We start from the raw sequence: 54,288 nt of genomic DNA on the forward strand, positions 1-54,288 counted from the left end.
GGGGGCGGCCGCGGCCGGTGCCGGGGTGCCGACCTCGGGCAGCGCGGGGTCGTCCGCGGCCTGCCGCATCCGGTGGCCGAGCGCCAGCAGCCGCTCGTCGCCGGTACGCACCCGGGCCTCGGCGGCGCGCCGCAGTTCCGCGAGGCGGTCCTCGACCGCGGCGAACCGGCCGGTGTCGAAGAGCCGGCCCAGCAGCCGGGCGCGGGCGCCGTCCTCGGCCCGCAGGAAGCGGGCGAAGTCGCCCTGCGGCAGGAGGACGACCTGGCAGAACTGCTCGCGGTTCATCCCGAGCAGCTGGGTGATCTCCTCGCCGATCTCCTGGTGGGAGCGGCTGAGGCCGTGCCACTGGGCGTCGCGGAACTCGCGCAGGGTGCTGTACGCCTTCTCGCGGGTGACACCGGTGCCCCGCTTCTTCGGCCGCAGCTGTTCGGGCCGCCGGGTGATCTCCAACCGGCGCCCGCCGACGGTGAGTTCGAGGGTGACCTCGGTAGGGACGTCCGGTGCGGCGTGGTCGCTGCGCAGGCCGGGGCCACTGCTCTGGCGGGCGCCGGGGACGCCGCCGTAGAGGGCGTAGCAGACGGCGTCCAGGACGGACGTCTTGCCGGCGCCGGTCGGCCCGTGCAGCAGGAACAGCCCGGCGGCCGACAGCTCGTCGAAGTCGACGGTCTGCGGGGCGGCGAACGGCCCGAAGGCGGTGATCTCCAGGCGGTGCAGCCTCATCGTTCCTCCTCCGCGGCGGTCACGCGCACGGTGTCGAGGGCGGCGGTCAGCACGGCGCGCTCGTCCTCGTCGGGTCCGTAGCCGCGGACGTGCGCCACGAAGTCCTCGGTGATCTGCCGGTCGGAGCGGCCGCGCAGCCGCTGGGCGTAGGAGGCGAGGGGGTCCTCGGGGGCGCGGTCGGGGTCCAGGACCAGGCTGAGCACGTGCGGGAAGCGGGCGGCCAGCCGGGCCATGGGGTCCTTGGGGCGGACGGGGTCGGTGAGGGTGGCCTCGACCCATGCCTCCTCGTACCGGTCGAGGGCAGGGTCCTCCAGCAGCCCGTCCAGCCGGCCCCGGACGCGGGCCAGCGGGCGGGGCACCGGGCAGTCGACCCGCTCGCCGGTCACCGTGCCGTCGGCGTCGAGGTCGATCAGCCACATGGTCTTACGGTGGGCGGCCTCGGAGAAGGAGTAGGCGAGCGGCGAGCCGGAGTAGCGGACGCGGTCGGTGATCGTCTGGCAGCCGTGGAGATGGCCGAGCGCCGTGTAGTCCACGCCGTGGAAGAGCTCGGGCGGTACCGCGGCGACCCCGCCGACGGTGATGTCGCGCTCGCTGTCGCTGGGCGCGCCGCCCGCGACGAAGGCGTGGGCGAGGACGACGGAACGCGTCCCGGCGGGCCGTCCGGCCAGATCGGCCCGCACCCGGTCCATGGCCGCCCCCAGCACGGCCGCGTGGCCGGTCCCCCGGGCGCCGAGGGTGCCGCGGACGAGCGCGGGTTCGAGGTAGGGCAGGCCGTAGAAGGCGACGTCCCCGTGCGCGTCGGAGAGGACGACGGGGGTGCCGCACCCGGCCGGGTCGGTGCGCAGGTGGATGCCGGCGCGGCCGAGGAGCCCCGCGCCGACGCCGAGCCTGCGGGCGGAGTCGTGGTTGCCGGAGATCATGACGACCGGCACGCCGGTCTCCGCGAGGCGGTGCAGGGCTTCGTCGAACAGCTCGACGGCGGCGAGTGGCGGCACCGCGCGGTCGTAGACGTCACCGGCGACGAGCACGGCGTCCACCTCCCGCGCTCGCACGGTCTCCACGAGATGCCCGAGGAAGGCGCGCTGGGCGTCCAGGAGGCCCACCCGGTGGAAGGAGCGTCCCAGATGCCAGTCGGACGTGTGCAGCAGTCTCACGCGTCGGCTCCCGTCACCACGTTGTCCGTTCCTCCCCTTGCTCCACACCGGCCCTGGGCCTCCACACCGGCCCTGGGCGTTCCGGCCCGTCCCGTCCGGCTCCGCCCGCCTCCGGGGCTCACAACCGCCCCACAGTCTCGCATCCGGTGGGGGGCCGGGCGGCCGGTGCCTCCGCACCGCGGCCGGGCGGCCGGAGCGGGTGCGGCGCCGCTCACCGAACCGTGCCCGCAGGGTCGGGCCGCCTGCCCTCAGGCCTCCCCGTACGCCTCGTCCCCCAGCTCCAGCACCGCCGTGCCGGCCGTCGCGTCCGCCAGCCACGCCCGGAACGCCTCGACCTCGGAGTCCGGCAGCCCGATCCCGATCGTCACGCCCGTCCCGTAGGCCACCTCGCGCACGGTGCGTCCGGACGCCCGCAGTTCGTTCTCCAGCTTTCCGGCCCGCTGGTGGTCGACGGTGACGGTCGCCAGCCGGTAGCGCCTGCGGGTCACGGTGCCGAGGGTGTCGAGAGCTTCGCCGACCACTCCCCCGTAGGCGCGGATCAGTCCGCCCGCGCCGAGCTTGATACCGCCGAAGTACCGGGTGACGACGGCGACGACGTAGCGCATCTCCCGCCGCACCAGCATCTGCAGCATCGGCACCCCGGCGGTGCCGCCGGGCTCGCCGTCGTCGCTCGCCCTCTGCACCGAGCCGTCGGCGCCCAGGACGTACGCGAAGCAGTTGTGGCGGGCGGTGGGGTGGTCCCGGCGGATCCGGGCGATGAACGCCTGGGCCTCCTCCTCCGTCGCGACGGGCGCCAGCGCGCAGATGAAGCGCGACTTGTTGATCTCGATCTCGTGCACGCCTTCACGGGCGAGGGTGCGGTACTCGTCCTGCATCCTTGCCTTTCACGATGGGTCTCCGACCTGCTCGAACAGGCTATCCGAGGGGCCACCCCACGAGTCACGGGAACCCCACGGATACACGACCGCCTGCTCCTGCTCCGAGCGGACAACCCCCGCTCAGGCCTTACGGGCGAGCAGGTGCACCTCCTGGAACTGCCGCCGGTCGGTGGGCCGGGGCTCGCGGACCATCCGGGCCACCTCGGCCAGCCCGGTCTCGCGCAGCAGCGCGGCGAGGTGGTCGGGCCACCACCGATAGGCCGGCGCGACCGTGTGGTCGAAGACCTGCGTCGGGTGGGACGGATCCTCGCTCGCCGAAAAGCCGATCAGAAGGTGGCCGCCGGGCGCCAGCACGCGGTGGAACTCCGCCAAGATGACGGGGAGTTCCCCCGGCGGCGTGTGAATGATCGACCAACGGGAGAGTACGCCGCCCAGCACGCCGTCAGCGATGTCCAACGCGGCCATCGAGCCCACGTCGAACCGCAGGCCCGGACAGGCCCGCCGAGCCAGCTCGATCATCGTGGGAGAGGCATCGACACCGAACGCGGCCAGCCCCAGCCCGTCCAGATGAGCAGTGACATGACCGGGCCCACAGCCCAGGTCCGCGACCTGACCGTTCCCGCCCGCACTGACGGCCTCGGCGAAGGCGCCCAGGATCGCGCGGTCCAGGGGACTGTCACGCAGCGAGTCACGGAACAGCTCCGCATAGGTGGGGGCGACAGCGTCGTAGGCCTCGCGGGTGGCACCGAGGGCATCGTGTTCAACCATGCTCGCGAACAGTAGTTCCTGGCCCGGAGGCGGGCCAAGGGAATCACGAACCGGGCAGTGAGGCGCTCGAAAACCGGTGGAGGAGCGCCGCTGTGTGCCATTACCGTGCTGTCGGTCCAAGTCGTCCAGTCGTCCAGCGAAGGGACGTGCCGTTGTACACCGTGTGAGACCTCCCGAGCGCTGAATCGTCGCGCGTCGCGCCTGTGCGCCGCGCTCCTTTTTGCTGCGGATTCTCACTGGAACCGGTGTACTTCTGTGCTCAAAACCTGGGTGGTCATGCCCACCTGCCTGCCGCTCGTTCTCCGCCGTTGCCACGCGTGCGCGTCCGAGCGATTCCGGGCAAGCGGCAAATTCCGCGTCAACGCACACCACAAGCTCATCGACGCCTGGCTCCTCGTGCTCTGTACCGCTTGCGGGGAAACCGCGAAACTCACGGTCCTGGAACGGATGAACGTGCGCTCCGTACGACCTGAACTGCTGGACCGGCTGCACGCCAACGACCCCGGCCTGACCGCCGAGCTGCTTCAGGATCCGGTCGTGCGGCGCCGTAATCGCATCACCCTCGACTGGGACAACGCCTGGCGCCTCGACACCGGCGGACCGGATCACCTGGACCACGAGGTGATCGATGTCTCGGTCCGCTTCGCGGCGCGGATCCCTGTCCGGCCGGTGCGACTGATCGCGGAAGGGTGCGGTCTTTCGCGGGCCGAGGTCGAGAGACTGATCACGGAGGGCAACCTCGTATCGGCGGTCCGGCTGAGCGGCAAGCTCTCCGGCGACTTCACCTTCACGCTCAAGCGCTGAGCCCTCCTCGGAACCAAGGGCCTGTCCGGCACGATCCGCCGGACGGGCCCTTCCCCTGTCCGCCTTCGTCCACCGCCATGCCGTTGCCGAGCCGCCCGGAACAGGGCAGCGGAGGGCGCCGGGAATGCTCGCGCAGGAGCGCTCGTTGAGCGGGCATGTACGCAGAACCGGGGACCATCCGAAAGATCATCGAGGAGAGCGGCGACACCTGGGCGGTGGTCGGCCTCTCGAACAACCCGCAGCGCGCCGCCCACGGCGTCGCCGACGTACTCCGCCGCCACGGCAAGCGCGTCGTGCCCGTACACCCCAAGGCCGAGACCGTGCGGGGAGAGCAGGGGTACGCCACCCTCTCCGACATTCCGTTCCCCGTCGACGTCGTCGACGTCTTCGTCAGATCCGAGCTCGCCGGAGCCGTCGCGGACGAGGCCGTGGCCATCGGCGCCAAGGCCGTCTGGTTCCAGCTCGGCGTCATCGACGAGGACGCGTACGAGCGGACGCGCGCGGCGGGGCTGTCCATGGTCATGGACCGCTGCCCGGCGATCGAGCTCAAGTCCCTGGGCGATCGCTCGGCCGCGGGCCGGTAGACGCCCGGCCCCCACCGGGCAGAGAGGCGGCCCCGCCCCGCGGGAACGCACGTCCGTCCGTCACCCACAACGGTGAACGCGGAATTCGCCGCGTCGGCGGCCGGGCAGTCTTACGACGGTAGTACGGGCCACTCCCCGGGGAGCAAGGGGGATCGTGTGACGCCGCAGGAACAGGACCGTCGTCTCTCCCGGGACCCGGTGGCCGTCGTGGGGCCGGCCGGGGGCAAGGCCGGACGGGGGGGGAATGGGGCAGTCGGTTGCCTCGGACGGCGGGAATGATCTTTAAGGATTGAGTGACTATAGAAGGCTGTTGATCGTTAGGAAGTCATGACTTCAACCGAACGTAACAGCACACGCAAGTCGACTCGCGCCCGCGTCGCGGCGGCGCTCGCCGCTTCGGTGCTCTCCTTGGGGGTCGTGGGACTGGCGGCCCCGTCGGCTTCCGCGGCCAGCGGGTGCCAGGTCGATCCGGCCGACGGGTTGGTCTACTGCAACATTTTCGACATCCCGCCCGTCGCCAAGCCCGCCCTTGACATCGCTATCGGCATGACCTGCCTGAACAAGGAGACGAAGGACTTCCTCATCTGCGAGGCGGATCAGCAGAAGCCGGCCGGCACCGCCTCCGCCCCGGGCCGTGCGGCCTCCCAGTGACCGTTCGGTCCTCTCCAGTTCCTGAGCACCCAGGGCGGCCCTCCGACGTGAGATCCGGACGGGCCGCCCCGGCGGCGTTAGCACGGCTGTCGCACCGCGGCGGCGGGCTCCGCCTGCGGGGCACCCTGCATCGGCTGATCCACGCCTCGAACCGGACCGTGGTCAGTCGAAGAGGTGGCCGAGGACGGCGTCGGGGCGGCAGATCGAGCAGGTGACGGCCTCTCGGACACGACAGCTGACATCGGCGGCTCGGACCGGCCCCTCGACCTGTCGGCGGCCGACCGAGTCCCACGGCCGACGTCACCGCGCCCCAAGGACCGCGTCCCGCCGGCTCAGGAGGCGAGCCCCTCCAGCACGGTGACACCAGGAAGTTCGCCCAGAGCCCGACCAGGCACGATGATCTTGCCCCGTCGGCTGCCGCTGCCGATGAGAACGTACGGGGTCGCGACGACCGCGGCATCGATCAACAGCGGCCACCCGGCAGGCAGTCCGATCGGCGTGATGCCGCCGTACTCCATACCCGTCGCCTCCAGCGCGGCGTCCATCGGCGCGAAGGACACCTTGCGCGCCCCGAGATGACGCCGGACGGCGCCGTTGACGTCCACCCGCGTGTGGCCGAGGGCGACGCAGGCGGCCAGGGAGGCGACACCGCCCCGCTTGGCGGCGACGACGACGCAGTTGGCGGACTGCTCAAGGAGCCAGGGGCCGTAGTTCTCGACCAGGACGGCGGTGTCGGCCACCTCGGGGGCGGTGTCGACGTGCAGCACCTGGTCGGCGGGGCCCGGGCCGGGCCAGGTGCGGAGGGCGGCGGCGACGGGCGGGACCAGCAGGTCCATGCGCTCCAGAGCAGGCGTGACGTCGTCGAACGCGTCCAGCGGGGTCGATTGATCGATCATGGGAGCCACGCTAACAGCCGCCGGACGGCGGCCGGTCGGTGCTCAGCGCACCGGTGGCACGGCCACCGCCATGGTCATGGTGACCGGCTCGGAGCCGTCGTTGCGGTACTGGTGCCGGACGTTGGACTCGAAGGCGGCCGCGGTGCCCGCGGGGACGGCGTACTCGTCGCCGTCCACGACGAGGGTGAGCACTCCGGAGGTCACGCGGAGCAGTTCCGTCGTGCCGGCGGGGTGCGGATCGGAGACGCTGCTGTCCCCGGGCTCGATGCGCCAGTCCCACAGTTCCAGCGGGCCGGGGCCCTCGGCACCGATCAGCAGGGAGGTGTGGCTGCCGGCCGCCGTGGACCACATCGTCACGGCCTGCTCCTCGGAGACCGTCCGGACGCGCGGCCCCTGCTCGTAGTCGAGCAGGGTGGCGATGCTGATGCCGAGGGCGTCGGCGAGTTTGACGGTGGTGCCGACGCTGGGGTTCGTCCGCGCCTGCTCGATCTGGATGATCATGCCGCGGCTCACTCCGGAGCGCGCCGCGAGGGCGTCGAGCGTGAAGTTCCGCTCGGCGCGCCAGTGCTTCAGGTTCCGGGCGAGCGACTGCGTGAGCTGGTCGAGGTCCGTCACGTTCCATCCAATATTTTCGATGACGCGGTTCATTTGAGTGAACTAGGGTGTGCTCGATCGCACCATTCACTGTACTGCACTGCGAGGTTCACCCCATGACACCGATCTTCGCCCTGGCCACCAGTCTCCTGTGGGGGCTGGCCGACTTCGGCGGCGGCCTGCTCACCCGGCGGATACCGGCCCTGACCGTGGTGGTGGTCTCGCAGCTGCTGGCCCTGGCCGCGCTGGGGACGGTCGTCGTCGCCACCGGTGGCTGGTCCGAGGCCGGGCCACAATTCTGGTACGCGGTGGCGGCGGGTGTGGTCGGTCCCGTGGCGATGCTCTTCTTCTACAAGGCGCTGGCGCTCGGGCCCATGGGCGTCGTCGCCCCGGTGGCCGCGCTCGGCGGCGTCATGGTGCCGCTCGGCGTCGGCCTCGCGGCCGGCGAGCGGCCGGGGCTGCTCCAGGTCGCGGGCATCGTGGTCGCCGTGGCCGGGGTGGTCCTGGCGAGCGGGTCGGGCGGCGGCGGGTCGGTGCAACAACGCACCCTCCTCCTCACCTTCGTCGCGGCGCTCGGCTTCGGCACCGTGATGGCGCTGATCGCCGAGGCGTCCGACAACCTGACCGGCCTCTTCCTCGCCCTGTTCGTCCAGCGGCTGTGCAACGTGCTCGTGGGCGGCGGCGCGCTACTGGTGTCCACGCGGCGCGGCACCCCGGCGCTGCCGGAGGAGGGCCTGAGCGCCCTCGTCCCGGCCCTGCCCGCGCTGGCCTTCGTCGGGCTGGCCGACGTGGCCGCGAACGGCACGTACAACCTGGCCGCGAACAGCGGCCCGGTGACCGTCGCGGCCGTCCTCGCCTCGCTCTACCCGGTGGTGACGGCGCTGACCGCACGCGGCGTGCTCAACGAGAAGCTGCGCACGGTACAGGCGTCGGGCGCGGGACTGGCCCTGGTCGGGACCGTCCTGCTCGCCTCGGGCTGAGTCCGGACACCGCACGCGGGGCGCACCGCGCTCACGGCTCGGGCACGGAGGACGGCGCCGCGCGCAGCGGCGGGGTCCAGCCCCGCTCCGCGTCCCAGCGCCGAACGATCCTGGCGGGCACCCCGGCCACCACCGCGTGGTCGGGCACCTCGCCCCGGACCACCGCCCCGGCCGCCACCACGACGTTCCGGCCCAGGCGCGCGCCGGGCAGGATCACCGCGCCGGCCCCCAGCCAGCTGCCGGGCCCGATGGTGACGGGCGCGCTGCGCGGCCACTGGTGACCTATGGGCTGGTCGGGGTCGTCATAGGCGTGGTTGTCGCTGGTGACGTAGACGTACGGTCCGCAGAAGACGTCGTCCCCGAAGGTGACCTCCCGAGAGGCGATCACATGGCTGCCCCGGCCGAGCACCACGCCGTTGCCCAGCCGCAGCAGCGGATCGGGGCCGAGGTCGAGCCCGGGCACCATGCCGACGGTCAGCGTGACCTGCTCCCCGACGATGCAGTGGTCGCCCAGCTCGATCCACCGCTCCCCGAACACGGTGCCCAGGGGGAAGGCGAGGCGGGTGTGTGCGCCGATCCGCCCGAAGCGGTACGGGCCGGGGCGCTCGGCGGTCACGGCACCGCTGTCCTGGACCCAGCGCCAGCCGCGGTGGACCGCCCGCGAGACGGTGCGGCGCCGCCAGGCCCCGAGGGCCGAAGCGGCGCCGGACAAGAACGTGTTTCGGTACTTCGGCACCCGCTCACCGTACTCAGCGGTCCGCCCGGCGGCCGGGGCCGCGTCCTGTGATCTTGCCCCTACCGGGCGGGGGCCCGGCGCGGTCGCCGGCCCGATTGCGGCCGGATTGCGGTCGGCCTCCGGCGGCGGAAGATGGAACCCGTGGCGGACACCGAGGTGCCGGTACTGATCGTCGGCGGCGGGCCGGTCGGGCTCACCGCCCGGGCGCTCCTGGAACGCTGGGGCGTACAAACCCTGTTGGTCGAGAAGCACGGCGAGCTGTCGCCCTTCCCGCGGTCCCGCCTGGTCAATGTGCGCTCGATGGAGATCTTCCGGCAGCTCGGACTCGCCGCCGGAATCACGGCCGTCGCGTTCGCACCGGAGTACGGCCGCATCCGCTTCCGCGACACCCTGTGCGACCGCGACTTCGCCACGGCGGCGATGGTCGGGATCAACGCGCCCGTACCCGAGAGCCCGGTGACCGGCGCGGTCACCTCGCAGGATCGCCTGGAGCCCCTCCTGCTCGCCGCGGCGGACGCGCCCGTACGGTTCGGGACCGAACTCGTCGGCCTGGCTCAGGCGACCGACGGCGTCGTCGCCTCGCTCGTCGACCACCGGCAAGGTGCCGGGACACGCGTCCACGCCCGCTACGTCCTCGCCACCGACGGCGCGAACTCCACCGTCCGCCGCCTGCTGGGCATCGGCGCCACGGGCCCCGGAGCGCTCGGAGGCTTCACCACCGTCGTGTTCGACGCCGACCTCGACCGGTGGTGCGCCGACCGGCCCGCCGGGGTGTACTTCACCACGCGGGGCCTGTTCGCCCCGCTCTACCCCGAAGGGGGCTGGGCCTGGTTCGTCCCCACACCCGACGCCGCCGTACGAGCCGACTGGCCCGGCCTCGTCTCGGACGCCCTCGGCTCCGACGGGGAGGTACGGGCCGACGTCCTGCGGGTCCAGCATTGGGTGATGAACGCGTTCGTCGCCGAGCGCTTCCGGCACGGCCGGGTCCTGCTGGCCGGCGACGCCGCGCACGCGATCCCCATCGTCGGCGGCCTGGGCATGAACACCGGCATCGCCGACGCGCACAACCTGTGCTGGAAACTGGCGGGCGTGCTCCATGGATGGGCCGGACCGGGCCTGCCGGCGACCTACGCGACGGAGCGGCAGCCCGTCGCCCACCGGACGCTCCGGCAGGCGGTGGCCAACACCCAGCTCCTGCTCCATGTGCAGAACCAGCGGCGCGAACAGCTCCGCACCGGCGCGGCGCCACCGGACCACCTCGAACTGCCCTGGTCGGACCGGTACTTCGCCCAGCTCGGTCTCGTCCTCGGCGCCGCCTACCGCTCCGAAGCCGTCCTCGCCGACGACAGCGCCCCGCCCGAGGAGCCCGACCCGCCCGCCACGGGCACGGATTACGTCCCCACCGCGGAACCGGGCCATCGCCTGCCGCACCTCTGGCTCGCCCGCGACCGCTCCACGCTCGACGCCTGCGGCGAATGGTTCACCCTGCTCACCCCGGACCCCGCCCGCCGGTCCCACCACACCGACGGGCCATGGCCGCTGCGCGTCGAGCCCCTCCCCCACGAGCACACCGAAGCCTGCGGCCTCGGCCCGCGCGGAGCACTGCTCGTCCGCCCCGACGGCCACATCGGCGCGTGCTGGCACGACGGCCCACCGAACGACGCCGGCCTGGAGCACGCCCTGGCCTCGATCACGGGCTCGGCACCCCGCTGACGGACCGGCTCGTGGATCCCCGGCGGCTCAGCCGCCCATCGCCTCGCGGTGCGTCTTCGCCAGCTCCACGTACAGCTCGGCGTTGACGCGGATGAGTTCGCGCTCCTCGTCGGTCAGCTGCCGCCGGACCTTGGCCGGCACTCCGGCCACGAGCGAGCCCGGGGGCACCCGCATGCCCTGCGGCACCAGCGCCTGGGCGGCGACGAGCGAACCGGCGCCGATGTGGGCGCCGTTGAGGACGGTGGCGCCCATGCCGATGAGTACGTCGTCCTCGACGGTGCAGCCGTGCAGGACGGCGTTGTGCCCGACGGTCACGCGCTCGCCGACCGTGACGGGGAAGCCGGGGTCCACGTGGACAGTGCAGTTGTCCTGGATGTTGCTGTCGGCGCCCAGCCGGATGGGGCCGCAGTCGGCGCGCAGGACGGCGTGGTACCAGATGCCGGTGCCGGCGGCGAGGGTGACGTCGCCGACGACCACGGAGGTGGGGGCGGTGAAGGCCGCGGCATCGACCGCCGGCTCCTTGCCGCCCACGCCCGCGATCAACGCCCGTTCCGTCATGGCCCGCTCCTCGCCGTCGCCCGTGCGCCGCCGTCCTCGGCGTTAGGGAGCACGGTAGGCGAAACCCCACCCCGGACGCCCGGGGTGGGGTGAAGATCACATCGTGGCGCGGCGCGCCGGATCCCGGCTCAGTCGTTCACAGCCACCGTCTCGGGCTGTACCGCGAGCTGCCCCTCGGCCTGCTTCTGCGCCTTCTTGGCCTTGATCCGCATCACGACGAAGGACCCCACGCCGATGACGACGGCGAGGACCAGGCCCACCCAGGAGAACTTGCCGATCCACTCCTCGGCGACCTTGCCCACCGTGTAGATGAGGGCGACGGTGCCGCCGGCCCAGACGATGCCGCCGAGGACGTTGGCGATGAGGAACTTCCAGTACGGCATCTTCAGCACGCCCGCGAGCGGGCCGGCGAAGATCCGGAGGAGGGCGACGAAGCGGCCGAAGAAGACGGCCCACATGCCCCACTTCTGGAAGGAGCGCTCGGCGGTCGCGATGTGGTGCGGGCCGAAGTGCTTGGGGAACTTGCGGCCGAGCCACTCCAGCAGCGGTTTGCCGCCCTTGCGGCCGATCATGTAACCGATCGAGTCACCGATGATCGCGCCCGCGACGGCACAGGTGCCGAGGATGTACGGGTTGATGTGGTCCTGGGAGGCGGCCAGCAGCGTGGCGCTCACGAGGACGATCTCGCCGGGAAGCGGGATGCCCAGGCTCTCCAGCCCGATGACCCCGCCCACCAGCAGGTAGACGACGACCGCCGGTACCGTTTCGAGTGTCTCCTGGATGTGCAACGCCGGTTCCTCCCGTTGACGACCTGTTTACCGGCGTGCGCCGGGATGGCGCACGCCGGGAAGCCTACTGGAGGTTAGGACCCTCCCCAGGGCCGGGCGGTTGAGGTCCGACGGCTATTTGTTCGGCTTGTTGGGCCGCAAAGTCCATATAACCGACATTTCCCCGGTCTCCACTCCGTCCTCGCGGGTGATCGAGATCCGCACCGGGAATTCGGGGCGCTCTCCGGCGTCCAGCTCGGCGAGCACGTCGGCGGCCGGCCGGCCGAGGACGGCGGTGGCGGTGACGGGCCCCTGGGCGATCTTCTTGAAGGCGATCTCGGCCCGGACCGGGAGCGGTACGACCCGCGAGAGCTGGTCGCCGAAGGCCCCGAGGACGACCGCGCCGCTCGCCGACTCGGCGAGGGTGAACATCGCGCCGGCGTGCGGGCCGCCCACGTGGTTCTGGTACTCCGGCTGGTCCGGCAGGCGCAGCACGGCCCGCTCCGGGGTGGTCTCCTCGTATACGAGGTTGAGCGTGCGGACCATCGGGACGGTGGCCGCGAGCAGTTCGCCGATCGAGGGCTGGGTCTCAGACATGCGCCGAAGTTACCAGCCGGTAGGGGTGGGCGGAAAGGGTCGGCGATCACGTACGTCACCTCTGCCCCTTATGGTTGTCGGCCATGTGGCCAGGACAGCAGCCCGCCAACGGGGGCGAGCAGAACCCGCAGCAACCTCATCCGTACCCGCAGCAGCCGGGGTACCAGCCCAATCCGTACCAGCAGCCGGGTCCTCAGCAGCAGAACCCCTACGCCCAGCCCGGTGGATACGCCCAGCCCGGTGGACCGGGGCCCGGGCAGCCGGGCGCACCGCAGTGGCAGACGCCGGCCGCCCCGCCCGGCGCACCGCAGCGGCCGGGCGGGGGCGGCGGGAAGCGCACCACCGTCATCGCGGTCACCGCGGCGCTCGCGGTGGTGGCCGCCGCGGCGGTCACCGGCTTCGTGGTGCTGAAGGACGACGACGAGAAGACCTCCGCCCGGAACGATCCCAAGCCACCGGCGTCGGCCCCGGCCTCAGCCCCCGCGTCCGCCCCCGCGAGCCAGAGCCCCTCCGGCCAGGCGTCGCCGGAGGACAACCCGCGGGGCGGGGACAGCATCAAGCCGGTGATCGACGGCTGGAAGGTCGTCGTCAACACGAAGCGGCACAACGCCTTCGACGTCCCGCCGGACTGGGAGGTGGGCGGCCCCTCCCGGCAGTTCAGCATCACTGACGAGAGCGCCAAGAACGACAAGTCGCTCCTCCTCCCCAAACCCGCCGCGGTCATGACGGGCCCCGCCACCTACAAGCAGAACGTGTGCGAGGAGCACAACAACATGGGGGCGACAGGCACCAAGGGCGCGCAGGGCGCGAAGGACGAGTCCAGCGCCGCCGAGGCCGAGGCGCTCAGCTGGGTATGGGCGGCGTTCGACCAGAAGAAGACCGGGACGTTCAAGAAGTCCGAGGCCACGGCATTTAAGAGCGACCACGGGCTGTCCGGCCATATGGCCACCGCCACCGTCACCGGCGTCAAGAAGACGGGGAAGTGCTCGACCGACGGCAAGGCCGTCGCCATGACCTACAAGGACACCAACGGCGACTACGCCACGTGGATCCTCTACAGCGTCAAGGGCACGCCGGACGAGCTGCCGGAGGCGACCATCAAGAAGATCATGAGCTCCCTCCGCCCGCTGGAGAGCTCCTGACCGCAGGACTTCGGGGCGGGCCGGGGCGTTCCCCGGCTCGCCCCTCTGTCGTGTCCGGGGGCTCATCCCACGCCGAACGCCCCGCCCGGCGGCTCCGGGGAGCCGACCGCGTCCGCGTCGCCCACCGGAGCCGCCCCCGCGGTGAAGCGGTCGAGCGCGTCCCCGTGCACGACCCGTGCCGGGAACGCGTCCGCCGCGGCGCGCCGGGCGAGGGGGTCCAGGGGCAGGTCCGCGGTGGACGCGACGAGGACCGCGTTGCCGAACCGGCGGCCGCGCAGCACGGACGCCTCGGCGATCAGGCACAGCCGGGGGAGGACGGCCGCGAACGTGGCGACCTGGGAGCGCAGGAAGCCGAAGGGCGCGCCGTCGGCCAGGTTGGCCGCGTACAGGCCGCCGGGGCGCAGCACCCGGGCGACCGACCGGGCGTACTCGACGGAGGTGAGGTGCGCGGGCACCCGGGAGCCGCCGAAGACATCGCCGACGATCACGTCCGCCGACGCGTCGGGCGCCTCCTCCAGCGCGGCCCGGGCGTCGTCGGCGCGGACCGTGACGCCTGAACCGGCGGGCAGCGGGAGGTGTTCGGCGACGAGGGCGACGATCCCGCGGTCGGCCTCGACGACGAGCTGCCGGGAGCCCGGCCGGGTGGCGGCGGTGTAGCGCGGCAGGGTGAGCGCGCCGCCGCCGAGGTGCAGCACGTCCAGCGGGCGGCCCGGCGGTGCCGCGGCGTCGAGGACGTGGCCGACCCGCCGGGCGTACTCGAATTCGAGGTGCTCGGGATCCCCGAGGTCGACGTAGGACTGGGGCGCGCCGTCGACCGTCAGCAGCCAGGCGCGCTCACGGTCGATGTCGGGCAGCAGCTTGGCGGTGCCGCCGTCCACGTCACGGGTCACGGGTATCGGTTCGTCCACGTCCCCATTGTGCCGAGGCGGGCGGACCGCCCGGTGCCGCGGTCCGGGGCGTCACTCCTCCGTGGCATCACTCCTCGGTGGCGGTCACGGCGCCCGTGCCGATGGTCCGGCCGCCCTCGCGGAGGGCGAAGGCGAGTCCGGGTTCGAGCAGCACGGGGCGGTCGAGGACGGCGGTGAGGGACACGGTCCCGCCGGGCCGGGCGAGGCCGCGCGGGCCGAGGTCGAGGCCGCCCGTGACGTCGGCCGTGCGGAAGTGGAACTGGGGGCGGTAGCCGCTCGCCAGGGGCGTGTGCCGGCCGCCCTCCGCCGGCGTGAGCACATGGAGGCGCGCCGTGAAGCGCCGGCGCACGGTGACACTGCCCGGCGCGACGACGACGTCCCCGCGCCGGAGTTCGTGCCCCTGCAGCCCGCGGAGCAGCAGGGCGACCCGGTCGCCCGCCCGGGCGGTCTCCACGGGGCGGCGGAAGCTCTCCAGCCCGGTCACCCACACGCTGTGGTCCAGCGCCTCGGGGACCTCCACCAGGTCACGGAGGCGCACGGTGCCGCGTTCGACGACGCCGGTGACGGCGGTGCCCACCCCGCGGACGATCCGTACCCGCTCCACCGGGAGCAGGAAGGGCGCGTCGGTACGTCGTGGCGGTACGGGTACGTAGGTGTCGACCGCGTCGAGCAGCGCCTCGATCGTGGCGGTCCAGCGCGGATCGCCGGCCAGGGCGCCGCGGGCGGAGACGCGGACGACCGGGGTCAGCTCGCCCGGGTAGCCGTGCGCGGACAGCAGGTCGCGGACCCTGAGCTCGACGAGGGCGGTCAGCTCCGGCTGGGCGGCGTCGGCCTTGCTGAGTGCCACGACGAGGTACCCGACGCCCATCTGCCGGGCGAGCAGGACGTGTTCGACGGTCTGGGGCATGACGCCGTCGACCGCCGAGACGACGAGGATCGCCCCGTCGAGGGGGGCGGCCCCCGCGATCACGCGGGTGGTGAAGGCCGGGTGCCCCGGCAGGTCCGCGTGGGCGTAATGCCGGAACTCGGTCCCGTACTCCAGGTGCGTGGTGTGGACGGTGAGCCCGCGGGCGGCCTCCTCGGACGTCCGGTCGATGCGGGCGACGGGGAGGAAGGCGGCCGTGCCCCGGTCGGCGAGCACCTTGGTGATGGCCGAGGTGAGCGTGGTCTTGCCATGGCCGAGGTGACCGAGGGTGCCGATGTTGAGGTGGGTCTTGGGAGGGGTGTGCGCCTGCTGGGACATGTGCGGGTCTCCGGTTCTCCGGTACTGCGTCGGACGCGATCGTCGTGGGCCCCGGGGCCTGGCCGACCCTCCCCGTACGGGGCCGCCGGGGGCGATCCGGGAAGGGTCAGCGTCGCGTCGGGACGGGCGTGCCGGAGGGCATGGGAGCACTGGCGATGCGGGCAGCCCTCGGCGGGCCCGCGGGGGCGGGCCTCCTCGCGCAAGGGACGTACCGGAGCATGCTTCTGATGCTCGCTCACGCCGCGGGAGGCGTCGAATGGTTTTCGCCGCCGCCCCGGCCCCACCCCGGGTCGGGGCCCGGGGAACGCCCCCGACGCGCCCCTCACTTCATCCGTCGATCACACCGCGGGTGCCTCCGTGTCGGTTACGCTCCTTCGGTGCACGATTCCGCCGCGCCCTCCCCCGGCCCCGCCGAGCGGCGCCTCGCGCGTGCTCTGCTCTCCCCCTGGTCCCGGCTGGCCCTGCTGGTGGTGATCGTCGCCGGTGCCGTGGCGACCGTCCTGTCCTGCCATCCCGAACGGCTGCTCTCGGAGGGCCTGCCGGCCGGGGTGCCCCACGGCCTCGCCTTCGTCCTGTTCTCGGCGGCGTACGGGCTGTGCACCGCGGCGTTCGTGCCCCGCCCGGTGCTGAGCGTCGCGGCCGGCACGCTCTTCGGCACCCAGACCGGTGCCCTGGCCGCCCTTCTGGGCACGGTCCTGGGCTCGGCGGCCTCGTTCGGCCTCGCCCGGCTGCTCGGACAGCGGGCCCTGCGTCCGCTGCTCCGCGCCCGGTGGCTGCGGAGCGCGGACCGGCAACTGAGCCGGCACGGCTTCCGCTCCATGCTGGCGGTGCGGCTCTTCCCCGGGGTGCCCTTCGCCGCGGCCAATTACTGCGCGGCGGTGTCACGGGTGGGCTGGACGCCGTTCCTGCTGGCCACCGCCCTGGGCAGCGCGCCGAGCACCACGGCCTACGTGATCGCGGGCAGCCACGCGGCGTCGCCCGGTTCCCCCGCCTTCGTCGCGGCGGTGGCGTTCATCGCGGTCACCGGCCTCGCGGCCGTGCTGGTGGTCTGGCGCCGCAGGGGGCGGGCGCTCCCGGCGGGGCGCCGGCAGCACCCCTGAGCGGTCGGGTCCGCTCAGCGGCCCTTCGGCTCCGGGTCCTTCTTGTTCTCGTCGTTCTCGTCCCGTTCGCCCTCCGCCTGCGAGGGCGTGGTCCGCGGTGTCTGCGGGTGCACCCGCTCGGGGGGCTCGTCGTCGCGCTCCCCCTCGGCCTGGGACGGTGTCGTGTCGCTCATGCTGCTTCCCCTTCCGCGGCGGCCGCCCGCGCGGCGCCCTCCGGGTACCCGCGGGCGGGACGGCCATGCCGTACGGCGTCCGGCGGCGGGAACCCCCGGCCGCTCACGCCCTCGCCCTGCCCGGCGGCGGTCTGAGGTCGCCGCCCTTGCGGAGGACGGCGTACCCGATCCCGATGCCCGCCGCCACCGGCCACTCCAGGACGCCCGCCACGCCGAGGGCGCCGACGCCGAGGTAGAGCGGCAGCCCGCCCTTGGCGGGGAGGATCCGCTGGGCCGCAGTGACCGGCAGCTTGACGGCCTTGAGGGCGGTGCCGGCGACGGAGTCGACGGGGATGGTGACGGTGACGGTCCGCTGCCCGTCCCGGTGGACGACCGACGCGGTGGGCCGGTGGACGTCCTCCTCGTGGTGGTGCTCCGCGCTCTCGGAGCGGCCGGTGTCCCGGTGGTCCGCGGGGTGCCCCTGGTGCTGCCGGGAGGAGTGCTTGTGGGCGTGCTTGGTGTGGTGGCTCACGGATGTCCCTCCAATGCACGGATGTCCCTCAAATGCCCTGCCGCACATGCAGGCATTCATGCACTTTTCTCATTATGTTCATTTTTGGTGCATTCGCCTCTCACGTGGCCCCGCCACCCGGCGCTCCGCACCACGGAACGCGTGCGGCGCGGAGGAGGTCCTGGTGCGGTCGTGGAGCGCGGTGGTGCCGGTCCTCGTCGGCTCGGCCCTCCTGGGACCGGTCCGGGCGCTGGGCGCCGCGGCCGACGGGGCGGCCGGTGCGCTCCGCTGGGGACGCCGGACGGCGGACGAGGCCCTGACCGGGCTGTCGTCCGGGCTGTCCGAGGCGGCCGCCGTGCTCGCCGACGCGGGCCGGGACCGCGCCCGGCGCCGGGTGTGGACGAGCGCCGGACGAACCCACCTGGAGGTACGGGGCCTGGCCGGCGGTGACGAGCGGCACGACCGGCTCGCGACGGCCCTGTGCACCGCGCTGCGCCGGCTGGAGGGGGTGCGCTGGGCCGAGGTCAACGCGGTGCTCGGGCATCTGGTCGTCGACGCGGACGAGGACCGCGTCCCCGTCGGCGATCTGCTGGAGCTGGTGGAGCGGATCGAGGAGGAACACCTCGGCGCCGGGACGTTCGGTGCCGGCGGCCCGCGCCCGCCGTTCGACGAGGTGCCCGCCACCCTGGCGAAGGTGGCGCTCGCGGCCGACTGCGTGGGGCTGGTGTGCTCGACGGCCCGCCGGCTGAGCCCGCTGCCCGCCCTGCCGCCGTCCCTCCGGCTGCCCGCGGTGCTGGCCGAGACACAGCCCCGGCTGCGCCGCCTCCTGGAGGACCGGCTGGGCCGGGAGCACGCCGAGGCCCTGCTCGCGGCCTCCAACGCGACGGTGCACGCGCTGACCCGGGGCACCGCGCCGCTGACGCTGGACCTGGTGCGCCGGCTCTGGCAGCTCGCTGAGATCCACGCCCGGCAGGGCGTGTGGGCCCTGCGCGAGGCCGAGCTCGTCGAGCGCGACGGCCTTCCCCGGCAGGCCCCCGAGCGCCCCGCCCGGCCCGTCCCCCTCCCCGAGGGCCCCGTCGAGTCCTGCGGCCGGCGCACCTCGCTGACGGCCCTGCTGGGCGCCGGCGGACTGCTCGCCTGGACCCGCGACCACGAACGGGCCGCCCGCACCGTCGTGGCCACCGCGCCCAGGGCCGCCGAGGCCGGCCGGGAGGCGTTCGTCGCCCGGCTGGCCCGGGACCTGGCCCGGGCGGGCGCGGTGCCGATGGACGCGGCCGCCCTCCGCCGGCTCGACCGGGTCACGGCCGTGCTGATCGACGCGCCGGTGCTGTGCACCCCGCGTCCCCGGCTGCTGTCGGCCGCCGCCACCGGCGGCCGGGACGAGGCGGCCGTCTGGAGCGCGGCCCACCGCGTCCTGGCCCGGCTCACCCTCGGCGAGCTCCGCGGCCCGGGCCCGTGGTCGTCCGGCGGATGGCGGCTGGAGCGCGCCCGCGACGCGCCGCCGGGACGCCCGGACGCCGCCGGGGGCCTGCCCCTGGACCTGTGGGCCCCGGACGGGGAACGCGCGGGCCGGCTCCTGGTCGGCTGCGCGCTGGACCCGCTGGCCGACGCCCTCCTCGCCGTCGCCCGCGGCCCCACCCGCCGGGTGCTCCTCACCGAACACGCCAGCGCCGGCGAGCTGTTGCCGCGCGCCCACCGGACGGTGCCCGCCGACGTGCCCCTGGCCGAGGAGGTCCGGCGGCTCCAGCGCGACGGGGAGGTGGTGCTGCTCGTCAGCGGCGGCGCGGACGGGGCGCTGGCCGCCGCCGACGTCGGCGTCCACGTACCGCCGGGCCCCGGTGCGACGGGCGGGGTGTGCTGGTCCGCCCACCTGATCTGCGGTCCCGGACTCGCCCTGGTCTGGCGGCTGCTGGCCGCCCTGGAACCGGCGCGCGAGGTCAGCGGCAGGTCCGCCCGGCTGTCCGTGGGCGGGTCCCTGCTGGGGGCGTTGATCGCGACGGGCGGGGCCCGGCACGGCCAGGCCGGTCTCGTCACCTCGCCGGTGCACGGCGCCGCCCTCCTCGCCATGGCCGACGGCCTCCAGGCCGCCCGTCGGGTGGCCGCCCGCCCGCTGCCGCCCGGCCGCGTCCGGGGGACCTGGCACGCGCTCGGCGCGGAGGAGACCCTGTCCCTCCTGCGCGCCTCCGCCGGTCCCGGGACGGCCCGGGCGGCACCCGCCCGGCGCCGCTCGCCGGCCGCCGCCGTGGCCCGGCTGCCCGTCCTGGGGCCGCCGGCCCGTGCCTCGGGACGGCTGCTGGGCGCGGTCCGCGAAGAGCTCCGCGATCCGCTCACCCCGGTGCTCACCCTCGGCGCGGCCGCCTCCGTCGCCGTCGGCTCCACGGTCGACTCCGCCCTGGTGGGCGGCGTGATGACCGGCAACGCCCTGATCAGCGGGGTGCAGCGGCTGCGCGCCGAGCAGGCCCTGCGCGGGCTGCTCCTCGCAGAACGGCCCACCGCCCGGCGCCTGACGTGGCACCCGCCCGGTCCGGCCCCGGACGGGCTCCTCGCCTCCCTGGGAGCCGCGCCCGTCCGCACGGTCGCCGCGGAGGAGCTGCGGACCGGGGACGTCATCGCGCTGGGCCCGACCGACGTCGTCCCGGCGGACGCCCGGATCGTGGCCGCCGACCGGCTCGAACTCGACGAGTCCCCGCTGACCGGCGAGTCCGCGCCCGTCGCCAAGGACGCGCGGGCGACGCCGGGCGCCGACCTCGCCGAACGGTCCTGCATGGTCTACCAGGGCTGCACCGTGCTGGCGGGGACCGGGTACGCGGTCGTCGTGGCCACCGGGGCCCAGACGGAGGCCGGACGGGCCGCGGACCTGGTCGGCGACGCCGTCGCGGCACCCGGCATCGAGGCGCACCTCGCGGCCCTGACCAGGACCGCGCTGCCCGCGGTCGCCGTCGGGGGCGGCGCGGTGACCCTCCTCGGGCTGGTGCGCGGGCTCCCCCTGCGGCAGGCGGTCGCCTCCGGGGTGGCCGTCGCGGTGGCCGCCGTCCCGGAAGGGCTGCCGCTCGTCGCCACCGTCGCCCAGTCGGCGGCCGCGCGGCGGCTCTCGCAGCGCGGCATCCTGACCCGGTCCGCCCGGGCGCTGGAGGCCCTCGGCCGCGTCGACACCGTCTGCTTCGACAAGACGGGCACCCTGACCCGGGGCCGTCTCGCCGTCACCCGGCCGGCCGCCCTCGGCCGTGAACCGTCCCTGGACGACCCGTCGGGGCGGCGGATCCTGCGGACCGCGGCCCGCGCCTGTCCCCCGCCCTCGCCCGGCCGGCCCCCGCCGCACGCCACCGACCGGGCCGTCCTGGACGCGGCCGCCGCGCACTGCGGCCCCGACCGCGACTGGCGGCTGACCGCCGAACTGCCCTTCGAGACCGGCCGGGGCTACTCCGCCTCCCTCGGCACCGACGGCGGCCCGCCCCTGCTCACGGTCAAGGGCGCGCCCGAGACGGTGCTCGCCCGCTGCGCCGCGGTGGCGTCCGACGACGGCTCCCCCGAGCCGTTCGGGCCGGGTCAACTCCGCGCCGCCCAGGAGCTGGTGCGGCGGCTCGCGGACGACGGGCTGCGCGTGCTGGCCGTCGCCGAGGCGCGGCCTCCCGCCGGGGCCGACGCGGAGTCCGGCCTTCCGGAGCTCGTCCGCGATCTGACGCTGGTCGGGTTCCTCGGGCTCGCCGACACCCCGCGCCCGGGTGCCGCGGACGCCGTCCGGCGGCTCACCGAGGCGGGCACCCGCGTTGTGATGATCACCGGTGACCATCCGGTGACGGCGGCCGCCGTCGCCCGCGAACTGGGCGTGCCCGCCGACAGGGTGGTGACCGGCCCGGAACTCGACACCCTCCCCGAGCCGGAGCGCCTCGCCCGCGTCGCGCGCGCCACGGTGTTCGCCCGGGTCTCCCCCGAGCAGAAGGCCGGCATCGTCCACGCCCTGCGGGCCACCGGCCATGTGGTGGCCATGACGGGGGACGGCATCAACGACGCCGCCGCCATCCGGCTCGCGGACGTGGGCATCGGGCTGTCCGCCCACGGTTCCACGTCCGCGCGGGCCGCGGCGGACCTCGTCCTCGCCGACCCCGACCCGCGCCTGATCGTGGACGCCCTGCTGGAGGGCCGGGCGCTGTGGCGCAGCGTCCGGGACGCGGTCGCCGTCCTGGTCGGCGGCAACGCGGGCGAGGTCGCGTTCACGCTGCTCGGCACGGCGCTCTCCGGGCGCGCGCCGCTGGGCACGCGCCAGTTCCTCCTGGTCAACCTGCTCACCGACATGCTGCCCGCGCTGGCCATCGCCCTCGCCCGCACGGCCGAGGAGGACGACCTCGCCGCGGGTCCCGTGCCCGCGCTGCTGGGCCGCGACCTGGCCCGCGCGCTGGCAGTGCGCGGCACCGCCACCGCGCTCGGCGCCGCGGCGGCCTGGCAGTTCGGCCGGGTGACGGGCCGTCGGGGCCGGGCGGGAACGATGGGTCTGGCGGCCCTGGTCCTCACCCAGCTCGGTCAGACCCTCACCACGGACTGGCGGAGTCCGCTCGTCCTGACCACCGCGGGGCTCTCGGCCCTGGCGCTCCTCGCCGTGGTGCAGACCCCCGGCGTCAGCCACTTCTTCGGCTGTACCCCGCTCGGTCCGGTGGCCTGGAGCATCGTCCTCGCCTCCTCGGCCGTCGCCACGCTGGCCGCCGCCGCGGCGCCGCGGCTGCTCGACGGCGGGCGCGAGGTGCCGGCCGGCGGCCCTGTCGCGGCCCTTGTGCCGGCCGGCCGCCGGGGCGGCGCACGGACGTGACGCCGGGAGCCCCCGGGCGGTCATTCGTACGGCAGCCCCTCCCGCGCGCGGTTCCCCAGCCAAACCGCGTTGCAGAGGGGTGCCCGGTGCGCGGAGAACTCCTGGCGGCCGCAGACGGGCAGGTGGGCGATGCGGCACTGCTCGGACGGCGGCGGCGCGCCGCGCCGGCGCCCGACGGCCCGTCCGTCCTCGCCCAGGAACCACTGCCTGCCGTCCGGCACTTCGGCGACGGGCAGCGGTTCCGGTTCGAGGAGCACCCAGTGCCCGGCCGCGGTCGGCCGGAGCTCCTGCGGCCGACCGCAGTCCGGGCAGGCCGGTGTGTCCGGCCGCCGGGCGCTGATGCCTTCGTCGTCGCCGTCCGGTACGCCGGCGGTGCGCGGTACCTCGTGTCCCCCCATGTCCGGAGCGTGCCGCGGGACCGGTCCGGCCGCCAGGACCGCCCCGGCCGTTCGTTCCGGCGACGGCCGGTGAGGCGGGGACAGGGAGGGGCTTGGGGGGCATCGGCCGACCCTCCGGCCGTCAGGAGAAGCGGCCGGTCCCGCGGTCTTGCGCAGGACGGCGGTGGGAGCTCCTGTGCCGCGGAGCGTGCGGGGCCGCTGATTCGGGCGATCCCCCGCGTCGCCCGAATCAGCGGATGTACCGGGCCCCCACCTGCTCGGCGGACGGGCCGACCGGTACCCTCCTGAGTGTATTGGCTCGGAGCCAGTCAACGCAGGAGTTACAGCATGTCGCCCCGCAGTGCGTCGGTCAATGAGGAGTTGCGCCGCCGGTCCCGCGAGCGGCTTCTCCAGGCGACCATCGAACTGGTGGATGAATACGGTTACGAGGCGACGACCCTCGCGGACATCGCCGGACGGGCCGGCGCGGCGCGCGGTCTCGTCTCGTACTACTTCCCCGGCAAACGGCAGTTGCTCCAGTCGGCCGTGCACCGGCTGATGCATATGGAGCTCGCGGCGGTCCTGGAGCGCGAACCGGTGAGCCGGGACGGGCGTGAACGCATGGCACGGGCGATCGACGCGATCCTCGGGCTCGCCCGGGACCGCCCCCGCCTGATGCGCACCCACATGGCGGGCATCCTCCAGGCCGAGGGGCTCATCCAGTGCCCCGAACAGCAGCGCGTGGCGTTCCTGCTCCGGGACACCGTCGAGCGGTACGGGTCGGGCGACCCGGAGACCGACTACCGGCTGCTGCGGGCCCTGCTCATGGGCGCGGTGGTGGCGGTCCTGCTGCCCGGCGCGCCGATGCCGCCGGAACGGCTGCGGTCCGAGCTGTTCCAGCGCTACGGGCTGGACTGGGGGCTCGGTCTGCCGCCCGGCCCCGAGCCACCGCCGCCGGGGGTCTGAACGGCGCGGGGAAGCTGCCGCGCCGGGACGGCGGTGCGATGCTGGACGCAGCCCTCCGGAAGGAGAGACCTCCGTGCTTCGTGTCGCAGTCGTGGGATCGGGGCCGAGCGGAGTCTTCGCCGCCCAGTCCCTGGTCGAGCAGGAGACCGTGCCCGGGGTGACGGTCGACGTACTGGACCGGCTGCCCTGCCCGTACGGGCTGGTGCGCTACGGGGTCGCCCCGGACCACGAGAAGATCAAGTCCCTCCAGGGCACCCTCCGTACGGCCCTGGAACACCCGGCCATCACCTTCTACGGCAACGTCCGGGCCGGGGACGGCCCCGGCGAGGTCTCCCCGCGCCGGCTGCGGGAGCTGTACCACGCGGTGGTCTACTGCGTGGGGGCGGCGTCCGCCCGGCGGCTGGGCATCCCCGGCGAGGATCTGCCGGGCAGCTGGTCGGCCACCGACTTCGTCTCCTGGTACAGCGCCCACCCGGACGCCCCGCCGGACGGCTTCGCCCTGCCCGCCCGCTCCGCCGTGGTCATCGGCGTCGGCAACGTGGCCGTCGACGTGGCCCGCGTGCTGGCCCGGGGCGCCGACGAGTTCCGGGCGACCGACGTGCCGCACGCCGCGCTGACGGCGCTGGCCGCGAGCCGGGTGACGGACATCCACATGGTGGGCCGGCGCGGCCCGGCGCACGCGAAGTTCACCACGAAGGAGCTCCGCGAGCTCGGCGCGCTGAACGGCGTGCAGGCGGTCGTACGGGCCGAGGAGGCGGCGCTGGACCCGGCGTGGGACGACCCCTCCGGGCTGTCGGCGGCCGGCCGCCGCAACGTGGAGGTGCTGCGGGAGTGGTCGCGGCGACCGGCCCCGGACCACGGGCGCCGGATCCACCTGCGTTTCTTCCTGCGGCCCGTCGCCGTGCTGGGGGACGACGCGGTACGGGCGGTGCGCTTCGAACGGACCGTACTCGACGCCACCGGCAGGGTGGCGGGAACGGGTGAATTCGAGGACGTCGAGGCGCAGTTGGTGCTGCGTTCGGTGGGCTACCGCGGCGTGCCGATCGCCGGTCTGCCGTTCGACGAGGAGACCGGGACCGTGCCGCACGAGGCGGGACGCGTGCTGCGGGACGGCTCCCCGTCGCCCGGCGAGTACGTGGCGGGCTGGATCAAGCGCGGCCCGACCGGTGTGATCGGCACCAACCGCCCCTGCGCCAAGGAGACCGTGACCTCCCTGCTCGCCGACGCCCCCGCCCTGCTGGCCGCCGGTCCGCCCGCCGGCGACCCGCTCACGGCACTGCGGGCGGCGGGGCTGGAACCGGTGGAGTGGCCGGGCTGGCTGGGCATCGAGGCGGCGGAGCACGCCCTCGGCCGGAACCTGGGCCGGGGCACGGTGAAGATCCCGGACTGGGAGGGTCTGCTCGTGGCGGCCCGCGGACAGAGCTGAGGTACGGGACGAGACCTCATCTCCCCCGGCAGCGCGCCCTGTTGGCACGGGCACCGGAGCTGAACACCCGCGGTTTCGGGAATGCGTTCACCCCACCCCCTGTGCGGGTGAAAGAGCGCATGGCGGCATCCGGCGGGGGAACCCTCGGCGTGACCCAACCGCCCTGTCCGGGAGGGCCGTTCATGCGCCGTATCCTCGCCGCCGCGATCGGGGCCGCCGCGACCGTCGCCCTGCTCGCCACTCCGGTGCCGGCCTCCGGAGTGCCCGGGCTCACGAGCCTGGGCACCCACGCCCGGCCCGCCGACGGCCGGGCCGCCTGCCTCCTCGACGTCCTCGACCTCATCTGCGTCCTGTGACGGACGCATACCACGCCCCACGCCCCCGGGCACCGTACGCCGCCCGGGGTACGGGCGGCCTCCCCCGCTCGCGTACGATCTCTCCCCTACGCGGATCCCGCCGCGCGCCGGACCGTGCCCCGCACACCGGCCGCCGCCGGCCCGCGTCACCGCTCCGCAACTCCATGGACAGGGAGGGGTCGCAGCCGTGGCTGCACGTCCCTTGCACGAGATCGTCGAACCCGGCTGGGCCAAGGCACTGGAACCGGTGGCCGGCCGGATCGCCGCGATGGGCGACTTCCTGCGCGCCGAGATCGCGGCCGGCCGGACCTATCTGCCGTCCGGCGCCCACGTACTGCGCGCCTTCCAGCAGCCGTTCGACGACGTCCGGGTCCTCATCGTCGGCCAGGACCCGTATCCGACACCGGGCCACGCCGTCGGCCTGAGCTTCTCCGTCGCGCCGGAGGTGCGACCGCTGCCGGGCAGCCTGGAGAACATATACCGCGAGCTGCACAACGACCTGGGGCTGCCGAGGCCGTCCAACGGCGACCTGACGCCGTGGACGCGCCAGGGCGTCCTGCTGCTCAACAGGGCCCTGACGACCGCTCCCCGGAAGCCCGCCGCCCACCGGGGCAAGGGCTGGGAGGAGGTCACGGAGCAGGCGATCCGCGCTCTGGTGGCCCGCGGCCGGCCCATGGTGGCGATCCTCTGGGGCCGCGACGCGCGCAATCTGCGCCCGCTGCTGGGGGGCGTGCCGTGCGTGGAGTCGGCGCATCCGTCGCCGATGTCCGCGGACCGCGGCTTCTTCGGGTCGCGGCCGTTCAGCAGGGCCAACGACCTGCTGGCCGGGCTGGGTTCGGCTCCGGTGGACTGGCGGATCCCCTGACCCGCGGGGGTAGGGTGCCCGCCATGACGGACCGTACGAACGTCCCGGCGGCGCCATGGGGCTGACGTCCGCTCAAGTGCTGGCGGTCGACTCGGGGGGCTCCGGTCTCCGTGTGGCCCTCGCCCCGGCGCACGGCGACGGCCCCACGCTGACCTGGTCCTCCCCCGAACCGGTGCCGGTCGGCGACCGGGGGATCGACGCGCGCGCCCTGCTCGACAGGGTCCTGCCGGCCGCCCGGGAACTGCTGCGGCAGGCGGGCGCGGACGGCTGCGCGGCCGTCTGTGTGGGCGCCGCCGGCATGGTGACGCTCGGCGACGACCTCCGGGCCGTGCTGCCGGGCGCGCTGAGCGCCGAAGTGGGCGCTCCCCGGCTCGCGCTGGCCTCCGACGCCGTGACGGCGTACGCGGGGGCCCTCGGCCAGCGTCCGGGCGCGGTGATCGCCGCCGGGACCGGGCTGGTCGCCCTCGGCACCGACCTCGTACCGGGCGGCGGCTGGCGGCGCTCGGACGGCTGGGGGCACCTCCTGGGCGACTCCGGGGGCGGTGCCTGGATCGGCCGGGCGGGGCTGGAGGCGGCGCTGCGGGCGTACGACGGACGGGCCGGCGGTTCGGCGGCCCTGCTGGCCCGGCTGGAGGCCGTGTTCGGTCCCGCGCCGGACCTGCCGGGGGCGCTCTACCCCCGGCCCGACCGGGCGGCCGTACTGGCGTCCTTCGCCCCCGAGGTCGGACGCTGCGCGGCGGCCTGCCCCGTCGCGGCGGGCATCCTGCGCTCGGCCGCACGCCATATCGCCGGGGCCGCCGCCGCGGTCTGCCGTCCCCCGGAGCAGGGCGGGCCCAGCGCGCGGACTCCCGCGGTGGCGCTCACCGGAGGACTGGCGGGAATCGGGGATCCCCTGCTGCTGCCACTCCGTCAGGAGTTGCGGAAGCAACTTCCCCACGCGCGTCCGGTGGCCGCCGCGGGCACCCCCCTGGACGGTGCGTCACGCATCGCCGCGGCACTGGTGACGGACCGTCTGCTGCTGCCCGTCGACGGCGCGCTGCTGCGCGTCACGACCGGCACGCCGTCCACCGCGCCACCCGGTCACACTCTCCGGTGATCGGATGAACCACCGAATAAATCAGGACAGAGGTGGCTCAAACGCCCCCCACCCGAACGGGCCCGTTCCCGACCGGATAACATGCGGCGCCATGAGCTCCCCCACAGGGCCCACGTCCGGCCTGCCAGTACGAATGCCCCGACCCCGTCAGTCCGGACGGCACCGGAGGCCGGAGCCCGTGACCGCGCCGGCGGCCGCGCCCCCGCTTGTGCTCGCGGTGCCCGGCGCACCCGGGCCGTCCGCGCGCCGTCTGGCCGAGGAGACCCTCAGCATCGCCTGCTCGGAGCTGCCGGGCCTCGACGCGCGCATCGGCTATGTGGACGCCGAGGGCGACGCCGGAGGGTACCCGGCGCTGGACTCCGTGCTCGGCTACGCCGCCGCCCAGCACAGCGCTCGCACGAGCGAAGCCCAGCAGGCGTCCGACGAGGACGCCGCGGCCTGGGCCCGCGGCCCGGCCGCCGTGGTGGTGCCGCTGCTGGCGGGCCCCGACACGGCCGTGCTGCGCCGTATACGCCAGTCGGTCGTGAGCGCCGGGTCGGCCTTCGAGCTGACGGACACCCTCGGTCCGCACCCGCTGCTCGCCGAGGCCCTGCACGTGCGCCTCTCGGAGGCGGGCCTGGCCCGCGCCGACCGCGCCCGGCTGTTCACCGTCGCAACCGCCGCCGACGGGATCGTCCTCGCCACGGTCGGCGGCCCGGAGGCGGTGCAGGCGGCGGGCATCACCGGCATGCTGCTGTCCGCGCGCCTGGCCGTGCCCGTGCTGGCCGCCGGGCTCGACGAGGAGGGTGCCGTCGCCCGCGCCGCCGACGAGCTCCGCGCCTCGGGCTCCCGGAACCTGGCGCTCGCGCCCTGCCTGATCGGCCCGGAGGCCGACGAGGCGCTGCCCTCGATGGCCGCCAAGGAGGCGGGCTGCGCGGCGGCCGAGCCGCTGGGCGCCTACCCGGCGATCGGCAAGCTCGCCCTCGCCAAGTACACGGAGCTGCTGGGCATCACGCTCCAGGCCGCGCCGCTGGGCGCGTCACTGCGCTGAACCACGGTGTGATCGCCGGGAGGGGCCTCCGAGGAGGCCCTTCCCGCGTTTCACGGCCCGATCTCTCCGCATGGTGTCGCGGGCGGCCCGCTTCGTCGCCCGCGGAACTGCGCGGCCACCACCGCCTCCTGGTCTCCGTCTCGGCCGCCTGGCCCGCCGACGGCCAGGTCGCGGCCGTCGTGGACGCGTGGATGCCATTGCGGCCGGCTTGGCAGGGCCCAGCGCGGCCTCCCCCGGTGCCGCGCCGGGAGGAGCGGCACCGAACTCGGCTGCCAACCGGTCGCGGAAGGACGACGCCCGCCGGGCCCCGGCGCGCGGCGACGCCACCGCGATGTCCGCGGTCCGGGTCCGGGAGCTCGCGAGGGCGCCTCGGCGACCCCGGCACCCGGAGCCTGACCGACCCCCGCCGGGCTCAGGGCTCAAGGCTCAAGGCTCAGGCGAAGAGCACGCAGGAGGCGGCCGGCGCGGCGATCGAGCCCGCGTGCCGCGGTATGCCGGTGTCGGGGTCGACCGTGAACCAGGTGACGTCACCTGAGCGCTCGTTCGCCGCGTACAGCAGCCGCCCGTCCGGGTGCGCGGCGAGGTGCCGCGGCCAGTGCCCGCCGCAGCCGACGGTGGCGCGCAGCCGCGGCCCGTCGCCGGAGGGGTCGAGGGCGAGGGTGGCGAGGGTGTCGTCCCCCCGGTTGGCCGTCCACAGGAATCTGCCGTCGGCGGAGATCACGGGCGTGGAGGGGTAGGTGGGCTCCACCGTCCCCGCGGTCACGACCGGGGTCGTCTCCAGCGGCTCCAGCGTGCCGGACTCCGCGTCCCACCGGCAGACGGTGACGGTCGGGTCGAGCTCGTTGAGGACGTACACCCGGTGCCCGCGCGGATGGAAGACGAGCATCCGCGGACCGCTCCCGGGCCGGAGGCGTGTCTCGCGGTGGGGAACCGGCTCGCCCGTCCCCGGGTCGAGGGCGGAGACCCGGACGGAGTCGGTGCCGAGGTCGGCGGCGAGCAGCCACCGGCCCGAGGGGTCGGGCACCACGGCGTGCGCGTGCGGGCCCGCCTGCCGTTCGGCCACCGGACCGCCGCCCCGGTGCCGCAGCACCACCGGCGGAGCGCCGATACCGCCGTCCTTCTCCACGGGGAGGGCGCTGACGCTGCCCGAGCGGTAGTTGGCCGTGAACAGCCACGCACCGGCGAGCGCGAGGTGGGTCGGGGTGTCCCCGTGCACGGGGACGGGAGGACCGAGCGGCTCCGGCCGGTCGGGGTCGGCGAGGGAGAAGGCCGCCGCCGCGCCCCCTTCCGTCTCGCTGACCGTGTACAGGACGCTTCCGTCGGCCGAGAGGGCGAGGAAGGACGAGTCGGCCACGACGTCGGTGGAGTGGACGGGGGTCAGCCCGCCCGTGACGTCGTCGACGTGTGCCACGGTGATCCCCGGGCCGCCGGCTCTGGTGAACGAGCCGATGTAGGCCCGCCGTTCGCGCCGTCCGCTGTCCGTCATGGCGTCCGCCTCCCCCATTGCGTCGATATGGCCAGACGCTACAGGCCACCACTGACAACACCCCGTGCCGCCTCGACCGCACCCCCCGGACCTGCGGGAACGGCGGGGTGCGGCGCGTCGTGCGGCGGAGCGGGCGCCTCTGGGCCGCTCCCGCCGGAGCCGCTGTTCCGTTGGCCCTGCCCGGAGCAGATCACCACCGCGCCGCATTGAGCCAATGGCTCAACTTTTCCGCCATCTCTTGAGCCAGCGGCCTTGAGATGTTTTGATGATCCCGTCAATGGCGCTGCGGGGTCCCGCGGCGCCTCTTTTTATGTGCGCACGCCCCCCGTGTGCGAGCGTCGCCGGTGGCCGGAAGAGGGAAGAGGGTGCTGAAGCTGAAGAAGATGTTCGCGGCTCCGGATCCGGGCCGTGTCCGGCTGCGGATCTCCGCCCGGGCCGTCCTCGGCGTCGGACTGGCGGTGGCCGTCTCGCACCTCGCCACCGGCTCACTGGGCGCGGCCATCGCCGGCGGTCTCACCGCGCTGCTGGCCCTCTTCACGGTCGGTGACGCCCGGGTGCGCGACCAGGCGGTCACGACGGCGGCCCTGCCCGTCGTGGGGCTCCCGGTGCTCGCCCTCGCGACGGTGCTCCACGACCTCCCCCTGGTGCGGGACGCGGCGTTCCTGGGCGTGGTCCTCGCCGGGGTGTACGCGCGGCGCTGGGGTCCCCGGGGGCAGGCCCTGGGGATCTTCGGGTTCATGACCTTCTTCATGGCGCAGTTCCTGCACGCCGTACCGGGTCAGCTGGCGGAGCTCTACGCGGCCATGGCGCTGGCCCTCGGGGCGTCGGCCCTGGTCCGCTTCGGGTTCTGGTGTCTGGAGCGGCGGCTTCCGCCGGCCGCCGTCCCGGCCCCCATGGCGGCACGCGGCCTCGCGCGCCCCACGACGCGGCAGGCACTCCAGAACACCTTCGCGTGCGCCCTGGCCCTGGGCGTCGGCCACCTGGTCTCCGACGAGCGCTGGTACTGGGCCGTCGGCACCGCCTGGTGGATCTTCGTGAACACCGCCTCGCGCGGAGAGACCCTGGTGCGCGGCTTCCGCCGCGTCGTGGGGACCGTGGCGGGCATCGCCGTCGGCCTGGTCGTCGCCGTGCCGCTGCACGGAGCCCCCGCGCCGACCGCCGCCCTCGTCGCCGTCTGCGTCTTCGGCATCTTCTACACGGCCGCCCCCTCCTACAGCTGGATGATGTTCTTCGTGACCGTCATGGCGGCCCTGCTCTACGGGCTGCTCGGCGTCCTCCACCCGGGCCTGCTGCTCCTGCGTTTCGAGCAGACGCTGGTGGGCGCGGCGGGCGCGGCCCTCGCGGTCGCCCTGGTGCTGCCGGTCACGACCCACGCCGCCACCGACGCCTGGATCCGGCGGGCGCTGCTGGCCGTGCGCCACTGCACCGCCGAATCGGCGCGGCGGCTGGCCGGGGAGGAGTCCGCCGACCCCGCCCCGCACGTCGCCGAGCTCGAACTGCTCCTCGGCCGCGTCCGCGTGTCGCTCGCCCCGCTGCTGCACCCGCTCAGCCCGCTGCGGGCGCGCAAGGAGCGTGCCCGCCAGGTCATGGCGCACCTGGACGACTGCGTCCGGCAGGCCCGGGGCCTGGCCGAGGTGGCCGCCGATCCCGACGCCTCGCACGATGCCCGGCTGACCGCCGCCTGCCAGCGCGTCGAGGCCGCACTGCACGCCCTCCTGCCGGCTGCCGAAGCCCCGGCCTCGGCAGCCGGCCTCGGCCTCGCGGCCCCGCAGCACCATCCGGGCGCCGAACGGGCCCTCGCCCACCTGCACGACCTGGAGCGGGCGGTCGCCGGGCTCGCCGGCCCCGTGCTGAGCAGCACGCGCTCCCCCCTGCCGGGGGCCTGACCGGCGCCTCGCGGCGCCTTCCGTCCGGAAGCCCGCGGGCCAGGCAGCGACCGGGAGGTGCTGGTCGCACCGCAGGGCGCCCGGTTCCTCCCGGCGCGGACCCGGCGGCCCCGCCGGGCACGAGGCATCACCCCGGCCCGCCGTAAGCCCCCCTCACCAGGACGACTTGCGCACCCCCGGCAGGAACCCCGCGTGCGCCTGCTCGCGGACGCGGATCCGGGAGAGGCCGAACTTCCGCAGGTGCCCGCGCGGCCGCCCGTCCACGGCGTCGCGGTTGCGCACCCTGGTGGCACTGGCGTCGCGCGGCTGGCGTCGCAACTCCCGCAGCGCGGCCGTCCGTTCGTCCTCCATGGAGGACGGCCTGCGCAGGATCTCCTTCAGTTCGGACCGCCGGGCCGCGTACCGCTCGACGGTCGCCCTGCGCTGCTCGTTGCGCGCGATCTTGCTCTTCCTCGCCATCTCAGACCTTCCCTCCCCGTGCCCGGATCCGGGCCACGGCCGCTTCCACGCCGATCGCGTCGACGGTCTTGATCGCCCTCGCGCTGAGCGTCAGCCGGACGTACCGGCCCTCGCCCGGCAGCCAGTAGCGCTTGCGCTGGATGTTGGGGTCGAACCGGCGGGAGGTGCGCCGGTGCGAGTGGGAGATGGTGTTGCCGAAGCCCGGCCGGGCGCCGGTCAGTTGGCAATGGGCGGACACGGGGAACCTGCCTCTCTCTGCGAGGACCAGCCGGGACGCACCCGGCTAGATGGAAATGATTTCCATTGCCGTATAGTAGCGCCATGGCACGCAACGAACTCCGCCCGGTCGTCCGCCTCCGTTCGACCGCCGGCACCGGCTACACGTACGTCACCCGCAAGAACCGGCGGAACGACCCCGACCGGATGACCCTGCGCAAGTACGACCCGGTCGTCGGGCGGCACGTCGACTTCCGCGAGGAACGCTGACCACCGGTCACCGCTCCCCCGCCCCCACCCCGAACCCCAGCGAGAAGGACCCCTCATGAAGCCCGGAATCCACCCGGCCTACGGACCTGTCGTCTTCCGCGACAAGGCGGCCGGCTACGCCTTCCTCACCCGGTCCACGCTCACCAGTGAGCGGACCGTCACCTGGGAGGACGGCAACACCTATCCCGTCGTCGACGTCGAGATCTCGTCCGCGAGCCACCCCTTCTACACGGGCACCGCCCGTGTCCTCGACACCGCCGGACGCGTCGAGCGGTTCGAGCGGCGCTACGGCACCCGCGAGGCCGGCTGATGCGCGACACGTCCCGCCTGCCCGTCGTCATCGTCGGAGGACTGCACTCCGACGCCCGCCGGACGGCCGTCGACCACCTGCTGCGGACGGTGCCGGGCAGCGTCGCCCTGCACCACGACCTCTCCACGGCGGCCACCGGACACGTCCGCCGGATCCTGCGCGACGCCCTGGGCGAGGTGTCGTCCGGTGAGACCGAGCTCGTCAACGACTGCGCCTGCTGCGCGCTGCGGGAGGACCTCGTCCCCGAGCTGGCGCGGCTGGCCGACGGCGGGGCGACCCGGCTGGCCGTCGTCGAGCTGTGGGACTCCGTCGAGCCCAAGGCGATGGCCGAGGTCGTCGCGGCCCACGGCGGGGACGCTCTCGCCCTCACCAACGTGATCACAGCCGTCGACCCCGCGCTCGTCCTGCCCTGCCTCGCCAACGGCGACGACCTCGCCGAGGCGGGTCTCGCCGCGGCGGCCACCGACCGGCGCACGGTCGCGGACACCTGGGCGCGGCAGGTGGAGTACGCGCCGGTGCTCGCGCTCGTCGACAACGAGGCGGCGGACGACGAGGACCGGGCCCTCCTCACCCAGCTCCACCCCACCGCCCGCCGGGTGGGCGCGGAATCCGACGGGCTTGCCCGGCTGGCCTTCGCCGGTTTCGACGTCGAGGCGGCCGCCGCCGCGCAGCACCCCTCCTGCGCGCTGCTGCCCCAGGAGGCGGACGAGGCCGGAGTCGCCACCCTGGTCTGGCACTGCCGCCGACCCTTCCACCCGGAACGGCTCCACGCGGCGCTGGAGGACCTGGCGTGCGCGGCCGCCCGCAGCCGCGGCCGGTTCTGGCTCGCGGACCGTCCCGACACCCTGCTCGCCTGGGACGCCGCGGGCGGCGCCCTCTGCGTGGAGAACGCGGGCCCCTGGCTCGCGTCGCTCCCGGACGCGGCCTGGGAGATGGTCCCCGCCGTGCGCAGGGCGGCCGCGGCGCTCGACTGGGACCCGGAGCACGGCGACCGCGGCCAGCACCTCGTCTTCACCTCGCCCGGACTCGACCGCGAGGGCCTGACCGCGCTCCTGACGTCGTGCCTGCTCACCGACGCCGAATACGCCGCGGGACCCGAGGCGTGGAAGCGGCTCCCCGCCGTCTTCGCGCCGTTGCTGGACCCCGTCTCCTGAACCGCCTCCGACCGACCCCGTACCTCCCTCACCGATGAACCACGGCATCGGGACCGCCGATGCCGCCGACCCGCCGAGGACACCCCATGGCCCGCCGCCACGACCCCCGCAAGCCGCTGAAGCCCCGCCCCAACCCCCTGGACGCCGCGGGAATCACCGTCATCGACTACAAGGACACCGATCTGCTGCGGAAGTTCCTCTCCGACCGCGGCAAGATCCGCGGCCGGCGCATCACCCGCGTCACGGCCCAGCAGCAGCGGCAGTTGGCCGCGGCCGTCAAGACCGCCCGGGAGATGGCCCTGCTGCCGTACGCCTCCCGGTAGCCCACCGCCCGCCGGTCCGCCCTCACCGGGCCGGCGGGCGGCCCCCCCTCCTGAGGAGGCTCGCGGAATCCGTCACGGACTGGGCCATTGGTACAGTGACCGGGCCCAGCACCCGAGTACGAGGGAGCCGTCGGCCGATGGCTGTGGACGCTCTGGACACGAAGATCCTGCGCCTGCTGCTGGAGCAGCCGCGGACGAGCGCGCGCGAGTACGCGCGGCTGCTGGGCATCGCGCGCGGCACCCTCCAGGCCCGGCTCGACCGGCTGGAGCGCGACGGCGTCATCACCGGTACCGGACCCCGGCTCTCCCCCGCCGCGCTCGGCCATCCCGTACTGGCCTTCGTGCACATCGAGGTCACCCAGGGCCATCTCGACCCCGTCGCGGACGCGCTGGCGGAGGTGCCCGAGATCATAGAGGCGTTCTCGATCACCGGCGGCGGCGATCTGATGGCGCGGATCGTCGCCCGCGACGCCGCTCACCTGGAGGACGTCATCCAGCGGCTGGTGCAGCTCCCCGGAGTGGTGCGCACGCGCACGGAGATGGCGTTGCGGGAGCGGGTTCCGTACCGGATGACCGGGCTGCTGCGGGCCGTGGAGCAGGAGGCCCGCAGGAAGGACGAAGTACGCTCCCGCCGGCGCGGTCCCGTCCCCGCGGCCGACGACAAGGGGTGACCCCCGGCGGCTGACCGGCCCTCAGACGCGCTGGCCCGTCGCCGGATCCCCGGCCCTCACGACGCTCTCGCCCCGGGTTTCTCCCGTGCCGCGGAAGGGTGGGAGGATCTGATGGTTCTGCCCGGCCGTAAGGGAACCGGGACAACACGTGAGGAATGAGACGTAATATGCAGCAATCTGGGGGAAGACGGGCCCGCCGGTGGGGAGCCGCGCTGACCGCGTCGACCGCCGCTCTCGCGGTCGCCGTTCCGGCGGCCACGGCCGAGGCGGCGACCGGCCCGGCGGGCATCGCGGCCAAGGGCGCCTTCCTGCTCGACAGCGGTGCCAACCGCCAGCTGTGGGCCAAGGACGCGGACACCAAGCGGCAGATGGCCAGCACCACCAAGATCATGACGGCGGCTGTGGTCCTGGACACGCGCGGCGTCAACCTGAACAAGCAGATCACCATCAAGAAGTCGTACCGCGACTACGTCGCGCGCAACGGCGCGAGCACCGCCGATCTGCGCGTGGGCGACAAGCTGACGGTCCGGCAGCTCCTCTACGGCCTGATGCTGCCCTCCGGGTGCGACGCGGCCTACGCGCTCGCCGACAGCTTCGGCTCGGGCAAGACCGAGGCCGCGCGCACGAAGTCGTTCGTCGCCCAGATGAACAAGAAGGCCGCCGCGCTCGGCATGAAGAACACCAAGTACGACTCCTTCGACGGCATATCGCAGTCGGGGACGAATCACTCGACGCCGCGCGACATCGCCAAGCTCGCCCGGCACGCGATGGGGAACGGCACGTTCACCACGGTCGTCAAGGCGGCCAGCACCCGCCAGAAGGCGACGAACGTCAACCGCACGTACACCTGGTACAACACCAACAAGCTGCTGGGGTCCTACAAGGGCGCCATCGGCATCAAGACCGGCACCGGCACCGCCGCCGGGCCCTGCCTGGTCTTCGCGGCCCAGCGCGGCAAGCGCACGGTCGTGGGCGTCATCCTCAATGACGCGACCAAGCGGTACCCGGACGCCGTGAAGATGCTCGACTGGTCGTTCAACACGACCACGAAGGTGAAGCTGCGTCAGCTTCCCAGCTTCGCCCCGCAGGACTGAGGGACCACCTCGCCCGGCCGGCGCGCGCACGGCGGTCCCACCGGCCCCGGTGGCCCGTCGTTCGCGCGCCGGACCGGCAGGGTGCCGACGTCAGCCGAGGAACGAGAGCCGGACCTTTCGGTCCGCGTTGTCCACATTTGTATCGACCAGGCAGACGGACTGCCAGGTACCCAGCTCCAGCCGCCCGCCGACGACCGGCAGCGTCGCATGCGGGGGCACGAGGGCAGGGAGCACATGGTCCCGGCCGTGGCCGGGGCTGCCGTGGCGGTGGCGCCAGCGGTCGTCCGCCGGGAGCAGGTCGCGCAGGGCGGCGAGCAGGTCCTCGTCGCTGCCGGAGCCGGTCTCCAGGATCGCCACGCCGGCGGTCGCGTGCGGAACAAACACGTTGAGCAGCCCGTCGCGGCCCGAAGAGGCCTCCCGCAGGAACTCCTCGCAGTCGCGGGTCAGGTCGTGGACGGTCTCCGTACGGCCGGTCGTGACGGCGAGCACCTTGGTCTGGAAGCTGTCGGTCATGCCTCCATCTTCACCCGCGGCCGGGCCGGGGCGGGCGGAGGGAAGAGATCCACCCACACCCCTGTTGGTAGAAGCATGAACCAAATGGCGGTGGTGCGGACCACGGACGTCGTCGTCGTGGGCGCCGGGCAGGCAGGCCTGTCCAGCGCCTACCACCTGCGGCGCGCCGGCTACGAGCCGGACCGGGACTTCGTCGTGCTGGACCACGCGCCGCGGCCCGGGGGCGCCTGGCAGTACCGGTGGCCGACGCTCACCTACGGCAAGGTGCACGGGATGCACGCGCTGCCAGGAATGAGCCTGACCGGCGCGGACGACGCACGGCCGTCGTCCGAGGTGATCGGTGACTACTTCGCGGCCTACGAGACGGCGTTCGACCTGCGCGTCCACCGGCCCGTCGACGTGCGTGCCGTGCGCGAGGGGGACGACGGGCGGCTGCGGGTCGAGTCGTCCGGAGGGGTGTGGTCGGCCCGGGCACTGATCAACGCGACCGGCACCTGGGACCGGCCGTTCTGGCCGCGCTACCCCGGTCAGGAGCTCTTCCGCGGCCGTCAGCTGCACACCGCTCAGTACCCGGGCCCGGAGGCGTTCGCTGGGCTGCGGGTGGTGGTGGTCGGCGGCGGGACGTCCGCCGTGCAGCACCTGATCGAGATCGCCGAGGTGGCGGCCTCGACGACGTGGGTCACGCGCCGGCCGCCGCTCTTCCGGGACGGCCCGTTCGACGAGACGCGTGGCCGGGACGCGGTGGCGCTCGTGGAGGAGCGCGTCCGGCAGGGGCTGCCGCCGCGGAGCGTGGTCTCGGTGACCGGGCTGCCGATGACGGCCGCCGTGGAACGGGCGCGTGCCGCGGGCGTACTGGACCGGCTGCCGGCGTTCGACCGCGTCACGCCCACCGGTGTCGCCTGGGCGGACGGCACGGCCGTGGAGGCGGACGTCATCCTGTGGGCCACCGGTTTCCGGGCAGCGCTCGACCACCTGGCGCCGCTGCGTCTGCGGGAACCGGGCGGCGGCATCCGCCTCGAAGGGACGCGGGCGGTCCGCGACCCGCGGATCCATCTGGTCGGCTACGGGCCGTCGGCGAGCACCATCGGGGCCAACCGGGCCGGGCGGAGTGCGGTACGGGACGTACGGGAGTTGCCGGCCGGGGCGGAGGAGGCTCACGCGCCGCTGGTCTCCTCGGCCGTGTGAGACCCCGAGGTCGCGCCCGCACGAGCCCCCCGCGCCCCTGACGTCACCGGCGCCGGATCCGTACCATGCGTGCCATGGTGCGACGACCTCGTGACGTCCGCGGGCCGGGAAGCGGCCCGTCAGTGGGCCTCCACGTGACCTGCCTCAACGACGTCCTGTATCCCGGCACCGGACGGGCCGTGGTCACGCTGCTGGAGCGGCTCGGGGTACGGGTGGACTTCCCGATGGCGCAGAGCTGTTGCGGCCAGCCCTTCTTCAACACGGGCTACCGACGCAGGACCGAGCCCCTGGTGCGGCGTCACATCGACGCCTTCCGGGGCTACGACCACATCGTCACGCCGTCCGCCTCCTGCGCGGCCATGGTCCGCGAGCAGTACCCGCGGATCGCGGCCCGGGCGGCGGCGGAGGGCCGGGACGACGGGCTGGCCGAGGCGGTGGCCGAGGTCGTGCCCCGCACCTACGAGCTCAGCGAGTTCCTGGTCGACGTCCTGGGCGTGACGGACGTCGGCGCCTACTACCCCCACACCGTCACCTACCACCCCTCCTGCCACGGGCTGCGGGCGCTCGGCCTGGGCGAGCGCCCGCGGATGCTGCTGGAGCACGTCAAGGGCCTGGAGCTGCGGGAGTTGGCGGGGGCCGAGGAGTGCTGCGGCTTCGGCGGGACCTTCGCCGTCAAGAACGCCGCCGTCTCCACCGCGATGGGCGCCGACAAGGCCCGGGCCGTCGTCGCCACGGGAGCACGGACCCTCTGCGCGGCCGACAACTCGTGTCTGATGCACATCGGCGGCGTCCTCACCCGGCGGGGAGCGACGGTACGGACGGTGCACCTCGCGGAGATCCTGGCCGCGACGGAGCGGGAAGGAGCCGCCCGATGACCGGTCCGGTGCCGCTGGGCATGCCCTCCTTCCCCCGCGCCGCCGCCGTCTCCACCCGGAACGCCCGGCTGCGCGCCACCCTCCGGCACGCCACCGGCACCATCAGGGCCAAACGCGCGGCGGCCGTCGCCGAACTCGACGACTGGCGGCAGCTGCGCGCCGCCGCCGCGGCCGTCAAGGACCGCACGCTCCGTCACCTGGACCACTACCTCGTCCGGCTGGAGGAGCGCGTCACCGAGGCGGGCGGGACGGTCCACTGGGCGGCCGACGCGGCGGAGGCGAACCGCGTCGTCACGGAGCTCGTACGGGCCACCGGCGAGCGGGAGATCGTCAAGGTCAAGTCCATGGTCACGCAGGAGACCGGTCTCAACGAGGCCCTCGCGGCGGCCGGCATCCGGGCGTACGAGACCGATCTCGCCGAACTGATCGTCCAGTTGGGGGACGATCTGCCCTCGCACCTCCTGGTGCCGGCGATCCACCGGAGCCGCGGCGAGATCCGGGAGATCTTCCGCGAGCGGATGGCCGACTGGGGACGGCCCGCGCCCGAGGGGCTGACCGACCGTCCGGCCGACCTCGCCGAGGCGGCCCGGCTGCACCTGCGGGAGAAGTTCCTGCGCGCCCGCGTGGCCGTGAGCGGCGCCAACTTCATGGTGGCGGAGACCGGGACGATGGTGGTCGTCGAGTCCGAGGGGAACGGGCGGATGTGCCTGACCCTCCCCGAGACGCTGATCTCCGTCGTGGGCATCGAGAAGGTGGTGCCCACCTGGCGCGACCTGGAGATCTACCTGCAGCTGCTGCCCCGTTCGTCCACCGCCGAGCGGATGAACCCCTACACGTCGATGTGGACGGGCACGACGGACGGCGACGGGCCGGGCGCCTTCCACCTGGTGCTGCTCGACAACGGCCGGACCGACACCCTGGCCGACCCGGTCGGCCGCCAGGCGCTGCGCTGCATCCGGTGCTCGGCCTGTCTCAACGTCTGCCCGGTGTACGAGCGGGCCGGCGGGCACGCCTACGGATCGCCGTACTCCGGTCCCATCGGCGCGATCCTCACCCCGCAACTGCGGGGGCTCGCCTCCTCGCTGGAGGAGTCGCTGCCGTTCGCCTCGTCGCTGTGCGGCGCCTGCTACGAGGTCTGTCCCGTGGCCATCGACATCCCGGAGGTGCTGGTGCACCTGCGGGAGCGGGTGGCGGAGGGCGGCCAGGCGACCCTCCGGGGCACCCGGGCGGTGGTGCGGCCGGCCCGCCGGCACGCCCTGGAACGGCGGGTGGCGGCGGCCGCGGCCTGGGCCCTGGACCGGCCGGAGGTGCTGCGGCGCGGTCAGCGGATCGCGGCCCGGGCGGGCCGGTTCCGGCCCCGGCGGCTGCCGGGCCCGGGCCGGGCGTGGACGGACGAACGGGCACTGCCGGAGGTCCCGGAGGAGTCCTTCCGCGACTGGTGGGCGCGGACGCGAGGAGGCACAGCGTGAGCGGGACGAGCCGGGCGAGGATCCTGGGACGGGTGCGGCGCGCCCTCACGGACGTACCGGCGTACGAGCGGCCGCGCGACCATCCCGTCGCCCGCGACTATCTGCGGGTGCACGGGCAGCGCACGCCCGCCGAGTCGGCCGCCCTGCTCGCCGCGCGTCTGACGGACTACCGCGCCTCCGTGCACCGCACGGGCGCCGACGGGCTGCCTGCCCTGCTCCGTGAGCTGCTGGACCGGCGGGGCGCCCGTCGGGTGGTCGTACCGGCCGGGCTGCCGGGCACCTGGACGGCGGGGGCGGACGCGGAGGTGGTCGTCGACCGGCCTGCCCTGACGGCCCGTGAGCTGGACGCCGTGGACAGCGTGGTCACCGGGTGCGCGCTGGCCGTCGCGGAGACCGGCACGATCGTCCTGGACGCGGGGCCGGACCAGGGGCGGCGGTGCGTCACGCTCGTTCCGGACCACCACATCTGTGTGGTGCGGACGGCGGACCAGATCGTGGACTCCGTTCCGCAGGCCCTCGAACGCCTCGACCCGCGGCGGCCGTTGACCTGGATCTCGGGCCCCTCGGCGACCAGTGACATCGAGCTGGACCGGGTGGAGGGCGTGCACGGGCCGCGCGCGCTCGACGTCGTCCTGGTCGCCGGGGGCGGCGCCGCGCCAGGGTGACCCCGCCGGTGGTACGCACGGGCTGCGTACGAAGCGGCGGGGGCTGGGTGGCCCTCCGCCGGTCCGGCAGGCTCTTCCTCGTCAGCGAAGATCACGCGAACGAGGAGTCCGGCCATGACGGTACGGGAAGCACAGCACGAGGAGACGGTGTCCCCCTCCGGCTTCGGCGGGGAGGTGGGGACCACCTGGTCGGCCGGGTGGTCGGCCTCCGTGCAGCGGCCGAGCAGCGGCTTCGGGGAGAACTGGGCGGGGACCGGGTTCGAGCGGCAGTCCGTGCGGCAGGTCGTCCGGGTCTCGGGCGGCGGTACGTCGGCCCGCGTCCGGCTGTCCAACCGCTACGGCACCCGGCCGCTGACCGTCGACGCGGCCGTCCTGGCGCGGAGCGCGGGCGGGGCGGCCGTCCACCCGGAGTCGCGGCGGGTGCTCACCTTCGCCGGCGGGACGTCGGTGCGGATACCGGCGGGCGGGGAGGCGGTGAGCGACGCGGTGGAGCTGCGGGCCGCCGCGTTCGACTCCCTGGCGCTGACGCTGTACTTCGACGGCCCGACCGGGCCCACGACCTTCCACTCACAGGCGTGGGCGGAGAGCTACCGCGCCGCGGGCGACCGGACGAACGACACCGGCGGTGATGGTTTCGACGAGGTGACGCACTCCTGGTACCTCCTCTCCGACATCGAGTTCGCCGGGGACGGGGCGGCCGAGGGCACGGTCGTGACCTTCGGTGACTCGATCACCGACGGCTTCGGGTCCTCGGTGGGCGCGAACCGCCGGTACCCGGACGTCCTGGCCGACAGGCTGGCCGGGGCGGGCCGGCGGTGGGCCGTGCTCAACGAGGGGATCGGCGGCAACCTGCTGCTCCACGACTCCCCCTGGTTCGGCGAAGCGGCGACAACGCGCTTCGAGCGGGACGTCCTGGACAAGCCCGGGGTGCGTGCGGTGATCGTGCACGTCGGCCTCAACGACATCGGCTTCAGCGAGATCGACCTGCCCACCTACAAGCCCGATGCCGACGTCAGCGCCGAGGAGTTGATCGCGGGCTACCGTGACCTGATCCGGCGCGCCCATGAGCGGGGCGTCCTGGTGATCGGTGGAACGATCCTTCCGTTCAAGGGCTCCGAGTACCACACACCGCGGGCCGAGGCGAAGCGCCGGGCGGTCAACGACTGGATCCGCACCTCGGGCGAGTACGACGCCGTGGCCGACTTCGCCGCCGTACTGGCCTCGCCCGACGACACCGATGTGCTTGACCCCCGCTGGGACTCGGGCGACCGCAAGCACCCGAACGACGCGGGGTTCCGGGTGATGGTGGAGACCGTGGACCTGGACGCGCTGCTCTGAGGCCGGCGGGCGGGGCCGTGCGAACGAACGGCCCCGCGGCCCGCTGCCGCTCCGCTCAGGCGTTCACCGCTACCCGGGCGTCGCCCCGGACGAGCGCCGCGTACCGGCCGTCGGCCGTGAGGAGTTGGTGATGGCTCCCCCGCTCGGCTATGCGTCCGCCGTCGAGGACGACGATCTGGTCCGCGCCGCGGACGGTGGAGAGCCGGTGCGCGATGGTGATGGTGGTGCGCCCCTCGGACAGCGCGTCGAGTGCCTTCTGCACCGCCTGCTCGGTGCGGGTGTCCAGGGCGGACGTGGCTTCGTCCAGGATGAGGACGGGCGGGTCGCGCAGGATGGTGCGGGCGATGGCCAGGCGCTGTTTCTCACCGCCGGAGAAGCGGTGTCCGCGTTCGCCGACGAGGGTGTCGTAGCCGTCGGGCAGGGAGGCGATGTGGTCGTGGATCTGGGCGGCTTCGGCGGCCGCGCGGATCTCCTCGTCGTCCGCGTCGGGTTTGGCGAACCGCAGGTTGTCGGCGACGGAGGCGTGGAACAGGTAGGTCTCCTGGGAGACGATGCCGACCGCGCGGGAGAGCGTGTCGAAGTCGAGCTCGCGGACGTCCACCCCGTCGATGAGCACCCGGCCGCCCGTGACGTCGTAGAGCCGGGGCACGAGGTGGCCGAGGGTGCTCTTGCCGGATCCGGTGGGCCCGACGACGGCCAGGCTTCCGCCGGCCGGGACGACGAGGTCGATGCCGGTGAGGGTGGCCCGCGCGGCACCCGGGCCGTCGTAGGAGAAGCCGACGTCGTCGAAGCGGACCTCGCCGCGGATCTTCTCCAGGCGCACCGGGCGCTCGGGCTCGGTGATCTCCACACGGAGGTCGAGGTATTCGAAGATGCGCTGGAAGAGGGCGAGTGAGGTCTGCACCTGTACGCCCGTGGAGAGCAGGGAGACGGTGGGGCGCAGCAGGCCCTGCTGGAGGGAGACGAAGGCGACGAGCGTCCCGATGGACAGGGCGGGGCCGCCGGTCCCGAGCGAGATGCCGGCGGCCCAGTAGAGGACCGCGGGCATGGCCGCCATGACGATGCCGATGGTGGACATCCGCCACCGTCCGGCCATGTTGGCCCGTACTTCCAGGCCGACCAGCCGTTCGGACTCCTTGCCGAAGGCGGCGGTCAGCGAGTCGGCCCGCCCCATGGTGCGGCCGAGCAGGATGCCGCTGACGGAGAGCGATTCGGTGACCATGGCGGCCATGGCGGCCATCTGCTTCTGCCGCTGCGAGGTGATCTTCTTGCGCTCCCGGCCCACCCGGTGGCTGATCCACACGAACACGGGCAGGAGGAGCAGCGATACGCCCGTCAGGCGCCAGTCCAGGGCCAGCATGGCGGCGACCGAGGCGACCACGCTGGTGAGGTTGGAGACCAGCGAGGTGGCGGTGGAGGTCACCGTGGCCTGCATGCCGCCGATGTCGTTGGCGATCCGGGACTGCACCTCGCCGGTGCGGGTCCGGGTGAAGAAGGCGAGGGGCATGCTCTGGAGCCGGGCGTAGACCGCGGTCCGCAGGTCGTGCATGACGCGCTGGCCGACGGTGGTGGACATCAGCGTCTGGAGGACGCCGAAGACGCTGTTGACGACGGCGGCGGCGATCATGCCGAGGGCCAGCAGGGTCAGCAGTCCGGTGCGGCCCTCCGGGATGGCGACGTCCAGGACCTCGCGCAGCAGGAACGGCGAGGCGACGGCGACCAGGGACGAGGCGGCCACGAGCAGGCCCACGAGGGCGAGGCGGCCGCGGTAGGGGCGGAAGAGGCGCAGGATGCGCCGGACCTGGGCGGGGTGTTCGGGGTCGGGGGGTGGCGGGGTCCATTCGGGTTCGTGGCGGCGCAATGGGCTCCTTCGGAAAGTAGAGGCCGGTGGGGGTGCGTGGCTGTCGGCAGCGCAGGGCGACCGGCGGCCGGGGTGGCCGGACAGGGCGGTGCGGCGGCGGCCGTAGCGTGCCGAAGGGCCGGGACCGTACGGCGTCGGCCACCCGAAGAGAGCATAGCTCACTGTTACCTATGCTCACAATGCACTCAGTCCTGATAATCTGGCCCGATGACCGTCCCCGACACGTCCGGACAGCTCGCCGAGCAGCTTCTGCGGCTGACCCGAAGGCTCAATCGCGCCCAGAAGCGCTATCTGGACCCGGTCGGCATCACGCCCGCCCAGTCCCGCCTGCTGCGGACCGTCTCGCACTGCGAGGCTCCGCCGCGGATGGCCGATCTGGCCGAGCGGCTGGAGGTGGTGCCCCGGGCGGTCACCACCCTCGTCGACGCCCTGGAGGCCAACGGCGCGGTGCGCCGCGTCCCCGACCCCTCCAACCGCAGGGTGATAAGGATCGAGCTCACCGAGCAGGGCCGCGAGACCCTGCGCGCGATGCGCGAGGCACGCCGCGCGGCCGTGGAGGAAATCCTTTCTCCTCTGACCTCCGACCAGCGCGACGTGCTCGGCGGCCTGCTGGGCGAGCTCATGCGGGGCCAGGTCCACCCGCACCGCTGACCCGCGGTGCGGCGGGGACGGTCAGCAGCGCCGCCGGTCCTCCGTCAGCGCGCCCTGCGCCGTGGCGAGGGTCCGGTCGTGGCAGCGGCCCGGGCCGGTCAGCCGGTACCGCTCCCGCGAGACGCCGGTCGCGTGCCGCTGGTCGCGGGGCACGTCCTGGTTGTAGGCGGCGTCCCCGGTGTACGTGTCGTCCAGCCGCGACCAGTCGGTCCGCAGTCCGCCCCGCAGGGTGACGCGGTCGGCGCGGTCCCCCATGGTCATCACGGTGCGCAGGCGGGGCCCGTCGGCGCCGGTGATCTCGCCGTCCATGGTGTACACGCGGTGCGCGCGGGTGGTGGTGGCGGGGCCGCGGCCCCGCACGGTGACGGTCTCGTCGTCGGTCCACCGCGCCCGCAGCCCGTCCGTCGCCTCCTTCTCGGTCCAGCGGTGCGCCGACGTGGCGGCGACCGCACGGCGGACGGTGGTCGTCACCCTGCCGTGCGAGGTGTCGAGGTAGCCGGAGACGGTCAGCGAGTTGCCGCCCTCGGCCGTGAGCCGGTGTTCGGTGCCCGGCGCGTACGCGGTGGTGTTCCTCGGCTCGTCCGCCGTGTGCGCGGTGAGCGCGCCGGTGACGCGGGACGCCTTGCCGTCCTGCCAGACGAGGATGTTGGTGGGGGTGCTCCAGCCGCTCTGTCCTTCGGGAACCCCGGCGACCGAGACGGTGATCCGGTGCGGTCTGCCGTCGTTCAGCTGCCCGGCGAACGGCGTGAGGTCGTACTCCAGCGGGCGGACGTCGAAGGCGCGCGGCCCGGGGATGACGTACCAGAGGAACGGGTTGGACCAGCCTCCCGTCCACACCGTCGGGTAGGGGGCGGCGATCCCGGCGAGCCGCCCGTCGACGGCCACCCTGACCTCGCGGTACGGTCCGTCCTCGGCCTTGCACGAGTACGGCGCCGCGTCCGGCACCGTGAGGTACCAGAACTCCTCGCAGCCGCCGCCCGATCCGGTCGCGTAGACCTCGGCCACGATCCGCTCGCTGTTGCGCGGCGTCGTCACCGTGCCCTCGTGGGCCGTGCCCGCCTCGTGCGCGCCGTCCAGCGTCAGCACCCGGTCGGGGGCGGCGGCCGGCTTCGCCCGGCCCTCGGCCGCGTAGAAGGTCAAGGTGACCTTGACCTTGATGACCCCGGTGTACGTCTCGTTCACGAGGTTGCCGATGAGCATCTCGACGGGCTGCGGGGAGCGCAGGGTGGCGGCGTACCGCGTGACGTCCTTCTCCACGTTCCAGGCGATGCCCTCCGGCGAGGGCTCCGGGGTGGAGGTGCGCAGGACTTCGACGCCGCCGACGCGCAGATAGCCGAGGCGGTCGTACTGGCGTCCGGCGACGGATCCTTCGAGGCGCAGGACGACCTTGTTCCAGCGGTCCCCGCAGCCCTTGGGGGGCGTGTAGGAGCTCTTGTAGGGCGTGTAGTCGCGGAATTCGGTGTCGGCGACGGTCACGCGGCACGACGTGGTGTCGGGTACGGCGACCGTGGGGCCGGCGGTGACCGGATCGTGCCAGTCGGTGCCGAACTCGGTGGGCGGGCCGGCCGCGGTGGCGGGCCCGGCACCGAGGGCCAGGGCGGTGGCCGCGGCACAGAGGGCGAGCAGCAGTCGTCTCATGCGCCAGGAGTGAAGCGCGTCGTGCCGCGGCGCACCAGTACAGCTTTGGCCTGATCTGCGGTCGGCTGTTCTCCCCGAACTCCCGGGAAAATCAGTTGAACTCGGCATCGCCGGAGGACGACGCTGGCACGGCTCCCTTCACCTGCCCGCTCCTTCTCTGGGATGCCATGCGAATCCGCGATCTCCCCTATCCAGATCCCGGCGTGCCGGATGTCCGGTCCGGGCCGCGCTTCCTGCTCTGGCTGATTCGCAGCCAGCTCGGGGGGCAGTGCAAGGCCCTGTTCTGGGGCGTGGTGCACATGGCCGCGGTCGCCCTGTTCCCGCTGGCCGTGGGCCTGACCGTGCAGGCCGTCGTCGACGGCTCCGGTGCCGGTCTCGCGCTGGCGGGAGGGCTCATGCTGCTGCTGGGTGCGGTCACGGCGCTCGGCGACACGATGCTCCACAGGGCGGCCGTGACCAACTGGATCATGGCTTCGGCCCGCGTCCAACAGCTGCTGGCCCGCCGGACGGCCGCGTTGGGCGCCACCCTGACCAGGCGCGTCGCGGCGGGCGAGGTCGTGGCGGTGTCCACCGGGGACGTGGAGAAGATCGGCTGGTTCGTGGAGTCGCAGTCGCGTTTCCTCTCCGCGGTGTTCACCTCCCTGGCGGTCTGTGTGGCGCTGGTCCTCTACCAGCCCGTGCTTGGCGGGGTGGTGGCGGTCGGCGTGCCGGTCCTGGCCCTGGCCATCCTGCCGTTGCTGCCGCGTGCGACGCGTCGGGCGGACGAGCAGCGGGAGTTGGCCGGGCGTGCGACGGAGCTGGCGTCCGACACGGTCGCCGGGCTGCGGGTGCTGCGCGGCATCGGCGGCGAGGAGCTGTTCCTCTCCCGCTACCGGCGCGCCTCGCAGGAGGTCCGGGGGGCCGCCGTGCGCAGCGCCCGGATGTGGGCGCTGATCTCCGCGGTGCAGGTGGCGCTGCCGGGGCTGCTGATGATCGCGGTCGTCTGGTACGGGGTGGGGCTCGTCCAGGACGGCCGCGTCGGCGTGGGTGAGCTGGTGACCGTCTACGGGGTGGTCACCTTCCTGCTCTTCCCGTTGCGTCAGTTCGAGGAGATCGCCATGGCCTACTCGTTCTCCCGGCCGTCGGCAGAGCGCGCCGCGCGGCTGCTGGCGCTGCGGCGCACCGCCGCGGTGCCGGACGGGGACGGCCGCGGGCTGTCGGGCGATCTGTACGACCCGGCGAGCGGTCTGCTGGCGCCCGAGGGGCTGCTGACGGCCGTGGTGTGCGGCGACCCGGACGCGGCCGGGCGGCTGGCCGACCGGCTGGGCGGGCACGATCCGCGGTCCGTGGAGGGGGTGCCGTCGGTCCTGCTGGGCGGCGTGGCACTGGACGAGGTGCCGCTGGCGGCGGCGCGCGCGGCGGTGCTGGTGCAGGACAAGGATCCGGTGTTGCTGTCCGGCACGCTGGCGGAGCTGCTCGACGTGCCGTCGTCGGGGAAGGTGACGGCGGACGAGGCGCTGGCCGCGGCGTGCTGCGACGACGTCCTGGACTCGCTGGTCCGGGCGGCGGCGGACCCGGCGGCCGGGCCGATGGCCGCCCATGTCACCGAGCGGGGGCGGTCGTTGTCGGGCGGCCAGCGGCAGCGGCTGGCGCTGGCCCGTTCGCTGGTGGCGGACCCGGAGGTGCTGGTGCTCGACGAGCCGACGTCCGCGGTGGACGCCCACACGGAGGCACACGTCGGCGACGGCGTCCGGACGCTGCGGGCGGGCCGTACGACGGTGGTGTTCACCTCCAGCCCGCTGCTGCTGGACCGGGCGGACCGGGTGGTCCTGGTGCGTGACGGACAGGTGGCCGCGGTGGGGGCGCACGGAGAACTCCTGCGCACGCACCCGGCGTACCGCGCGGTCGTCACCCGGCAGGCGGACGCCGAACCGGCCACCGTGCCCGGGGAGCCCGCGCAGTACGAGGCGGACGGACAGATCGGGGAATCGGCATGATCGGAGTCGCACCGCCCTCCTACGACCCGGCGGCACCGGAGTCGGCGACGACCCTGCCGGTCGGCGGTCCCGCGACCGTACGCCGGTGCGTGCGCGAGCTGTTGCGCCGGCACCGTGGTGCGCTCGCCCTGCTGGTGGCCGTCAACACCGTCGCCGTGGTGGCCTCGATGGTCGGCCCGTATCTGCTGGGCGGGCTCGTCGAGGACCTGTCGGCGGGCGACCGGGAGGTCCATCTCGACCGGGCCGTCTCGCTGTTCGCGGTCGCGCTGGCCGTGCAGACGCTGTTCACCCGCATGGTGCGGGTGCGCGGCGCGGTGCTCGGCGAGGAGATGCTGGCGGATCTGCGCGAGGACTTCCTCGTCCGGTCGGTGAAGCTGCCGCCGGGGGTCCTGGAGCGGGCCGGTACGGGCGATCTGCTGTCCCGGGTGACCACCGACATCGACCGGCTGGCGAACGCCATGCGGGAGGCGGTGCCGGAGCTGGCGATCGGCGTGGTCTGGGGCGGACTGCTGCTCGGGGCGCTGACGGTGACCGCTCCGCCGCTGGCGCTGTCCGTGCTGGTCGCCCTGCCGCTGGTGGTCGTCGGGTCCCGCTGGTACTTCCGCCGGGCGCCGTCCGCCTACCGGTCGGAGGCGGCGGGGTACGCCGCCGTCGCCGCGTCGCTGACGGAGACCGTGGACGCGGGGCGGACGGTGGAGGCCCATGGGCTGGGCGCCCGCCGCGTCGCCCTCTCCGACCGGCGGATCCAGGAGTGGACCCGGTGGGAGCGGTACACCCTGTGGCTCCGCTCCGTGTTCTACCCCGTGGTCAACATGACCCACGCGCTGGTGATCGGCTCGGTGCTGGTCATCGGCGGGGTGTTCGTCCTCCGGGGGTGGATGTCGGTCGGACAGCTGACCACGGGCGCGCTGTTCGCGCAGATGCTGACCGAGCCGGTGGGCATCGTCCTGCGCTGGTACGACGAGCTCCAGGTCGCCCAGGTCTCGCTGGCCCGGCTGGTGGGGGTGCGGGAGATCGAACCGGCCGCCGGCGACGAGCGGGTGCGGCCCGCGGGCCGTGACGTACGGGCGGAGGAGGTGCGCTTCGGCTACACCGACGGCGACGACGTGCTCCACGACGTGTCCCTCACCGTCCCGCCCGGGACACGGGTCGCCCTCGTCGGGCCGTCGGGTGCGGGCAAGTCGACGCTGGGCCGGCTGCTCGCCGGAATCTACGCGCCGCGGTCGGGCGTGGTGACGCTCGGCGGCGCCGAACTGGCCCGGATGCCGACGGAGCGGGTGCGCCGGCACGTGGCCCTGGTCAACCAGGAGCACCACGTCTTCGTGGGGTCGGTCCGGGACAACCTGCGGCTGGCCCGGCCGGAGGCCGGTGACGACGAGCTGTGGTCCGCGCTCGCCGCGGTCGACGCCGACGGCTGGGCGCGGGCGCTGGACGAGGGCCTCGACACGGAGGTGGGCTCCGGCGGGCTCGCGCTCACCCCGGCCCGGGCCCAGCAGATCGCCCTGGCCCGGCTGGTCCTCGCCGACCCGCACACCCTGGTGCTGGACGAGGCGACCTCGCTGCTGGACCCGCGGGCGGCCCGCCATCTGGAGAGTTCGCTGGCCAAGGTGCTGAAGGGCCGGACGGTCGTGGCGATCGCCCACCGGCTGCACACCGCTCACGACGCGGATGTGATCGCGGTGGCGGAGAACGGCCGGATCACCGAGCTCGGAAGCCACGACGAACTGGTCGCGGCGGACGGTGCGTACGCGGCGCTGTGGCGGTCCTGGCACCGGTAGGCAGAGTGGGCGGCCCGCACGCCCGGAGCATGGACCGGCTCGCGCGCCCGGCGTGCGGGGCATGCGCCGGGCGTGCCCGTCGCCGCAGGATTCATGAGCCTTCCCGGGAGTGGTGCGTCCGGCCGGCTCGGGGGGAACGCTGACCGAGCGAGCGAACAACCGGCACGTTCGCACGAGGAGGCCATGGTGTTCGAACTCAAGGCGGAAGCGGACATGCGGCTGCACTCGGACAAGATGGCCGCCGAACTGGCGCGTAAACGGCGCGAGGAACGGGAGGCGGCGGAGCGGGCGTCCGAAGAGCAGGGGCAGGGGTCCGAGGGACAGAGGCGGGAAACCGAGGGGAGGGAGTCCGGGCAGCCCGCCGGCTCCGACGTCGCGGCGGACCACCCGGAAACGGACCTCGCGGAGGACGACCGGCCGGAGAACGACCTCCCGGAGGACGACCGGCCGGCTTCCTGACGCCGGGAAGCGGCCGCGAGGTCAGATGAGTTCCAGCGCGCCGAGTCCCCCGACTCCGCCGAGCACCATGAACACCGGCATCAGCACCTTCACCTCCACCCAGCTCCCGGCCCGGAAGCGCAGGCCCTTCGGCGGACCGATCGGGTACCAGCGCTTGCGGGCGATGGGGAGGGGCCACAGGATCGGGCAGCCCGAGACGGTGAGGGCGTCGCCGATGTCGTGCACGAGCGCGCCGAGCACGATGGGCAGGCCGAGCCACAGGTAGGGGTGGTCGCCGAACAGCCAGTCCGAGCCGTGGCCCGGTTCGTCCAGCACTCCGGCGAGTATCCAGGCGCTGGTCGCGCCGAGCAGCCAGACCAGGACGTCGCTGGAGGTCCGGGCCATCCGCCAGAGCAGGCCCTCGACGGCCAGCACCAGGTGGACGAAGAGGATGCCGAGCACCGCCCAGCGGTCGCCGGTCATCGCGAGCGCGGAGGCACCGGCGCCGATCAGGACCGCCCAGACCGCGGTGTGGGTGAGGGTGCGGTGCCCTCCGTTGCGCCGTGGGTCGCCCTTGCCCCGGGTCGCCTTGTAGACGGCGTGGGAGAGGCCGTCGATGATCCCGCAGAGGATCCGCGATATCGGGCCGAAGGAGCGCGATATCGTGGCCGATTTGTGATCGAGGTCCGGGGCGAGCGCCGCCCCGGCACAGATCAGCGCGCCGACCACGAGCACCGGCCAGGGCATCGGATGTCCGGCTCCGGCGGCAGCGGCTCCCACCCCCAGCCAGGCCGCGGCCCCGGAGAGCGAGTGCGCCGGTCCCATCATGGTCGTTCCACCCCTTCGCCCGCCGGCGCCGCCTCTTTCTGACGCCGTGTCGGCGACTCAGCGTAATGCCCGGATGATCACCGATCGACCGGCCGGTTCCCTGATCCGGTCCGGGGCCAGGCAGTATGGTGGTGTGACCCTTATCGATCAGATGCCGAGCCATGCCGACCCCGATGCCCTCTTCGAGGCCTTCTCGACCTGGGCCGAGGACCGGGGCATCACGCTGTACCCCGCCCAGGAAGAGGCGCTGATCGAGGTGGTCTCCGGGGCGAACGTGATCCTCTCCACGCCGACCGGCTCGGGCAAGAGCCTGGTGGCGGCGGGAGCGCACTTCACGGCGCTCGCCAACGACCAGGTGACCTTCTACACCGCGCCCATCAAGGCACTCGTGTCGGAGAAGTTCTTCGACCTGTGCAAGATCTTCGGCACCGAGAACGTCGGCATGCTCACGGGCGACGCCTCCGTCAACGCGGACGCCCCGGTGATCTGCTGCACGGCCGAGGTGCTGGCCTCCATCGCCCTGCGCGACGGCAAGGACGCCGACATCGGCCAGGTCGTGATGGACGAGTTCCACTTCTACGCGGAACCGGACCGCGGCTGGGCGTGGCAGATCCCGCTGCTGGAGCTCCCGCAGGCGCAGTTCGTCCTGATGTCGGCGACGCTCGGCGACGTGTCCCGGTTCGAGGAGGACCTGACCCGCCGCACGGGACGGCCCACCGCGGTGGTGCGCTCGGCGACCCGGCCCGTCCCGCTGTCGTACGAGTACCGCACGACCCCGCTGACGGAGACGCTGACCGAGCTCCTCCAGACCCGCCAGGCGCCGGTCTACATCGTCCACTTCACGCAGGCGGCGGCCGTCGAACGGGCGCAGGCGCTGATGAGCATCAACATGTGCTCGCGCGAGGAGAAGGACGAGATCGCCAAGCTGATCGGCAACTTCCGGTTCACCACCAAGTTCGGCCGGAATCTGTCCCGGTTCGTGAAGCACGGCATCGGCGTGCACCACGCGGGGATGCTGCCGAAGTACCGGCGGCTGGTCGAGCGGCTGGCGCAGGCCGGTCTGCTGAAGGTGATCTGCGGTACGGACACCCTGGGCGTGGGCGTCAACGTCCCCATCCGCACGGTGCTGTTCACCGCCCTCACCAAGTACGACGGACAGCGCGTACGGACGCTGCGGGCACGGGAGTTCCACCAGATCGCCGGCCGGGCCGGACGGGCGGGTTTCGACACCGCGGGCTTCGTCGTCGCCCAGGCCCCGGACCACGTCATCGAGAACGAGAAGGCCCTGGCCAAGGCGGGCGACGACCCGAAGAAGCGCCGCAAGGTGGTCCGCAAGAAGGCCCCCGAGGGCTTCGTCGGCTGGACCGAGAACACCTTCGAGAAGCTCATCGCCTCCGAGCCCGAGCAGCTCACCTCCCGGTTCCGGGTCACCCACACCATGCTGCTGGCGGTCATCGCCCGCCCGGGCAACGCCTTCGAGGCGATGCGCCGGATGCTGGAGGACAACCACGAGCCGCGGAGGAACCAACTCCGGCACATCCGCCGCGCCATCGCGATCTACCGCTCGCTGCTGGACGGCGGTGTGGTGGAACAACTCGACGAGCCCGACGCCGAGGGCCGCATCGTCCGGCTGACGGTGGACCTCCAGTCGGACTTCGCGCTCAACCAGCCGCTGTCGACCTTCGCCCTCGCCTCCTTCGAGCTCCTGGACCCGGAGTCGCCCTCCTACGCGCTCGACATGGTCTCGGTCGTGGAGTCGACGCTCGACGACCCGCGGCAGATCCTGGCCGCGCAGCAGAACAAGGCACGCGGCGAGGCGGTCGCGGAGATGAAGGCCGAGGGCGTCGAGTACGAGGAGCGCATGGAGCGGCTGATGGACATCGGCTACCCCAAGCCCCTGGAGGAGCTGCTGACGCACGCCTACGACGTCTACCGCAAGAGCCACCCGTGGGTGGGCGATCATCCGCTGTCCCCGAAGTCCGTCATCCGCGACATGTACGAGCGGGCCATGACGTTCACCGAGTTCACCTCCTTCTACGATCTGGCGCGCACCGAGGGCATCGTGCTGCGGTACCTGGCGAGCGCGTACAAGGCGTTGGACCACACCGTGCCGGACGACCTGAAGTCCGACGACTTCGAGGACCTGATCGCCTGGCTCGGCGAGATGGTGCGACAGGTCGACTCCAGCCTTCTGGACGAGTGGGAACAGCTCGCCAACCCGGAGGAGGAGACGGCCGAGGAGGCCCAGGACCGCGCCGACCAGGTCAAGCCGGTCACCGCCAACGCCCGGGCCTTCCGGGTGCTCGTCCGCAACGCGCTGTTCCGCCGGGTCGAGCTGGCCGCCCTCGACAAGGTCGCCGAACTCGGCGAGATGGACGCCGAGTCCGGCTGGGACGAGGACCGCTGGGCGGCGGCGATGGACGCCTACTGGGACGAGTACGACGAGCTGGGCACCGGCCCCGACGCGCGCGGCCCCAAGCTGCTCCGCATCGAGGAGAAGCCGGAGGACGGCCTGTGGCGGGTGCGCCAGACGTTCGCCGACCCGAACGGCGACCACGACTGGGGCATCTCGGCCGAGGTCGACCTCGCCGCGTCCGACGAGGAGGGCCGCGCCGTGCTCCGCGTCATGGACGTCGGCCAGTTGTGACCTCCTCGCGGCCGGAGTGACCCGTCCGGGCCGACGGGGCACCTCCGGCCGGACGCCCGGCCCCGCGCCTCCGGCCGTCCCGCGGGACGAGCCGGGCCAGGGCCTGCCGGACGTGCCGCAGCCCGGTGCGCGCCGACGCCGCGAGGGCGCCGGTGACGGCCGCGCGGGAGTGGTCGCGCGGGGC

The 54,288-nt window shown here is 74.0% G+C and carries 54 protein-coding genes; 31 read left to right on the forward strand and 23 right to left on the reverse strand.

What is annotated here, in order from left to right; genetic code table 11:
* From HN013_RS26420 to HN013_RS26435, 4 genes are all read right to left on the reverse strand, one after another.
* Window positions 1-720, reverse strand: a 720-nt coding sequence (locus HN013_RS26420) for an AAA family ATPase (RefSeq protein WP_171170491.1), incomplete at its 3' end; no start/stop codon positions are given.
* Window positions 717-1,874 (reverse strand): exonuclease SbcCD subunit D, encoded by a 1,158-nt coding sequence (locus tag HN013_RS26425; RefSeq protein ID WP_171170493.1) that lies wholly within the window; start codon window positions 1,872-1,874, stop codon window positions 717-719. The genes HN013_RS26420 and HN013_RS26425, both read right to left, overlap by 4 nt.
* A 248-nt stretch (window positions 1,875-2,122) precedes the next feature.
* Window positions 2,123-2,749, reverse strand: coding sequence for a YigZ family protein (locus HN013_RS26430; RefSeq protein ID WP_171170495.1), 627 nt, complete (start codon window positions 2,747-2,749; stop codon window positions 2,123-2,125).
* 123 nt (window positions 2,750-2,872) lie between these two features.
* Window positions 2,873-3,520, reverse strand: a complete 648-nt coding sequence (locus HN013_RS26435; RefSeq protein WP_171170497.1) for a class I SAM-dependent methyltransferase — start codon at window positions 3,518-3,520, stop codon at window positions 2,873-2,875.
* 276 nt (window positions 3,521-3,796) lie between these two features.
* On the opposite strand from HN013_RS26435, the gene HN013_RS26440 reads away from it, so the two are divergent.
* The 3 genes from HN013_RS26440 (at window position 3,797) to HN013_RS26450 (ending at window position 5,559) form a co-directional block, all read left to right on the forward strand.
* A complete protein-coding gene (locus tag HN013_RS26440) occupies window positions 3,797-4,324 on the forward strand; it encodes a DUF1062 domain-containing protein (RefSeq protein WP_212764841.1) in 528 nt (175 codons plus the stop codon).
* A gap of 155 nt (window positions 4,325-4,479) precedes the next feature.
* Window positions 4,480-4,908 carry a CoA-binding protein gene (locus HN013_RS26445; protein WP_171170500.1) on the forward strand — a complete coding sequence of 143 codons (429 nt, stop codon included), beginning with the start codon at window positions 4,480-4,482 and terminating at the stop codon, window positions 4,906-4,908.
* A gap of 327 nt (window positions 4,909-5,235) precedes the next feature.
* Entirely contained in the window at window positions 5,236-5,559 is a 324-nt protein-coding gene (locus tag HN013_RS26450; protein WP_171170502.1) for a hypothetical protein, read from the forward strand.
* Window positions 5,560-5,891: 332 nt separating this feature from the next.
* Here the strand turns inward: HN013_RS26450 and HN013_RS26455 are convergent, their stop codons facing one another.
* On the reverse strand, window positions 5,892-6,455 hold the full coding sequence (locus HN013_RS26455; RefSeq protein WP_171170504.1) for a YbaK/EbsC family protein: 564 nt from the start codon (window positions 6,453-6,455) through the stop codon (window positions 5,892-5,894).
* A gap of 42 nt (window positions 6,456-6,497) precedes the next feature.
* A complete protein-coding gene (locus HN013_RS26460) occupies window positions 6,498-7,070 on the reverse strand; it encodes an XRE family transcriptional regulator (RefSeq protein ID WP_171170506.1) in 573 nt (190 codons plus the stop codon).
* 95 nt (window positions 7,071-7,165) lie between these two features.
* Between HN013_RS26460 and HN013_RS26465 the strand changes: the two genes are divergently transcribed.
* On the forward strand, window positions 7,166-8,029 hold the full coding sequence (locus tag HN013_RS26465; protein ID WP_171170508.1) for an EamA family transporter: 864 nt from the start codon (window positions 7,166-7,168) through the stop codon (window positions 8,027-8,029).
* Window positions 8,030-8,060: 31 nt separating this feature from the next.
* Here the strand turns inward: HN013_RS26465 and HN013_RS26470 are convergent, their stop codons facing one another.
* On the reverse strand, window positions 8,061-8,765 hold the full coding sequence (locus tag HN013_RS26470; RefSeq protein ID WP_171170510.1) for a DapH/DapD/GlmU-related protein: 705 nt from the start codon (window positions 8,763-8,765) through the stop codon (window positions 8,061-8,063).
* Window positions 8,766-8,897: 132 nt separating this feature from the next.
* Between HN013_RS26470 and HN013_RS26475 the strand changes: the two genes are divergently transcribed.
* Window positions 8,898-10,478, forward strand: a complete 1,581-nt coding sequence (locus tag HN013_RS26475) for an FAD-dependent monooxygenase (RefSeq protein WP_171170512.1) — start codon at window positions 8,898-8,900, stop codon at window positions 10,476-10,478.
* 27 nt (window positions 10,479-10,505) lie between these two features.
* On the opposite strand, the gene HN013_RS26480 is transcribed toward HN013_RS26475, so the two are convergent.
* From HN013_RS26480 to HN013_RS26490, 3 genes are all read right to left on the reverse strand, one after another.
* A complete protein-coding gene (locus HN013_RS26480) occupies window positions 10,506-11,036 on the reverse strand; it encodes a gamma carbonic anhydrase family protein (protein ID WP_171170514.1) in 531 nt (176 codons plus the stop codon).
* A 128-nt stretch (window positions 11,037-11,164) separates the two neighbouring features.
* Window positions 11,165-11,824: a DedA family protein gene (locus tag HN013_RS26485; RefSeq protein ID WP_171170517.1), complete on the reverse strand. Its 660-nt coding sequence runs from the start codon at window positions 11,822-11,824 to the stop codon at window positions 11,165-11,167.
* A gap of 114 nt (window positions 11,825-11,938) precedes the next feature.
* Window positions 11,939-12,400, reverse strand: a complete 462-nt coding sequence (locus HN013_RS26490) for a DUF4442 domain-containing protein (protein ID WP_171170519.1) — start codon at window positions 12,398-12,400, stop codon at window positions 11,939-11,941.
* A gap of 83 nt (window positions 12,401-12,483) precedes the next feature.
* Between HN013_RS26490 and HN013_RS26495 the strand changes: the two genes are divergently transcribed.
* Complete coding sequence (locus HN013_RS26495) at window positions 12,484-13,542, forward strand: hypothetical protein (protein WP_171170521.1); 1,059 nt, start codon at window positions 12,484-12,486, stop codon at window positions 13,540-13,542.
* Window positions 13,543-13,604: 62 nt separating this feature from the next.
* Here the strand turns inward: HN013_RS26495 and HN013_RS26500 are convergent, their stop codons facing one another.
* Window positions 13,605-14,450 (reverse strand): spermidine synthase, encoded by an 846-nt coding sequence (locus tag HN013_RS26500; RefSeq protein WP_171170523.1) that lies wholly within the window; start codon window positions 14,448-14,450, stop codon window positions 13,605-13,607.
* Between the two features lie 67 nt (window positions 14,451-14,517).
* Window positions 14,518-15,693 (reverse strand): elongation factor Tu, encoded by a 1,176-nt coding sequence (locus HN013_RS26505; RefSeq protein WP_171170525.1) that lies wholly within the window; start codon window positions 15,691-15,693, stop codon window positions 14,518-14,520.
* 377 nt (window positions 15,694-16,070) lie between these two features.
* On the opposite strand from HN013_RS26505, the gene HN013_RS26510 reads away from it, so the two are divergent.
* Entirely contained in the window at window positions 16,071-16,793 is a 723-nt protein-coding gene (locus tag HN013_RS26510) for a TVP38/TMEM64 family protein (RefSeq protein ID WP_171170527.1), read from the forward strand.
* Window positions 16,794-16,807: 14 nt separating this feature from the next.
* On the opposite strand, the gene HN013_RS26515 is transcribed toward HN013_RS26510, so the two are convergent.
* Window positions 16,808-16,966 carry a hypothetical protein gene (locus HN013_RS26515; protein WP_171170529.1) on the reverse strand — a complete coding sequence of 53 codons (159 nt, stop codon included), beginning with the start codon at window positions 16,964-16,966 and terminating at the stop codon, window positions 16,808-16,810.
* Between the two features lie 103 nt (window positions 16,967-17,069).
* Window positions 17,070-17,477 carry a hypothetical protein gene (locus HN013_RS26520; RefSeq protein WP_171170530.1) on the reverse strand — a complete coding sequence of 136 codons (408 nt, stop codon included), beginning with the start codon at window positions 17,475-17,477 and terminating at the stop codon, window positions 17,070-17,072.
* A 163-nt stretch (window positions 17,478-17,640) separates the two neighbouring features.
* On the opposite strand from HN013_RS26520, the gene HN013_RS26525 reads away from it, so the two are divergent.
* Window positions 17,641-22,257: a cation-translocating P-type ATPase gene (locus HN013_RS26525; RefSeq protein ID WP_312018721.1), complete on the forward strand. Its 4,617-nt coding sequence runs from the start codon at window positions 17,641-17,643 to the stop codon at window positions 22,255-22,257.
* Window positions 22,258-22,277: 20 nt separating this feature from the next.
* Here the strand turns inward: HN013_RS26525 and HN013_RS26530 are convergent, their stop codons facing one another.
* A complete protein-coding gene (locus HN013_RS26530; protein ID WP_171170534.1) occupies window positions 22,278-22,655 on the reverse strand; it encodes a DUF6083 domain-containing protein in 378 nt (125 codons plus the stop codon).
* Window positions 22,656-22,982: 327 nt separating this feature from the next.
* On the opposite strand from HN013_RS26530, the gene HN013_RS26535 reads away from it, so the two are divergent.
* The 6 genes from HN013_RS26535 to HN013_RS26560 all read left to right on the forward strand — a co-directional run bounded on the left by HN013_RS26535 (window position 22,983) and on the right by HN013_RS26560 (window position 28,373).
* Window positions 22,983-23,600 (forward strand): TetR/AcrR family transcriptional regulator, encoded by a 618-nt coding sequence (locus HN013_RS26535; protein ID WP_171170536.1) that lies wholly within the window; start codon window positions 22,983-22,985, stop codon window positions 23,598-23,600.
* 73 nt (window positions 23,601-23,673) lie between these two features.
* The gene (locus HN013_RS26540) at window positions 23,674-25,026 is read left to right on the forward strand and encodes an FAD-dependent oxidoreductase (RefSeq protein WP_171170538.1); all 1,353 of its coding nucleotides are present in this window, start codon (window positions 23,674-23,676) and stop codon (window positions 25,024-25,026) included.
* A 182-nt stretch (window positions 25,027-25,208) separates the two neighbouring features.
* The gene (locus tag HN013_RS26545) at window positions 25,209-25,382 is read left to right on the forward strand and encodes a hypothetical protein (protein ID WP_171170541.1); all 174 of its coding nucleotides are present in this window, start codon (window positions 25,209-25,211) and stop codon (window positions 25,380-25,382) included.
* A gap of 187 nt (window positions 25,383-25,569) precedes the next feature.
* Window positions 25,570-26,247 (forward strand): uracil-DNA glycosylase, encoded by a 678-nt coding sequence (locus tag HN013_RS26550; protein ID WP_171170543.1) that lies wholly within the window; start codon window positions 25,570-25,572, stop codon window positions 26,245-26,247.
* Between the two features lie 55 nt (window positions 26,248-26,302).
* Window positions 26,303-27,343 carry an N-acetylglucosamine kinase gene (locus HN013_RS26555; protein ID WP_171170545.1) on the forward strand — a complete coding sequence of 347 codons (1,041 nt, stop codon included), beginning with the start codon at window positions 26,303-26,305 and terminating at the stop codon, window positions 27,341-27,343.
* Between the two features lie 91 nt (window positions 27,344-27,434).
* On the forward strand, window positions 27,435-28,373 hold the full coding sequence (locus HN013_RS26560; RefSeq protein ID WP_171170547.1) for a hypothetical protein: 939 nt from the start codon (window positions 27,435-27,437) through the stop codon (window positions 28,371-28,373).
* A gap of 433 nt (window positions 28,374-28,806) precedes the next feature.
* Here HN013_RS26560 and HN013_RS26565 read toward each other — a convergent pair whose 3' ends face one another.
* Window positions 28,807-29,859, reverse strand: a complete 1,053-nt coding sequence (locus tag HN013_RS26565; protein ID WP_171170549.1) for a lactonase family protein — start codon at window positions 29,857-29,859, stop codon at window positions 28,807-28,809.
* A 383-nt stretch (window positions 29,860-30,242) separates the two neighbouring features.
* On the opposite strand from HN013_RS26565, the gene HN013_RS26570 reads away from it, so the two are divergent.
* Entirely contained in the window at window positions 30,243-31,745 is a 1,503-nt protein-coding gene (locus HN013_RS26570) for an FUSC family protein (protein WP_171170591.1), read from the forward strand.
* A gap of 153 nt (window positions 31,746-31,898) precedes the next feature.
* On the opposite strand, the gene rpsN is transcribed toward HN013_RS26570, so the two are convergent.
* A complete protein-coding gene (gene rpsN / locus HN013_RS26575) occupies window positions 31,899-32,204 on the reverse strand; it encodes a 30S ribosomal protein S14 (protein WP_171170551.1) in 306 nt (101 codons plus the stop codon).
* Between the two features lies 1 nt (window position 32,205).
* On the reverse strand, window positions 32,206-32,442 hold the full coding sequence (gene rpmB / locus HN013_RS26580) for a 50S ribosomal protein L28 (protein ID WP_171170553.1): 237 nt from the start codon (window positions 32,440-32,442) through the stop codon (window positions 32,206-32,208).
* A gap of 83 nt (window positions 32,443-32,525) precedes the next feature.
* On the opposite strand from rpmB, the gene rpmG reads away from it, so the two are divergent.
* The 6 genes from rpmG (at window position 32,526) to HN013_RS26610 (ending at window position 36,242) form a co-directional block, all read left to right on the forward strand.
* Complete coding sequence (gene rpmG, locus HN013_RS26585) at window positions 32,526-32,690, forward strand: 50S ribosomal protein L33 (protein WP_171170554.1); 165 nt, start codon at window positions 32,526-32,528, stop codon at window positions 32,688-32,690.
* A 55-nt stretch (window positions 32,691-32,745) separates the two neighbouring features.
* Window positions 32,746-33,000 (forward strand): type B 50S ribosomal protein L31, encoded by a 255-nt coding sequence (locus HN013_RS26590; protein ID WP_171170556.1) that lies wholly within the window; start codon window positions 32,746-32,748, stop codon window positions 32,998-33,000.
* Window positions 33,000-34,154, forward strand: coding sequence for a GTP-binding protein (locus HN013_RS26595; protein WP_171170558.1), 1,155 nt, complete (start codon window positions 33,000-33,002; stop codon window positions 34,152-34,154). The genes HN013_RS26590 and HN013_RS26595 overlap by 1 nt, the downstream gene beginning before the upstream one ends.
* 86 nt (window positions 34,155-34,240) lie before the next feature.
* The gene (gene rpsR / locus HN013_RS26600; RefSeq protein ID WP_171170560.1) at window positions 34,241-34,477 is read left to right on the forward strand and encodes a 30S ribosomal protein S18; all 237 of its coding nucleotides are present in this window, start codon (window positions 34,241-34,243) and stop codon (window positions 34,475-34,477) included.
* 137 nt (window positions 34,478-34,614) lie between these two features.
* Window positions 34,615-35,148 (forward strand): Lrp/AsnC family transcriptional regulator, encoded by a 534-nt coding sequence (locus HN013_RS26605; protein WP_171170562.1) that lies wholly within the window; start codon window positions 34,615-34,617, stop codon window positions 35,146-35,148.
* Between the two features lie 167 nt (window positions 35,149-35,315).
* A complete protein-coding gene (locus HN013_RS26610; protein WP_171170564.1) occupies window positions 35,316-36,242 on the forward strand; it encodes a D-alanyl-D-alanine carboxypeptidase family protein in 927 nt (308 codons plus the stop codon).
* Window positions 36,243-36,332: 90 nt separating this feature from the next.
* On the opposite strand, the gene HN013_RS26615 is transcribed toward HN013_RS26610, so the two are convergent.
* Window positions 36,333-36,755, reverse strand: coding sequence for a secondary thiamine-phosphate synthase enzyme YjbQ (locus HN013_RS26615; protein WP_171170566.1), 423 nt, complete (start codon window positions 36,753-36,755; stop codon window positions 36,333-36,335).
* Between the two features lie 84 nt (window positions 36,756-36,839).
* Between HN013_RS26615 and HN013_RS26620 the strand changes: the two genes are divergently transcribed.
* The 5 genes from HN013_RS26620 (at window position 36,840) to HN013_RS26640 (ending at window position 42,287) form a co-directional block, all read left to right on the forward strand.
* Window positions 36,840-37,940, forward strand: a complete 1,101-nt coding sequence (locus HN013_RS26620; protein ID WP_171170593.1) for an NAD(P)-binding domain-containing protein — start codon at window positions 36,840-36,842, stop codon at window positions 37,938-37,940.
* Between the two features lie 74 nt (window positions 37,941-38,014).
* Window positions 38,015-38,815, forward strand: coding sequence for a (Fe-S)-binding protein (locus HN013_RS26625; protein ID WP_212764843.1), 801 nt, complete (start codon window positions 38,015-38,017; stop codon window positions 38,813-38,815).
* Complete coding sequence (locus tag HN013_RS26630) at window positions 38,812-40,284, forward strand: lactate utilization protein B (RefSeq protein WP_171170570.1); 1,473 nt, start codon at window positions 38,812-38,814, stop codon at window positions 40,282-40,284. Before HN013_RS26625 ends, HN013_RS26630 begins: the two co-directional genes overlap by 4 nt.
* Window positions 40,281-40,949 (forward strand): lactate utilization protein C, encoded by a 669-nt coding sequence (locus tag HN013_RS26635; RefSeq protein WP_171170572.1) that lies wholly within the window; start codon window positions 40,281-40,283, stop codon window positions 40,947-40,949. The genes HN013_RS26630 and HN013_RS26635 overlap by 4 nt, the downstream gene beginning before the upstream one ends.
* Before the next feature lie 114 nt (window positions 40,950-41,063).
* The gene (locus HN013_RS26640; protein ID WP_171170574.1) at window positions 41,064-42,287 is read left to right on the forward strand and encodes an SGNH/GDSL hydrolase family protein; all 1,224 of its coding nucleotides are present in this window, start codon (window positions 41,064-41,066) and stop codon (window positions 42,285-42,287) included.
* Between the two features lie 55 nt (window positions 42,288-42,342).
* On the opposite strand, the gene HN013_RS26645 is transcribed toward HN013_RS26640, so the two are convergent.
* Window positions 42,343-44,148: an ABC transporter ATP-binding protein gene (locus HN013_RS26645; RefSeq protein ID WP_171170576.1), complete on the reverse strand. Its 1,806-nt coding sequence runs from the start codon at window positions 44,146-44,148 to the stop codon at window positions 42,343-42,345.
* 207 nt (window positions 44,149-44,355) lie between these two features.
* Between HN013_RS26645 and HN013_RS26650 the strand changes: the two genes are divergently transcribed.
* Window positions 44,356-44,799 (forward strand): MarR family winged helix-turn-helix transcriptional regulator, encoded by a 444-nt coding sequence (locus HN013_RS26650; RefSeq protein ID WP_171170578.1) that lies wholly within the window; start codon window positions 44,356-44,358, stop codon window positions 44,797-44,799.
* A gap of 21 nt (window positions 44,800-44,820) precedes the next feature.
* Here the strand turns inward: HN013_RS26650 and HN013_RS26655 are convergent, their stop codons facing one another.
* Window positions 44,821-46,437: a peptide-N4-asparagine amidase gene (locus HN013_RS26655; protein ID WP_171170580.1), complete on the reverse strand. Its 1,617-nt coding sequence runs from the start codon at window positions 46,435-46,437 to the stop codon at window positions 44,821-44,823.
* Window positions 46,438-46,604: 167 nt separating this feature from the next.
* Here HN013_RS26655 and HN013_RS26660 point away from each other — a divergent pair, with 167 nt between their 5' ends.
* From HN013_RS26660 to HN013_RS26670, 3 genes are all read left to right on the forward strand, one after another.
* A complete protein-coding gene (locus HN013_RS26660; RefSeq protein WP_171170582.1) occupies window positions 46,605-48,413 on the forward strand; it encodes an ABC transporter ATP-binding protein in 1,809 nt (602 codons plus the stop codon).
* Entirely contained in the window at window positions 48,410-50,191 is a 1,782-nt protein-coding gene (locus HN013_RS26665; RefSeq protein ID WP_171170584.1) for an ABC transporter ATP-binding protein, read from the forward strand. The genes HN013_RS26660 and HN013_RS26665 overlap by 4 nt, the downstream gene beginning before the upstream one ends.
* A 183-nt stretch (window positions 50,192-50,374) precedes the next feature.
* Window positions 50,375-50,650: a hypothetical protein gene (locus HN013_RS26670; RefSeq protein WP_171170585.1), complete on the forward strand. Its 276-nt coding sequence runs from the start codon at window positions 50,375-50,377 to the stop codon at window positions 50,648-50,650.
* Between the two features lie 21 nt (window positions 50,651-50,671).
* On the opposite strand, the gene HN013_RS26675 is transcribed toward HN013_RS26670, so the two are convergent.
* Entirely contained in the window at window positions 50,672-51,457 is a 786-nt protein-coding gene (locus HN013_RS26675) for a metal-dependent hydrolase (RefSeq protein ID WP_171170587.1), read from the reverse strand.
* A 133-nt stretch (window positions 51,458-51,590) separates the two neighbouring features.
* Here HN013_RS26675 and HN013_RS26680 point away from each other — a divergent pair, with 133 nt between their 5' ends.
* Window positions 51,591-54,104 (forward strand): RNA helicase, encoded by a 2,514-nt coding sequence (locus HN013_RS26680; RefSeq protein ID WP_171170589.1) that lies wholly within the window; start codon window positions 51,591-51,593, stop codon window positions 54,102-54,104.
* Here the strand turns inward: HN013_RS26680 and HN013_RS32460 are convergent.
* A partial coding sequence (locus HN013_RS32460) for a hypothetical protein (RefSeq protein WP_212764845.1) occupies window positions 54,082-54,288 on the reverse strand: 207 nt, incomplete at its 5' end. The two genes, HN013_RS26680 and HN013_RS32460, sit on opposite strands and share 23 nt — an antisense overlap.

The sequence above is a fragment of the Streptomyces sp. I05A-00742 genome (genome assembly GCF_013055795.1).
In the GTDB taxonomy this organism is placed as follows: Bacteria; Actinomycetota; Actinomycetes; order Streptomycetales; family Streptomycetaceae; genus Streptomyces.

What these genes read in the sequence shown, in the direction of transcription:
- HN013_RS26495 (WP_171170521.1), top strand. Translation starts at nt 12,484, where the DNA reads ATGTGGCCAGGACAGCAGCCCGCCAACGGGGGCGAGCAGAACCCGCAG.
- HN013_RS26615 (WP_171170566.1), bottom strand. Translation starts at nt 36,755, where the DNA reads ATGACCGACAGCTTCCAGACCAAGGTGCTCGCCGTCACGACCGGCCGT.
- HN013_RS26475 (WP_171170512.1), top strand. Translation starts at nt 8,898, where the DNA reads ATGGAACCCGTGGCGGACACCGAGGTGCCGGTACTGATCGTCGGCGGC.
- HN013_RS26435 (WP_171170497.1), bottom strand. Translation starts at nt 3,520, where the DNA reads ATGGTTGAACACGATGCCCTCGGTGCCACCCGCGAGGCCTACGACGCT.
- HN013_RS26430 (WP_171170495.1), bottom strand. Translation starts at nt 2,749, where the DNA reads ATGCAGGACGAGTACCGCACCCTCGCCCGTGAAGGCGTGCACGAGATC.
- HN013_RS26530 (WP_171170534.1), bottom strand. Translation starts at nt 22,655, where the DNA reads ATGGGGGGACACGAGGTACCGCGCACCGCCGGCGTACCGGACGGCGAC.
- rpsN (WP_171170551.1), bottom strand. Translation starts at nt 32,204, where the DNA reads ATGGCGAGGAAGAGCAAGATCGCGCGCAACGAGCAGCGCAGGGCGACC.
- HN013_RS26570 (WP_171170591.1), top strand. Translation starts at nt 30,243, where the DNA reads ATGTTCGCGGCTCCGGATCCGGGCCGTGTCCGGCTGCGGATCTCCGCC.
- HN013_RS26455 (WP_171170504.1), bottom strand. Translation starts at nt 6,455, where the DNA reads ATGATCGATCAATCGACCCCGCTGGACGCGTTCGACGACGTCACGCCT.
- HN013_RS26565 (WP_171170549.1), bottom strand. Translation starts at nt 29,859, where the DNA reads ATGACGGACAGCGGACGGCGCGAACGGCGGGCCTACATCGGCTCGTTC.
- HN013_RS26465 (WP_171170508.1), top strand. Translation starts at nt 7,166, where the DNA reads ATGACACCGATCTTCGCCCTGGCCACCAGTCTCCTGTGGGGGCTGGCC.
- HN013_RS26445 (WP_171170500.1), top strand. Translation starts at nt 4,480, where the DNA reads ATGTACGCAGAACCGGGGACCATCCGAAAGATCATCGAGGAGAGCGGC.
- HN013_RS26665 (WP_171170584.1), top strand. Translation starts at nt 48,410, where the DNA reads ATGATCGGAGTCGCACCGCCCTCCTACGACCCGGCGGCACCGGAGTCG.
- HN013_RS26515 (WP_171170529.1), bottom strand. Translation starts at nt 16,966, where the DNA reads ATGAGCGACACGACACCGTCCCAGGCCGAGGGGGAGCGCGACGACGAG.
- HN013_RS26625 (WP_212764843.1), top strand. Translation starts at nt 38,015, where the DNA reads ATGGTGCGACGACCTCGTGACGTCCGCGGGCCGGGAAGCGGCCCGTCA.
- HN013_RS26660 (WP_171170582.1), top strand. Translation starts at nt 46,605, where the DNA reads ATGCGAATCCGCGATCTCCCCTATCCAGATCCCGGCGTGCCGGATGTC.
- HN013_RS26675 (WP_171170587.1), bottom strand. Translation starts at nt 51,457, where the DNA reads ATGATGGGACCGGCGCACTCGCTCTCCGGGGCCGCGGCCTGGCTGGGG.
- HN013_RS26650 (WP_171170578.1), top strand. Translation starts at nt 44,356, where the DNA reads ATGACCGTCCCCGACACGTCCGGACAGCTCGCCGAGCAGCTTCTGCGG.
- HN013_RS26480 (WP_171170514.1), bottom strand. Translation starts at nt 11,036, where the DNA reads ATGACGGAACGGGCGTTGATCGCGGGCGTGGGCGGCAAGGAGCCGGCG.
- HN013_RS26545 (WP_171170541.1), top strand. Translation starts at nt 25,209, where the DNA reads ATGCGCCGTATCCTCGCCGCCGCGATCGGGGCCGCCGCGACCGTCGCC.
- HN013_RS26655 (WP_171170580.1), bottom strand. Translation starts at nt 46,437, where the DNA reads ATGAGACGACTGCTGCTCGCCCTCTGTGCCGCGGCCACCGCCCTGGCC.
- HN013_RS26590 (WP_171170556.1), top strand. Translation starts at nt 32,746, where the DNA reads ATGAAGCCCGGAATCCACCCGGCCTACGGACCTGTCGTCTTCCGCGAC.
- HN013_RS26620 (WP_171170593.1), top strand. Translation starts at nt 36,840, where the DNA reads ATGGCGGTGGTGCGGACCACGGACGTCGTCGTCGTGGGCGCCGGGCAG.
- HN013_RS26630 (WP_171170570.1), top strand. Translation starts at nt 38,812, where the DNA reads ATGACCGGTCCGGTGCCGCTGGGCATGCCCTCCTTCCCCCGCGCCGCC.
- HN013_RS26450 (WP_171170502.1), top strand. Translation starts at nt 5,236, where the DNA reads ATGACTTCAACCGAACGTAACAGCACACGCAAGTCGACTCGCGCCCGC.
- HN013_RS26490 (WP_171170519.1), bottom strand. Translation starts at nt 12,400, where the DNA reads ATGTCTGAGACCCAGCCCTCGATCGGCGAACTGCTCGCGGCCACCGTC.
- HN013_RS26640 (WP_171170574.1), top strand. Translation starts at nt 41,064, where the DNA reads ATGACGGTACGGGAAGCACAGCACGAGGAGACGGTGTCCCCCTCCGGC.
- HN013_RS26610 (WP_171170564.1), top strand. Translation starts at nt 35,316, where the DNA reads ATGCAGCAATCTGGGGGAAGACGGGCCCGCCGGTGGGGAGCCGCGCTG.
- HN013_RS26670 (WP_171170585.1), top strand. Translation starts at nt 50,375, where the DNA reads ATGGTGTTCGAACTCAAGGCGGAAGCGGACATGCGGCTGCACTCGGAC.
- HN013_RS26560 (WP_171170547.1), top strand. Translation starts at nt 27,435, where the DNA reads ATGAGCTCCCCCACAGGGCCCACGTCCGGCCTGCCAGTACGAATGCCC.
- rpsR (WP_171170560.1), top strand. Translation starts at nt 34,241, where the DNA reads ATGGCCCGCCGCCACGACCCCCGCAAGCCGCTGAAGCCCCGCCCCAAC.
- HN013_RS26505 (WP_171170525.1), bottom strand. Translation starts at nt 15,693, where the DNA reads ATGTCCCAGCAGGCGCACACCCCTCCCAAGACCCACCTCAACATCGGC.
- HN013_RS26555 (WP_171170545.1), top strand. Translation starts at nt 26,303, where the DNA reads ATGGGGCTGACGTCCGCTCAAGTGCTGGCGGTCGACTCGGGGGGCTCC.
- HN013_RS26440 (WP_212764841.1), top strand. Translation starts at nt 3,797, where the DNA reads ATGCCCACCTGCCTGCCGCTCGTTCTCCGCCGTTGCCACGCGTGCGCG.
- HN013_RS26595 (WP_171170558.1), top strand. Translation starts at nt 33,000, where the DNA reads ATGCGCGACACGTCCCGCCTGCCCGTCGTCATCGTCGGAGGACTGCAC.
- HN013_RS26605 (WP_171170562.1), top strand. Translation starts at nt 34,615, where the DNA reads ATGGCTGTGGACGCTCTGGACACGAAGATCCTGCGCCTGCTGCTGGAG.
- HN013_RS26535 (WP_171170536.1), top strand. Translation starts at nt 22,983, where the DNA reads ATGTCGCCCCGCAGTGCGTCGGTCAATGAGGAGTTGCGCCGCCGGTCC.
- rpmG (WP_171170554.1), top strand. Translation starts at nt 32,526, where the DNA reads ATGGCACGCAACGAACTCCGCCCGGTCGTCCGCCTCCGTTCGACCGCC.